This is a genomic window from Halorussus sp. AFM4, from assembly GCF_051194995.1.
In the GTDB taxonomy this organism is placed as follows: domain Archaea; phylum Halobacteriota; class Halobacteria; order Halobacteriales; family Haladaptataceae; genus Halorussus.
The window spans coordinates 341,332-399,002 of sequence record NZ_JBNTJT010000005.1 but is presented as its reverse complement, the minus strand read 5'-3'; the positions used below and the strand labels follow the sequence as shown (position 1 = coordinate 399,002).

Below are 57,671 nucleotides of genomic sequence, written 5' to 3'. Positions count from 1 at the left end.
GCTCCGTTGTGAAGACCGTGGTATGGGTGAACGATTCACGGCGACGTATCGGATAGAGACGCCCAAACGACCGATGGACGCCGCGGAGGCGATGGCAGGCGAGCAGTCGGCGAGTACATTCGTCGACGTCCCCCTCGAAACCCCCGAGCTACAGGAGCGACACGGTGCAGAGATCGTCGGCGTAACCGAGCTGGACACGGTCGACGAGCCGTCGCTCCCGGGAGCGGAAACGCCGTCCGGAAACTCTACAGCGACTTACACGCAAGCCGAAGTCACGCTCTCGTTTCCCTTCGAGAACGTGGGCGTCTCTGTTCCACAGCTCCGGACCACCGTCGCAGGGAACATCTTCGAAATACAACCTCTTTCTGGAATCCGTCTCCTCGACGTCGAGGTTCCGTCGGAGTACGGGAGGGAGTGTCCGACTCCACAGTTCGGCATCGAGGGTACCCGTGAGTTAACCGGGGTCGCTGATGGTCCCATCGTCGGAACGATCGTAAAGCCGAGCGTCGGGCTTTCCCCGGAAGAGACTGCCGGACTCGTTGAGACGCTGGTGGACGCGGGGGTCGACTTTATCAAGGACGACGAGCTTATCGCTGACCCGCCATATGCGGACTTCGAAGAGCGGGTCGAAGCGGTCATGTCGGTCATCAACAGCCACGAAGACCGAACCGGCAAGAAGGTGATGTACGCCTTCAACGTCACCGGGACTGTCGACGAAATGCGGCGCCGTCACGACATCGTCCGGGACGCCGGAGGGACGTGCGTGATGGTGAGTCTCAACAGCGTCGGCCTCTCCGGAGTACGGCACCTCCGCAGCCACAGCGACCTTCCCATCCACGGCCACCGAAACGGCTGGGGTGCCCTCTCGCGGTGTCCGCATCTCGGCTTCGAGTTCCAGGCCTATCAGAAGTTCTGGCGGCTCGTCGGCGTCGACCACCTCCACGTGAGCGGGCTCAGGAACAAGTTCACGGAGTCCGACGAGTCGGTCGTCGCATCTGCCCGTGCAGTCCAGGAACCGATTCCCGGCGACGACGGTATCGTACCTGTCTTCTCCTCCGGACAGTGGGCGGGTCAGGCCCCCGATACCTACGAGGTTCTTGGAAACACGGATCTGATGTACCTCGCCGGCGGTGGTATCCTGGGTCATCCAGGTGGTCCGTCCGGGGGCGTCGCTGCGATCAAGCAGGGATGGGAGGCGGCCATGGCGGACGTATCGCTCAGTGAGTACGCGGAGACACACGAGGCCCTTCGCCAGGCACTGGAGGTGTTCGGGAACCGTGACTGACAATCTCCTGTTCGCCTACTACGGGGACGACTTGACGGGATCTACCGACGCCATGGAGGCGCTCGGACTCAGCGGGGTCCGGACCGCTCTCTTTCTCGAACCACCGAGCGAGGACGATTTGACCGGCCGATTCAGTAACCTCCAGGCCGTCGGCGTCGCTGGGCGAAGTCGCTCGATGACGCCGGCGCAGATGGACGACGTCCTCCCGGTCCACTTCCAGCAGTTGGGGGACCTCGACCCGCCGCTCGTCCAGTACAAGGTCTGTTCGACGTTCGACTCCTCGCCCGACGTCGGGAGCATCGGCCACGCCATCGACCTCGCCCAGGCGGAGTTCGACTCCCCGTTCGTCCCACTCGCCGTCGGCGTTCCTGCCCTCCAGCGATACGTCGTTTTCGGGCATCTGTTTGCCACCGCTGACGGGTTTACCTACCGCATCGATCGGCATCCGACGATGAGTGAACACCCCGTAACGCCGATGACCGAGAGCGACCTGGGCCGTCACCTCGGCCAACAGACGGACCGGGGTGTCGAACGGTTCACCGTCCTCGATCTCGAGGACGACGGCGTCGATACTGCGTTTGCGCGAGTCGTCGGTTCCCACCCCGAAATCGTCATGTTCGACACGATCAACGCGTCGCACCTGCAGACCGTAGGCAGACTCGTGTGGACACACGCGGTCGAATCTCGAGATCAACCCATGTTCGCTGTCGGGTCTTCCGGACTCGACTACGCCCTAGCATCCTATTGGAACCGAATCGGTGCAGTCTCTCCGCCTGAATCGACCCCAGTCGCGGACTCCGTTGACCAAATCGCGGTGATGTCCGGGAGTGCATCTCCGGAGACTGCCGCCCAGATCGAGGCGGCACTCGACTCGGACTCGTTCGTGGGGGTTCGACTCGATACTCCGACGTTGGTCACATCGGACGCCCAGGAGGAACGCAAACGGGCCATTACGGAGACACTGTCGGCTCTCGAATTGGGGAAGAGCGTCATCCTGTACTCCGCCCGTGGACCGAACGATTCGGCGCTCCAACGGACGCGAGAGGCGGCCGCCGACACGGAGCAGGTGGAGGACGTCGGTGCCCGCCTCGGGCGGGAGCAGGGAAGGATCTTCCGGCGGATACTACTCGAACACGAACTTTCACGGGTGTGTATCGCAGGCGGCGATACGAGTGGGCACGTCGCACCCGCCCTCGATATCTTCGCCCTCGAGTTCGAGAGCCCGGTGGCGCCCGGGACTCCGCTGTGCGTCGCTAGTTCGACCGACGACCGGTTCGACCGACTTGAAATTGCGCTCAAGGGAGGCCAAACCGGAAGCGAACAGTTCTTCGAAAACGTCCGACGAGGGTACAGCGACCACTGGCCGTGAGGGTGGAGACGCGCATAGGCTCCCGAAAGCCGCCAGTCAGGATGTCTCTACGCCACAACAGAGATTCTGTGGCGGCCGATGTCGTGAATAGCGAAAATAGGGCATCTGATGGGTTCGTTAACACATCGCAAATAGTTTGTAGTTACTACTGAGGGTCGGAAACAGACCCTCACCTCTATGTTGATCTTCCGAATCTATCTGGTCATGCCAGAGGAGGACATGTTAGCGGATGAAGTGGCGATTGTCACCGGGGGCGCGAGTGGAAACGGACGCGAAATCGCCCTCACGTTCGCCGAGGAAGGAGCCGACGTGGTCATTGCCGACCTCGATGAAACGCCACGCGAAGGAGGCACTCCGACTCACGAGCGTATCCGAGAAGAAACCGATTCAGACGCAGAATACGTAGAGTGCGATGTTTCGAGCATCAGTGACCTGGCCGAGATGGTTGATGCGGCCGAGAAGTTCGGCGGGGTCACGATCTTGGTGAACAACGCCGGAATCACGGAGAGTCGGTCGTTTCTGGAAACGACGGAAGAGCAGTACGATACGATGCTGGACGTCAATCTGAAAGGAGCGTTCTTCGGGGCGCAAGCCGCAGCGAAATCCATGGTCGAAAGCGATCGAGACGGCTCGATAATCAACATCTCGAGCACGTCCGGAATCTACGGCCGGCCCGACGGTGTCGCGTACTGCGCGTCGAAAGGCGGTGTCAAGCTGATGACGTACGCGTTGGCTGCCTCGCTCGCGCCCGACATACGGGTCAACGCTATTCATCCGGACGTGACCGAGACGGAGATGACGAAAACCGACCTAGACATCATCGAGTCACCCTCGGGAAAAGAGTACGTAGAACAGGATATCCTGCTCCAACGAACCGGGAAACCAGAGGACGTTGCCGACGCGGCGTTGTACTTGGCGAGTGACATGGCCTCGTTCGTCACCGGACACTCGTTGGTCGTCGATGGCGGCGTCACGGCAACGAAGTAGGGGAGGTCTGCGCCGACGGCCAACTGATGGGCGGGGAGTGTCGAGGGACTACAGTTCCCCGTCACGGAACTCCTCAGCGACCGCCGACATGGTCTTGAACTCGACGCCCGGTTTGTCCGTCACGTACTCAAGGAAGGCCCGAAACTCAGAAAGCAACGGGATTCGACCGCTCAACTGAGGATGGAGTATCGTCACGAAGACGCCACAGTCCTCGTTGGCGTACATCCAGTCGAACATCTTGCGCCAGCGATCGAAGTACACCGCTTCGTTCCCGTAGCCACGACGGTGGGGGTCCGACCAGATGGGCGTGAACGGGATGAACTCCGTGAGCGACCAGTCGAACGGGATCTCCACGATGTCAGTCTCCGTTCCCCGGTCGAACGGGCCCTGTTCCGGATTCACCTCCCACCCATCACGGAGCATGTACGGCGTGAAGTCGTCCCCTTGCATACTCGAATCGAACTCGAACTCGAGCTCTCGGAGCAGGTCTAGCGTGTCACTGGAAAAGTCGCCTGTCGGTGACCGGTAGCCGTCCGGACGTCGACCCGCGATGTCTTCGATAGCGGCGATTGCCCGTTCGAGGTCGGAGCGTTCCTCCTCGCGGGTCATCTCCGTGGGGGAGGTGTGTTTCCATCCGTGACACTGGAGTTCGTGACCGTCTCGGACGATTCGTCCGACTGTATCGGGGAAACTCTCGACGTTGTACCCCGGTACGAAGAACGTTCCCGGAACCTCGTATTCCCGGTGTACGTCCAGTATACGGGGCAGCCCCACATCAACGCCATAGAGTCCTCTCGATACCCTGCTCGGCTGGTCCGCGGAGTCGAATCCGTGAACCCAGGTTGCCACCGCATCGAATCCGTAGTTGAGCGCGACCAGCGCTTCCGGCATCCCGATAAGAAATACCGCTAGACTGGTAAAGCTGTTATTTAGGAAATCCGACAGCGGACTGGCCGCCCCACCGTTCTCGCGGTTCAGATCCGTTTTGGGCGTTCCACACCGAATTCACGTGGTCGTGAGTCACCGTCAGGAACGGCGGAGTCGAACAACGGAAACCCTTCCCGCATCAGCTTGCTATCACCGATTGGGGCGGAAGACCGCTGCGGGGGAGTGAAAGGAGGTCCAGTGAAGTACAGACCGGACAAGACGAGACGAGTAACCTGTGAGATACATTTATACTTGTCGTAATCACAGAGTTCCTATATGGAGCGTCGTTTGTTTCTCGGGATCACACTCATCACAATCGGGGCCAGTCAGGCGCTGTTCTTCCTGACCGGCGTAATTCCGATAGCGACGAACTATCTCGCCACCTGGATCATCGCGGGCATCAACGGTGGCGTGCTTGTCGGAATTGGCACCGAACTGATTCGGGAGAACTTACGACTCGAGAACGGGGCAGAATTCGGGCTGGCAGTCTCCGTGGCGCTCGTGGTGAACGTCATCGGGCTCGCCTTGTCTTTCGTGGCGTAAGCGGACTCGATACGAGTGCCCTATGGGGTAATCGTTCCTACACTGGTTGACCCCGACGGAGTTCGCCCGTGGTGCAAGGTTTAATACTACCGGACTGGCATGTGGTGCCATGCCAACAGAGGTACACACCGAGTCGATGGTGCTGGTTGAGGAAGGAAAGTTGGAAGCCCGGCAGTTCCCGGTACCGGATGTTTCCGACGAAGGTGCGCTCCTTGAGGTCGAGATGACGTCCGTGTGTGGTACCGACATCGGGATGTACTCCGGAGAGTCGCACTTCGATACGCTTCCGCTTCTGTTCGGCCACGAGGTGGTGGGGACGATCGTCGATGGGAATCCGGAATCACTTGCTCAGATGGATGTGGAGGTGGGTGACCGCGTGATGCCCGAACCGTACATCCCCTGCTACCACTGTCACTACTGCCAGACGGGTAACTACCACATGTGTGAGGAGGACCGATGCTACGGCGTCACGATCTCTGCGAGTCAACCGCCGCATCTCTGGGGTGGATACGGGAAACACATGTACCTCGCACCGAACACGAAGGCCCACACAGTCAGCGACGATGTGCCCGCAGAAGCGGCGTGTCTCGGCTCTGTCATCGGCAACGGAGTCCGGTGGGTGGTCACGAAAGGCGACGTCGATCCGGGAGACGGCGTCGTCGTTATCGGGCCGGGAGCACAGGGCCTCGCATCGGTCGTCGTCGCCGACGAAGCCGGCGCTGACCCGCTCGTCCTTCTGGGTGTCTCGCACGACGAGAACCGCCTCGAACTCGGGCGCGAGCTCGGCGCGACCCACACCGGAGTCGTCGACGAAGGGAATCCCGCCGAGCGCGTCGCCGAACTCACCGATGGTGATGGTCCAGGCGTCGTCGTAGTTACTGCACCCTCATCGCAGGCCGTACAACTCGGACTCGAGGTCGTCGCTCCTCTGGGAACGGTAGTCCTGCCGGGGCTCGTCGGTGAGTCGACCGAGATCGAGACCGACAAGCTCGTACACGACGAGATACGGCTCGTCGGTGGTCGAGGACAGGCACTCGACGTCGAACGGGCGATGGACATCATCGAGCGGCGGTTCGATGATATCGCAAGGATCAACACCCACGTGTTCCCGGTCAAGCAGGCGGAGACAGCTATCGAGCGCCAGCTTCCGGGCGAGGAGTTCGATCCAGAAATTATTCACGCAGCCCTCCGCCCGGAGTGGGCCTCGGACAGTGGCAACCTGTTACGAGATGGGAGACGCTAAGTCGGGTTCGATGAGGGTTGCCAGGCGGAACAGTTGCGCTTCGGTGAAGGCGTTCCCGACGAGTTGGACACCGACGGGAAGCTCGTCGACGGTCCCGTGGGGGAGCGTCAGCGCGGGCAGTTTCGTGACGTTCGCCGGGCGGGTGTTCCGTGCATAGTCGAATCCCGGGTCCGTCGCGTCTGTCAGCCGCGGCGCAACGTCCGGCATCGTCGGGAGGAGAAGGGCATCGAGTCCGTCGAGTGCCGCCTCGAGTTCGTTCCGAAGGATCTCCCGGCTCGCTTGTGCGCGGGTGTACAGCGCCCCGATGTCGTTCTCGAGTAGGTGGGCGCCCGCAAGCAGCTTCCCTTTGTAGAACGTCGAGACGCCCCGGTCTCGCGTCCGCCGGCGAGCGGCGAAGCCCGTCTGGTACGTCGGATCGACGACACCGCCTCTCCGCAACGGTGCAGCGTCTGCCCGCCAGTGGGCCGCGATTTCGGTCACGCTCAAGACGTTTTTGACCGCCCGGAAGTACTCGTAATGGTCGACCGACACGCGGCGGACCGTCGCTCCAGCGTCCGAAAAGCGGTCGGCAGCGTCCTCGGTCTGGTCGGCCACGGCAGGTCGCACGCCGTCCTCTAACCCCTCTTCGAGGACACCAATCGTGACCGACTCGAGCGTCCCTGGTGATTCGACCGCATCGACGTATCCACCGACTCGGTCCTCAGCATGGCCGGTATCGAAGGTGGATGGGTCAGACGAGTCGCGGCCAGCGATTGTTTCGAGGACCGCCGCGGCGTCAGCAACCGTAGACGTGATTGGCCCGACGTGGTCTTGAGAGTAAGTGTTCTCCGTGACTCCAGCGAGTGGAACCAGCCCGTACGTCGGTTTCACGCCGACAACGCCGCAGAACGATGCCGGAATTCGGATGCTCCCGCCGGTGTCGGTCCCGATTGCGACGTCTACCATATCGGCTGCGACGGCGGCAGCGCTCCCGCCGGACGACCCGCCGGCACTGCGGTCCGGATCGTGTGGGTTGCAAATCGGGCCGTGTGCCGAGGTCGTTCCGCGTGCGCTCCCAGCAAACGCGTCAAGATTTGTCTTCGCCGTTATCGTCGCTCCGGCCTTGAGAAGTCGGCGGACGACGGTCGCGTCCGTCGACGGAACGAATCCTCGCATCACGTCAGACCCGCACTGCATCGGGACGCCCCCAACTGCGATGACGTCCTTGACCCCAACGTCACGCCCGGCCAGCACTCCCTCGCTACTGGTCGGCGAGACGTCGCACTCGACGCTGAACGCGTTGTACGAATCGGACTGGGGTATCCGCCACGACCGCTTACTGCTACTGGTCAAACGCCCGGGAAGCGGGAGGTCGTAAAGCTCCCCCGTTCCCTCCAACAGGCTGTCGATTGTGTCGCGGAGTTCGGCTATCTCTTCGTCGCGGATCGTTATGTCGAACGTCTCGGCGAGTTCGTGGACCTCCTCCGCCGAGAGGGAATCGCCCGACATACTACCCACCTGGTCTCCGGACTGCTGGCACCGTCGGTCGAGGAGTCGCACGTGGCATCGTTAGGGCGTGAAGTGGTACCATGCTGATCGTCCGCGTAGGTTCGAGAGTGCCCCCAATAAATCAGTCGGGTCGGTCGAACGTAGAATCTCGGAGAGGCCGATTCCGAACACCGCGTCGAGTGATTCGAAACCCAGGGAGGGTGAAGACCGGGCGAGACCCTGGAGTAATCAACCGAACGCGGGGAGAACTCGATCGGCGAACAGCGCTATTTGCCCGTCCAACACGTCCGGGTCGTGCGCGACCGAACCTGCGATAGCCCTGTCGAAGCCGATTTCCTCGTACCGCTTAAGTTGCTCAACGACCTCGTCAATCGTCCCCGTCAGGCAGTGCTCCGCCGCGTGTTCGAATCCCCGCGAGGGGCTGAACAGGTCCTCGAACGCAGCACGCTGTTCTGCAGTCGTTGTTTCGGGGGTTCCTTCGACCAAATGGACGTAGTTCAAGACGACACGGGTGAGCGAATCGGGGTCGACGCCACGGTCACTAACGCGACGTGCGATGAGCGACCACTCCTTGTCGAGTCTCTCGGGATGTGACGGCGGTGCGATCCACCCGCCAGCGCGGAGTATCCGGTCGATGATCGGCTCGGGAATCGTTCGCTCGCCGTCCGCCACGTTCGAATTACCGCCTGCGAGAATCCGCGGAGGCTCCTCGGGGATAGGGTCGATTTGGACACCGTCGAACGTGTGGAACTGGCCGTCGTAGGACGATTCCCCCGCAAACAACGCCTGCAGCACCTCGATTCCCTCGTTCAGGCGGGGGCCACGTTCGGCTTTGGGGACGCCGGCAGCCTCGAACTCCTTGTCGACGTAGCCCGCCCCAACCCCGAGGGTGAGGTCACCGTCGATCAAGTGTTGGAGCGTCGCCACCTGGGACGCGACGGTTGCCGTCCGCCGCAGCGGGAGGAGGAGGACAGACGTGCCAAAGTCCATCCCGTCGGTGACAGACGCAGCGTGGGCGAACACGACGAGTGGGTCAAGAACGCTCGTCCGGTATGTCGGCGGATTAACGAGGTGATCGATGGCCCACAGGCACTCGATGCCGGCTCTCTCGGCACGTCGTGCCCACGTACGAATCGCCTCTGCGGGTACGAGTTGGTCGCCCGAACAGTACGTCGGAATCGTGGTATCTATCTGCACGGGGTCACCTTATCGGCCAGTAGTAAAGTGACTGGTGTGCGTACCACGCGGTTCACAGCGACCACGAGTGCTGTCTCATACGCTGTACCGCGTTACAGGCGCGGAAGGTCGGAGCAGTGAGGTGAGTGTGACGGGCAGCGTCCTGTCGGTGTGCATGTGTACGACGTGGTAGAGGCAGTTTCTTCGCCGTCCCACAGGGAGTTTCGATTACTCGTTCCACGTCCGGGTAGCGTCCGAGCGGCCGTCCGCGCGATCTACGCCGACAGTTGTATCCGGAGGTTGCGCGACGGTTAGAGACCCACGAGTCGGTCCTCTTCGGCTGATTGCTTGGCTGCCTCGATGATAGAGAGTTGGGTCAGTATCTCTTCGCCCGATGGATTTGGATTACGACCGGCCCTGATCGAGTCGACGAACTCCCGCATCTGAAGCGCGAAGTTGTGCGGGAGGTCATCGTCGACTTCGACCGGGTTACCGTTGAGACTCATCTCAGTCGACGCGACTCCGACAAGTTCGCCGGCGTGATCGCCGGTCTGCTCCCAATCGATCGAACCGTCCGTTCCGATGACCAACCCTTCGTGGACGGGGTCGGGGTTGTTGATCGAAAGGAAGTTGGTAGCGTGCGTTCCGTCGTCGAAACGGATGAGTACCGTAACGTCGTCGTGGCCCTCGAAATCGGGGTTGTTCGACCCGCCTTCTGCGTAGACTGCGACCGGGTCTTTTTCCCCGAGCATCCATAGCGTGTAATCGATGCTGTGAGAGCCGAGCATCGGATAGACCAGCCCGCCGGTTTTCTCCGCGGATTGCCACCAATCGGGGGCGACATCGACGTCGAAGTACGGGGTAAAGGTGTACAGCAGGTTGACCGCCTCGCCGATTTCCCGTCTGCGTTCGTACGCCTGGCGTAACGCCGGGAAGAACCTACGACTCTGACCGACCATGAGATTCACATCGTTTTCGTCAGCCGCTTCGACCATCTCTCTCCCCTCCGAGACCGACCTCGCCATGACTTTCTCGACCAGCACGTGCTTGCCGGCCTCACAAGCCTCGACCGTGAGCGGGGCGTGGAGGTGGTGAGGAACACAGATCACGACAGCGTCGATCTCCGGATTGGCGTAGACCTCCTCGGTTGCGGTGTGGTACGGGACATCGAATTCCGTAGCGAAAGCCCGTGCCCGGTTCTCGTCGACGTCGACGACAGCGCCGAGTTCGCAGCGATCTGGCCACTGCAGAATCCCGTCGATGTGGCTACGCGCGATTCGTCCCAGTCCGACGACCGCGATTGTCGTTCGACTCATACGCTACTCCCTCGGATCGAGCGCGATTTTCACCTGCGATTCGTCATTGCTGTACCGTTCCATCGCCTCGTCCACCTCCGACAGCGAGTACTCCGACGTGATCAACGACTCGACCTCGATGACGTCCGTTACGATGGGTTTCATGAGCCGCGGTACCCATCGGTCAAGGAACTCCGGCCCATGGTGCATCAGTGCCGGCAGTCGGATATCCATCCCGTGATGGTGGATCCGGTGTAGGTCGACGGTGACCGGTTCCATCATGTCCGGAATCGACGCGACGATTCCCTCATCGCGCGTGTTTGCCACGCAGAGATTGAAGTACTCCTCCTGGTGGGGGTTCCAGTATCCACAAGAGTGAAAACTCACGTCGACCCCGGCGTCACCGCTTTGATGTCCGCTTGCGTCTTCTTCCGCATTGTACCGAGTGTGTTCCTCGATTCGAGAAGGGACGTCGTCAGTCTCGGTGTTGAGAACAATGTCTGCGCCTCTGTTTTCCGCCATCTCGAGTCGAGGTTCCCGGTAGTCCACGGCGATGACCTGACTCGCCCCCTTCTTCTTGAGTCCCTCAATTGCGATTTGACCCTGGAAGTTGAGGCCCGCTACGAGAACGTCATCACCGGGTTGCACGCCACTCTGGAAGACACCGTAGATACCGACGCAGGCGGGTTCACCGAGACTGGCGATCTCCATACTCACCTCGTCGGGGGCCGGCTGGAGGCTCTCGACCGGAGCCGTGAAGTGCGACGAGAAGGAGTTGTTCGGCCCGAACAACATGACTCGGTCACCCTCTTTGAACTTCGTCACCCGACGCCCGGTTTCGACGACGGTCCCAGCACCCTCGTGGCCGGGGTACTCGAACACTCCATCTGGCATGTCCTCCGGAATAGACATCCCTTTCCATGCCCGGAGGTCAGCGTCGCAAATACTTGCCCGTGCGGTCTCTACTAACACCTCGTCTTCTCCGACATCGATATCGCGCTCGATGATTTCGAGCGAACCCGGCTCCGGCATCCGAACACTCGTTACGTCCATGAGCCTCTAGAGTGTGAATGGCTAAAATGATAATAGTGTCGACGAGTTACGGGTGTAACTCCGCGTCTTCGTGACCACAGGTAGCTGGCATGAGTCATCGGCCGCTGTCGTACCGCGGGCGCCCTCGCTTGTGCCGTGGTCGGTTTCAGATGGCTCTCTTTCGGCTCGTCCGGTAACACAGCCTCGCACCACCGGCAGTCCCCGTCGTGTCCTCTTTAGCGGTCGCCTGGACCCAGGTAGAACCAGTCCCTCGGGACCCACTGTCCGTGTACCCTCACGGGGAATATCTGATTCCCGGTAACGGCCTTGCTGCTAGGTAGGAACCGCGCCGAAATCCCAGCTCAGGTCTCACGAAACGACGGAACTCGAACGTCTACCGTTCGTTCATCGCCACGATGAGAATCGCGAGCAGAGAGATACCGAGCATGATGCCTGTAAACTGATACTGACCGTGCATGAGTAGGAGAGCGATGAACCCGACCCACAGCAGGATAAGAATCACGCCAACTGCGTTGACCACGTACGGAACGACGGTTTTGACTTGCGCCATGGTTTTTATATCCGGTGTTTAGTGCAAATGAGCAGACGTTACAGTAGTCTTTCTCCGTGTTCGTCGAACAGCCACACTTTCTCCCGGTCGAACGAGACCGGAACCGAACGACCTTCGGAGGTGAACGCGTGCTGATCCGTGACGGCCCGGATTTCGTGTCCGTCGGCGTCCAGGAAGACGTTGTCCGTCGAACCCTGGGGCTCAAGGACAGAAATTGTCGCGGTAAACAGTTTGTCAGCTTCGTCCACGCCGAGTCGCATGTAGTCCGGGCGAATCACCAGGGAAACGGTGTCCGGTAACTCCGGCGGTAACTCCTGCTCCTTGTCGCTCGGGAGAGTGAGTGTGAAGAGATCGTGGTCGAGTTCCAGTTCGTCTCCCCGCTGGACGAGATCACAGTTCAAGATGTTCGCCTCCGGGGACCCGATGAACGTCGAAATGAAGATGTTCTGGGGATCGTTGTAGATCTCGTACGGAGTCCCAATCTGTTGGATATCGCCGTCGTTCATGACCACGATTTTATCGGCGAGCGTCATTGCCTCCGACTGGTCGTGGGTGACGAACACCATCGGCGTCTCAAGTTCCCTCTGTAGACGCTGAATCTCCAGTTCCATCTGGTCCCGGAGGTGAGCGTCGAGCGCGGAGAAGGGCTCGTCGAGTAAGAACGCCGCGGGGTCCATGATCATGGCCCGTCCGAGACTGACTCGTTGTTGCTGTCCGCCGGAGAGCGCACTCGGCTTCCGGTCGAGCATCTCCTCTATCCCGAGGGTTTCTGCGGTCTCCTCTACTCGTCGGTTCTTCTCTTCCTTGTCAAGGTCGGACGTCATGTCTAGACCGAACCGAATGTTCTCCCGGACGGTCTTGTGGGGGAAGAGGGCGATGCTCTGGAAGACGAACGCCAAGTTCCGGTCCTTCGGCTTCAAATCCGTGATATCCTCGCCGTGGAGATGGATGCTCCCCTCGTCGGGTTGTTCGAGTCCGGCGATCGAACGAAGAGTGGTTGTCTTCCCACAGCCGGATGGTCCAAGAAGGACGACGAACTCCTCCGGACCGATTTCGAGATTAGCATCATCCACGGCGACGACATCGCCGTTGTTGAACGTTTTCGTTATATGCTCTAATTTGATGGCTGGTCCGGACTCCCGAGATCCTCGGGGAGCTTCCTCGGTCTGCGACATGAGATAAGGATAGTATCGAAACGGACGCACCTATATCTTTGGGTGATAATCACTACCAGGACAGCGGGGCGAGAACATGTTCAAACATATCAGATTGGTGGCTGAAATCACCTGTTCGATCTTTGCTCGTCGGCGATTTCCATTGTGAGAAGTACTCGCCACGACTTCTATCCAAGGACAACGCTGCTTTGAGACAGACGTCAAGATACCTTCATGGGAAGAGCACACCAAGTCCACGCAGCAAACGTCGTCGTTACATCGATGGACCGACGCGGGTGATAGCAAATTCTGTGATGCCGTGGTGCTCTGGGGAGGTCCGTTTTCCGTTAGCGACAGCGAGGACGGACTCGGTCAGCTCTGGAGAGGTAACCGACCTTGCGTCGATATCAATATCGTCAGGTAGCGCTGAGAGCGTCTCAGAATCACCAGACACCTTCAGAACGGGGACGAGCGGATGTCCCGTGGGAATGCCCTCACCGGTTACGTGGAGGATGAGCTGTACACCCGCGGCCGCAAGGCCGGTCGCTGCTTCGTCGAAGCGCGACGGAGCATCGACGACGGCGAGTCCGCGGTCGTGCGTTGCTACCTCGCCATAGGAGACGATCTCCCGAACCGGGAGACCGCCACAAAGGCCGATACTTTCTTCGAAGCCGCGTTCGAGGGCCCTTGCGTAGACCCTTGAGGCCCGTGCAGGGTGGTTCTGGTGTCGTTCGAGTAGGTCATCCACGTCAGGCGATGTCGCCGCGTCGGTCGCTGCACGTGTTGCCGCCGGATGTGCGGCGAACCGCTCGCTCCCGGCGACGACGACGCGGCCGCCCGCCTCGACGACGGATCGGGCGAACGCGCCAACGAGGGGTTCGGCCTCCTCGACAGTGGAGTCACTCAGATCGCTGCTCACGAGACCGACCGTCAGGTCGCCGAGTGAGACGGGGGTCCGCGTTGCAGCCTGTACTTGGTCAGTAAGATCGATAGCTGCCTCTACACCCCGTTCGATGCAGGGCTCCGTCCCCCCGGCATCTTGAATGGAGACTTCCCTGACGGGGAGGTTACGGTCACTGAGCGCAGTAGCGACGGTATCGCTCTGGACGTGCTCGCAGCCGAGACCGACGACGACAGTACCGGCAACGTTGGGGTTTTCCGCGACGCCGAGGAGTGTCCGCTTCGTCTGGCTGTTATCTACGCCGAGTTGCGCACAGCCGTGGTCGTGGGGTGTGGCCACCGCACAATCGACGCGCTCGGCGATCTCCTCGGCGACGAGATGCGAACAGATCACGGTCGGGAGAACGAGGACCCGATTACGCACCCCCAGACGCCCGTCAGAGCGACGATATCCCGTGAACGGCTCTTCATCCGAGTTCGTTTCCTCGGTGCTGGCATCAGTCGTCATTCTGTCCCTCCAGATCGCCGCGGCCGCGCCGACTCTCGCAGTTGTGCGTGTGAACCCACTCGCCAGTGGCGATGTCCTGGCTCGCCTGCCCGATGACCTCACCGTACTTCCTGATCGTCTCGTCCTCGGGGATATCTGCAAGCGCGAACTTGTGTCCGAATGAGACGGCCTCGGTGAGCGTGATGGTGTCCCCTTCGTATTCCACGGTCTGGCCCGCATCGAGATCCTCGAGGGTTGTTGCGACGTTGTCGGACCTCGTCATTAACAAGGCGGCATCGTCGAGGACGATACCTTTCATTCGCTCACCTCCACGAGTTCCTGGGGCTGAATTTCGTTCACTGCGAACTCTTCGAGGCCACGCTTCTCGGCCTCCGTTCGCCTGCCGTCGGCAACCGCGAGTACCTCCTCGTATGTGCGCTTCCCGACGGTATCTAGGGACTCACCATGGATGACGGTGCTCGCGTTTACGTCCATATTGTTCGACATCTTCTCCCAGGTCTTGGGGTTGCCCGTGACCTTGATCACGGGAGCGATCGGGTTCCCCGTTGTGCTACCACGACCGGTCGTGAAGGCGATGACCTGCGCTCCGCCGGCGACCTTGGCGACTACCGACTCGACGTCGAACCCGGGGGTGTCCATCAGGACGAGACCACCGCCGGAGGGTAGTGGCTCCGCGAACTCAACCATGTCCCGGACGGGCGTGGTTCCCCCCTTCGCGATTGCGCCGAAACTCTTCTCTTCGATGGTCGTCAGACCGCCTTCCTGGTTCCCCGGAGTGGGCTGTGCGCCCCGGAGGTCCACACCCATCAACTTCGCCTGGTCTTCGCGCTCGGCGACGCGTTCCAGCAGGCGCTGACGGACAGTCTCGTCGGTGCATCGCTCGGCCAGTATGTGCTCCGCACCGATGAACTCGGGCGTCTCGCTGATGCAAACAGTGCCTCCGTCCTCGACGAGGCGGTCGCACGCGTTGCCGACTGCCGGATTGGCAGCGATACCGCTTGTAGCGTCGCTGCCTCCGCACTCGACCCCGAGGATGAGTTCGGACGTGTCCGCTTCCTCCTGGCGTGCGTTCTTCGCTTCCTCGTTCAGGCGAGTGACGCGCTCGGTTCCAGTCTCGACCGCGAGCCGAGTCCCACCAGCGTCGCGGATAGAGAGCGTCTCGGTTGCTTTCACCGCGTCCGCGATTCGGTCGGATACGTCGTCCGCGTCGATCTCTTCGGTTCCCAGTTCCACGACGAGTGCTGCACCGACATTCGGGTTCCGCCCGATGCCCACGAGGACGCGCTCGGTCTGTCGTTTCGCTGGCTCCGGTTGAGTAGTTCCCATCTGGTGTGGCGTGGCACACGCCCACGCCCCCGCCAGATCGGAGATCCGACTGGCGACGCTACTCGCCGCCACCGACGTCGGAATGACTGCGACGTGGTTTCGAACGCCGATATCCCCGTTCTCACGTCGGTATCCCGTGAAGGTCGCTACCATTTCTCATAACAGTCAGTACGTAGAGTCAAGGGTCTTTCGTACGCTGAGGCGAACTATCCTCGAGGGAATCACCTCAGCATCATCAGTATCCGGACGAGGGGGACTTGCGTTAGACGAGGTTCTCACTGTCGAGGCGAGTCTGAATATCGCGAGCGCCGATTCGCAAACCGTTGAGTACGACACCGCGGGTCGACCCTACCGTGTGTTGCGTTAGCAGCACATCATAGGTTCGCGTAATGGATGGCCTCCGGAGAGGGGTTCCTCCTTGAAGACCTCAAGAGCCGCTCCGCCGATGTCGCCTTCGCGCAGCGCATGGACCAGCGCAGCCTCGTCGACGAGGCCGCCCCGGACGGTGTTGAGCAGCAGCCGAGTCAGCGTAGTTGGACCCTTAAGATGACCTCCCAGATATCCCCCGTCTCCGCAGGTGTCTTTGAATCTGCTCGTTCAGCATCTACTGAGAGGCGCTCTGTGCCCTTGCCCTCTTTTTGCAGTGTGGGATTTATTGGCCGAATTTTTGATAGGACCCCGTCTAATCTGGGACCGCAGTGCGCCGGTCAGGGCTACAGCCCGTGCCAGTTCGCGATGGCGACCAGGCACCTATCATCGGGTGTCAGGTAGATTTATACCGGATTGGGGCATTTTGTTGATGGGGCATGTCACTGTGAGCCATGCAGCGATCGATACAGAGGTAGGCTTCGTCGGACTCGGCAACATGGGTCTTCCGATGGCGCGGAACCTGCTCGATGCAGGGGTCAACGTCTCTGGATTTGACCTCGACACCGACCGGTTGGAAAAGTTCGAACAGGCCGGTGGGGATCCGGCAGCAGACCTGACAGGAATCGCTGACTGCGAGATCGTCATGGTGAGTCTCCGGTCGCCGGACCAGGTTCGCCAAGTGAGCGACGAACTCTTCGGGAACATGGACCCCGACTCGATATTCGTGGATATGAGTACAATCGACCCGCTGACGACAAAACAAATAGCCGAGATCGGTGAGGACAACGGAATCAGCGTCGTCGATGCACCGGTCAGTGGCGGTGTCGTTGGTGCCGAGGAGGGGACGTTGTCGATCATCGTCGGCGGGGACGACGACGATATCGCGGCGGTCAGGGAACTGTTCGAGGTATTGGCCGAGGACGTCTTCCACGTCGGCTCGACCGGGGCGGGACAGACGGTGAAGTTAGCGAATCAGATACTGATCGGTGCCCAGGCCGCCATCGTCGGTGAAGCCTTCCGGTTCGGAGAGGCGAACGGCATCGATTCGGCAGTGCTCTACGACGTTCTCTCGAAGAGCGCAGGAAGTTCGTGGATACTCGAGGAGAAGGGCCGACGGATTGTCGAGGACGACTTCGAGCCTGGGTTCGACATCAACCTCCAGTACAAGGACTTGAAACTGTCCCAAGAAGTCGCCCAGGAGTTGGACGTACCGATGTACATGCTGTCGACCGCCGTCGAAGAATACGTGCAGGCGCGCCGAGAGGGACTGGGCAACCAGGATCACACGGCGATGTACAAACTGTTCAACGATTAGCGTTCACGAATACAATGTTCAAAGGAATTCATCACCTCGCGTTCGTCGTAGAGGATATCGAACGGTCGATGCAGCGATTCGAGGACAACTTCGATATGGAGCTGGTCACGCGCGACCAGATATCGGGCGCCTTCTCGATGGACGTCGCGTTGTATCACGCCGGAGATAACATCGTCGAACTCATCAAACCGACCACAGAGGAGGGGTGGACCTACGAGTATCTTCAGGAGAACGGGGAAGGGTTCTTCCACGTCGCTTTCGAGGTCGACGATATCCGCGAGAGCATGGCCGAACTCGAGCGTCGCGGCATCCGGGTGGAGGACGACGAGCCTCAGGAGGGGTTTGCCTGGGAAGTCGTCACGCTCAACGACGAAGACACCATCGTTCCGATGCAGATCGTCGAAGAAACGGACGGCTGAGTGGAGCGTCTCCGTTCTATCCACTCAGATTCGAGAACTAGAAATCCGAAACCGCGGTACTCTCCTTCGGCACCGTTTAGATCCACGAGTTCGATCGGAACTCCCGGTGCGACGAAGGCTCGGACGTACGCTCCGGTTCCGTCGACCGGTTCGCAGTCGTAGAGTTCGATGCCACGGTCCTCGAGCGTTTCCTTCGAGGTTGCGATGTCCGGAACCGGGTACGCGACGTGACACTGGGAGTGGTCCTGAATTTCGTCAAGTAGGTCGTCGAGATACGCACCTCGCTCGTTACGGGTAATAAGTTCCACCTTTCCTCCGGATGTCTGGATGAACCCAAGGTCGACCCTTCCGTCGACGCTCGTCTCTTCTCTCAGTTCGCCATCCAACAAATCACAGTAGAACGTAGCCGTCCACGATGATGCCAAGGTGGTGGAGGCCCGAAATCACGTCTACTAGATCTTCAGTCCCCCTGAAGGAGCTTTAGGTGGTGCACCGAGCAGCTACGCTTTACGGACGTGCGACTGTGCTAGTCGCTCAGAAGTTACGGCGCTAGACGCGGGACGCTACGCTAAGCACCACCTCGCCCTACCATCGACGTGGAGTACTCGTCCTCATCTAAACAGACCCGAACGGGACGAACGTTAACGACCTGAGCGTTTTGCCCGTTGATAAGGGGACTCCGTCTTCGGATTCAGGGTTGGTGGGAAGCCTCAAAAGCAGTGGGCGTAGAGAAAGAGCAGTAGCAACCCACAATCGCCTTTTGGGACGTTCCGAAACGGTGGCCCTTCTCCGAAGGACCGTTCCTTATGTTCGTCACCGCACGCTGTAGCAGAGGCGCATTCGTGTGCTACGCCTGATTCTTCCGTGCGCGAATCATCTCCCCGATGGATGGTCAACCTGTCGAGTGCTGCTTGGAAAAACGCTGTCGATGGTTTGAGCGCTACCTGACGGCGAACGCCGAGGTCAGATAGCGCCGGGAGATGAGGTACAGAATCGTCGGCGGACCGCCGACGATGAACGACAGGGCCATGACCTGACCCCAGAAGACACGTTCACCGCCAACCAGGAGTTGGAAGAGCGCGACGACCGCTGGCTGGGCACCTCCCCCCGTAGTCAGCATGTTCGAGAAGAGAAAGTCGTTCCAACCGATGAGGAACGAGAGGAAGCCAACGGCCATGATCGCCGGGGCCGAGAGTGGGAGGATGACGCGCACGAAGGCCGACCACTGCGTACAGCCGTACACCTGAGCCGCTTCTTCGATGTTTGCCGGGAGTTTCTCGAAGAAGTCCCGGAGAATCCAGATCGCGAATGGGGCGATGAAGGTCTGGTACGCGATCCAGAGGCCGGGGATGGTGTTGTACAGACCGGTATCGATCCAGATTGAAGTGATGGGGATTATGAGAAGGATATATGGGAACAGAAGCGTCGCGATGATCAGGTAGAACGCGACCTTCTTCCCCGGGAAGTCCTTCCGTGCGAAGACGTACGCACCAGGAATTGTCACTATCAACGAGAGGATCATCGTTCCGGTAGCGACGTACACGGTCGTCATGAAGTTATCACCGCCGATCTCCCACGCCTCGAACCACGGGCGGAGCGACGGATTCTTCGGAATCCAGTAGGTCCCCTGGGTGTAGAACTCCGGCGGTAGTCGGAACGAAATCGAGAGTGAGAACAGGTAGGGTAACGTAACTACTGCAATCAGCACTGCAGTAATCACCGTCATGGTAGACTTGAACAGCAGGTCGTTTATGTTATCGCGATCGAACCGGGTGGTTTGTTTCGAAGCCATTAGTTAGACACCTCTGCTCTTCTCGAACTCTCTGATGAACACTACCACGAACGCGAGCGTTATCGCAAGTAGCACCATACCGATTGCGAATCCACGCCCCAGTTGACCGGACTCCGAAGCTTGGCGGTACAGGAGAATCGACAGGAGGGATGTCTTGTACCCCGGTCCACCTCCGGTGAGTTGTAGCGGCTGTGAGACCTTTGTCAGATTCCACACCATCCGGATGCTGATCGCCACGAGGATGGCGCTCTTGAGTTGGGGCAAGGTGACGTGCCAGAACTGCTGGAATCGGTTTGCCCCGTACATACGCGCCGATTCGTAGTGTTCCTCGGGGATACTTTCGAGAGTCGCGAGCAGGATTAGGAAGATGAACGGCCAGAACGTCCAGGTAATCGCCCCCATGATTCCGGCCAGCGCTGTTGGCCCCTTCGTGGACCAGTAAATCGGTTGTTGCAGGATTCCGAGGTCGACCAAGTAGTTGAAGATCGGCCCGAGGTTCGGGTGGAGCAGGAACATCCACACCGTACCGGTCACTACCGGAGGCATGGTGTACGGCACCATGAACAACATGCTCAGCAGGTTCTCGAAGGAGTCGAGGTTGGCGACGAGGAGTGCCGCCACTAATGCGATTCCCAACATCATGAACGTCACCATCGAGTAAATCAGGGTAGCTTTGAGCGACGTCCAGAACGCGGACCACGTGAAGAGGTACTGGTAGTTCCCTAATCCCACCCACTCGATATTTCCGGAAATCGGCCACGAGTGGAACGACATCCAGACGCCCTGCAACATCGGGAGCCAAACGACGAGGAGCAACAGCAGCAGCGTCGGCAGGAAGAGCGCGTAAGAAAACCAGTTCTCCTTGATGGCGTCTTTAAATCCACCGTAAGTGTCCCGGATATTCTGTATGCGCTGACCTGGCTCGCCGATATATTCGACAATAGTTGACATGTTATTTAAAATATATTTTCCCGGAGTATCGGTTACTTCTCTGACGGGAACGGCGATTCCTTCATGAGTTGGCGTGAATCCTTCGCTATCTGCTTACACGCCTCTTCGGGCGAGATGTTTCCACGGAGTGCTTTCTGTGCGGTCGGTCCCGTCAACGTCGAATAGATCTGGGCGATGCCCGGACGAGCGGAGACTGAGTAGTTCGTCTCCTCCGCCATCGTGGTTAGCACGTCCAGCAGGCCGTGTGGTTTCCGCTCCAGGTCGCCCCACACGTCCTTGCGAGCCGGTAGCGTGCCGAACCCGTTCCAGCTCTGGCGCTGGAGGTCCTTCTCGAGGAACTTCTTCATGAGGCCGATAGCCGCCTCCTGTTTGCGGTTCCACTTATTCTGGCTCACTCCTGGGGGTTTTTCAGTCAGTGCCAGACCCACCGTGGACCAGATGAACCCGCCTTTCTGTAAGTTGTTGGTCTTGTACTGCGTCGTGTACTGCACCTTTCCACTGTTTGCCAGCTGCGGGGCCTGCCGTGCAAGGGACGGATGGTTGAAGGGGTCCATGGACCCGCCACTCCACCGCCCGCTGATGATGTTCGGCACCGTTTTCTCATCGGACATCTGGGGAGTCTGTGGCCCACAGAGATTGTGTTTTCGGAAGACGTTGACGTAGTCGCGGAACGTCTTGATCCAGTTCTGCTTGTCCATGTTCGGCTCTCTGGCCTTCTCATCGACGTACAGCCCGTCAGCACCAGCGTTGGCGATTTGCCACGGAAGGAGCTGAACGTCGGACCAGTCGTGGGGGACGCCGTATACCTGATACCCCGTAGTTGCCGGTCCGTTGTTCATCACGGTCTTCATCGTGCTGACCAGTTGGTCGTAGTTCTTCGGGGGCATGTTCTTCTCCCAGCTGACCCCCGCCTTCTCGAAGTGGTCCCTCCGGAAGACGTTGGGCTCGCGGACGTCGAGACCGAACGGAATCTCGTAGACTCGGTCGAGACCGCTCCCCTGGTAGCCTCGGTAGGTCTCTTTGGCCATCAAGTCCATTATCCACTGGTACTTCTGGATGGTCTGGTCGTCGAACTTGTCGATGTACTCACTCACGGGGACGACCTTGTGGTTCAGGTGGCCACCGAGGTACGTGAGGTTATCGTAGACGACGGGATAGTTGTTGTTCGCCCATGCGGTTCGCCACTTGCTACCGACTAGGTCAGTGTAACCGGAGAAGTTTACCTGGACGGTCGCCCCCGTTTCCTGTTCGAACTCCTTGATGATCTTGTTCGACAACTCCCTCGCGTTCCGGTTCTGAATATTGATTATGTTCCAGTATCGGAACGTAACGTCGCTAAAATCTTGTTGGTCACTGCTCTTCTTCGTGGTCGTCGTCTCCTGACCGCCTACTTCGCCTCCACCGGTGCATCCAGCTAAACCCGTAATTCCGGCTGCTCCAAGTCCTTTGATGACGTTCCGTCTCCGCCGATTCTCCTCCCCCTGTGATGGCATAACAACCCATAGCAATCGGTGGCAGTTTAAAGGTTATCAAAGTAATCATACATGACGGTGCTTAGACACCGGGATTTTCGGGGCAAATCAAAGGAGAACTTCGAGTCGATGGCCTGGTCCAGATCTGTCCACTAAAAATTTCTGACCGGTTGGACCTCGATTTCCGGATCTGCTTCCACTTCATCAAATGACTTAAAAGCGAGTTTTTCGAGTGGATTCTCTAGCCACTGTCAACCTACCAGTGGCCGTAGGGCGTCAAGCGGTTTTACCCCCTACCTAATACCCCTAGTCATCGCCTGGCTATCCCCGTCTTGCCTCCGCAGCGTTCGACGATTCCGACTCGCAGACGGTGATAACCCGCTACGGAAGAAGCGCAGGTACGACTTTCCAGCAGGGCTTCACTCCTCAAAGAGGTCGAACGCGAAGTCTCCGTCATACGTACGTATTGAAATGTTATCCAGGAGCTCGATATCCTCACGGTCCTCGAGTTCCTCGGCAACGTTCTCCGAGACGAGGAATCGCCCTAGGTCGAGTGTGTTCTCGACGAACCCGATCCGCATATCGCCGGGCGAACTACAGCCGGTCGCCGAGTAGGTCAACAGCAGCGCCACCTCGTCGGTCGGGGTAACAACGGGGAGTCGGGCGCGCGCAGGCTCACCGCCTGTGATGGCATTGATGTACGTGTCTGTGAGGCCAATTTGGGAGACGGCGTCCGCATGGATGAAATCCGCCAATCCCATGCCGATGGCGTTGTGGTGGGAGGCCTCTGTCAGTCCTCTCACGTAAATTCGCGTGTAGACGGGGCTTTCGGATCCCGACTGTCCATGGTAGAGCATCCGGCCGACTACGTTGGTGTCCATTCCCGTTCCGGAGATGTTCTTCCCAATTTCGTCGACAATAAGGAGGTCGAGGTTTTCCACCGGCAGACGTGGAAAGAGTTCCTCCGAAGCGTCGAGCAGTTCGGGCTCACGCTCGAGGATGTCCTCAACCGGGATTCCCTCCACGTGTGCCGCGCGCTCGTTGGCGTTCTCGTAGATGGCGACACCACCGACGATCGGCGTCTCCTCGAAGAGGACGGCCGCACGTTCAGGAATTGCCTGGTCAAGTCCCTTTGCAAGGCCGGCCTGGTGGGTTATGTCGGCTCCACGTTGCTTGCCGAGGCCGATCACCGTCATCTTGCAGAGACCGCTTTCGACTGAACCCCGGAAGTCGGTGTGAAGTTTGACTCGATTGGCCAACAGGACGGCATCGGCCTTTAGCGCATCGCGGGCAGCGTAAATCGGCCGGCCTTCCGCGTCTTGGCCGACTTCCTCAACCGCCAGCGAAGAGCGAATCTCACACCCCATAGCCTCCTCCGTGATCCCAAGACTCTCGAGCATCTCTACTTGACCCTCGGCAGTCGCGCCACCGTGACTGCCCATCGACGGGACGATAATCGGTGTATAGCCGCGTTCTTTGAGATGATCGACCATTCCCAGAAGTACCTCCGGCATATCGTGGATACCCCGTGAACCGGCGGTGATGGCGACTTCCGCGTCTGGGCCAAGGGTGACATCTTGTAGAGCAGTATCGGCGGCGTCCTTACCTGCACCGTAGACGTCTTCGACCTGCGGTTGGTCTCGTGTCTGCTCAAGCAATACTAAGTCCGGGAACTCATCGACAGACGCGTCGTTGATATCTTCGAGACGATCATCATTGGGTGGTTCAAGCATGGTAGCGTTTCCACAGCACACTGTTCGGCGTTGGAGTACAATGAGTCTGTGGGACTTACAATGAGTTGGCGGCCCAATACCCTCATGGTGTGGACTCCGCATGATGTGATCCTTTAACACCCAAGTGTAGTCACGACACTGGTCGGCGATAAATCGTCCCCTTATAGTTCTATATCCAATACGTCAGTGATGGAGGTCCGTATCCCGGTATGCGTTGACTAATATCATGGTTTCGGGATTTCTCTTGTCTCGTTAGTTCATCTGTTCAAGTACCTCTCTTCTCTTCGTTTGACCCCACGACTCGTGTCGATGATAAGCGGGACGACGTAGTCGAACCTTGTTCTGGACTATCCTTTTCGCAAACGAACGCTGTTGAACGGGAGAGATTTGCAGCCTTTACGCCTCTATATTTGTAATGGAAGGGCTAGTTCCATGATCTGAATAACCATTCAAGGTTCGGGATGGGTTTTTCAATATCCGTTTAATTATGTCGGTGTGGTAACATTGGAGATTGCTGGAAGAAATGGATTCCAGAATCTTTGTATGTCATGTCTCTTTCGAGGGATTTTGCCGATAGAAGCTTGTTGACTATGGGATAGAGCAACGCTTCCATGACAGATTAAAGGAAGCAAATCCTGGGGACAAGCGCGATTTGCTTGGCGATTTTTACCTATACTATCGTTCAGTTCATGGTATCGGTCGTTGACTGCAATGGTCAAAAGGTCACTGTCCAATTAAGGAGCAAGCGCGTCTATAAGTTATACTCAAACCGAGACACGGGAAGACGGCTTCCTCTAGAATCGGACTCAAATAGATGGTGTGGCCGGCGATCTACCGGCTCGTTGAGGATATCGAGGAAGAGCACCAGGACACGATTCTGCCCGCTGTCTATGGGCGGGACCATCAGCGATGGTCGGGGTTACTCCTCTTCTCATCCGAACACCCTCCGAGTACCATCCGGAGGTGATCACCGTAGTTCCCGGATGTGCTCCTCCGTGAGGTCGTGCCCGATGGAACATCCAGATGATAATCACGGCAGTTCCAGCAAGTGCAACGATATCGGTTATGACGGTAAGTACCAACTGACCGAAACCACAGAAAGCATCCGGAGAATGGCCAGCAGATAAGAAGGGCACTGTCTAGTTAAGGAGCGAGCAGGTCGAAGAGCTAGTGATTCATGCTACTCTCAGACCTGCTCAGAGAGACGTTAGACACCGCGACTCTTGAATGTTAGCAGCGCGAGCGGACGGCGAACGCCCTGACGGGCGTCGCCGTCCGCCTCCACGCTGCCACCGTTTGACGAAGGGTTCGGTTCTGGGACGGGCAACTGGACGATCGACCTTCACCCTGATGCAGCAGATCGGGTATCTAAGGGGAACGGCGAATGGACCCAGAGGCACGGGGGGAGTGTACACCTCCATGTCGATGGTGGACCGAACCACATCGGTGTCTACCGGAAGGTCGGACCACTCCAGGAAGGAACGAAGATCGAGGTGAACTACGAATCTCCGAACCTTGACGGTCAACCCGGTGGGCCGCGTATCCTACTCCACCTACCGGAAAGCAATGAAACTCTCGGCCTTGACATGGATGCTGGTCGGAAGAGACACGACGGCATCCTCGATGGTACAGTTCCACGTGACCTTCCGGCAGGAACGGAACTTGAGGTCCGTCTAGGTGTCTGGCCCGGTGAAATCGATGTGTTTGTGAACAATATCTCGGTAGGTCAACCCGCCACCGATACAGACAGGGTCGGTGATTCCGTAACGAGGAACGAGACGGATTCTAGCAGATCTGTATATGGTACGCGAGTACAGTACCTGAACTGCTCTACAGTCAAGGTCACAGGGAACACCGACGTTCATGTTCGCTGGATCCGCTACTTCGAGTACGGTGACAACTATGGGGCAGATACCTATACGGTGAACGGGACAGAGATCCTCCGAGTACCAAGCATCAACGAGACGCCCGATGATAAGGTGGCGTTCAACGAACGAGGGTATATCTCATTCGTAGACGTGACCCCTGAAGGAAACATCGGACCCGATGCGGTTCACAACCCAGAACGAGAACAGTGTGACCGACAGCACACTCCGGAGAAGGTCGATCTCTTGGTCGTCAACTCCACAAAGATCACCGGTGCTACCTACCGCGTGACCTTCGCCTATGAGAATCCGAACGAACACGCCATGGTGGTCCATCCGCCGTACGAGCATCAGCGACGCTCGCTCTTCCTTTCGAATCACGATGCGGAGTCTGAGCGACGGAAGGGGCATACGTTCGACCACAGCGATCGCTCATATGAACACACCAATCGGACACCACCTGTGAAGCTGCTGCCAGGCCGTCACACGTTCACCGTCACGTGGACACCTGAACATGACGATGCCAGACTTACGTGGCTTCTCGATCTTGGGTCCTTCAATGAGACCTGGAAGAATATCACCGCACGTACCTCGCCTGCTACGAGCATCGGTGGCGACGGAACGAACCAAGGCAAGAGGGGAGGCTCGACTTCCCGGATCAAGCGCGTCGGACCAAGATCGGAGGTGACGGTCTCGGTCGATTCGAAGATGTTGTTCGAGGTTGCCACAAGGAACCACTCAGGAGACCATATCGATACGACATGGTACGTAGATGGCCAAGAGCAGTCTGCTCTGGGGCCGTACCATGCGGCGTTCCAGTCTCAAGGGAAGGATTTCCTCCGACATCGATTCGGAAGTACAGGAACGCACACAGTCCGAGTGGTGGTCCACGACGAGAACGGACAGGAACTCGGCGAGAAGGAGTGGACAGTCCACGTCACAGGGGGAAGGAAGAACACACCGCCAAACGTCGAACCAATAGCGCCCGACGGTGACGTGACGATCCCCGAGGGGTCGACGAAGCAGGTCCACTTCCGACTGAGAGCGTCGGACTTAGATGGTAACCTCGACCGAGCTATGTGGTGGCTGAGCCAATGCGATCGCTACCTCGGGAGTTCCTCGCTTGAGGGAGGCCAAGACACGGCCTCTATCACGCATGAAGCATCGCCGCACGGGTGTGGTCTCTACGCCTGGGTCGTTGATGAGAACGGCGAGATGACGCGGATCCAGGACGGTTGGATGCTTCAGCGAGGAACCACCGAAGCGGGAACCCCGACCGAGTCCACCACCACCTCCACCACAGGTCCCCCAACGACAACTCCCTCGAGTACCACATGGACCTCCAGTGTGACCACGACAACGACCACGCAAGACCTTCCCACCACCGAAACTACGACAGAAGCACCGACCACCACAACCACCGAGGAGCCGCCAGACGCCGATGGTGATGGGGTGATCGATTCGAAGGATGAGTGCCCGGACACACAGGGTTCAGAGGATGGCGGATGTCCTGATTCTGATGGAGATGGAGTAAGTGATACCAACGATGGATGTCCGGAATCACAAGGAAGCCCCGAAAACGATGGTTGCCCTGACGGTGACGGTGATGGAATCATCGATTCTGATGATGAGTGTCCGGACAAAGAAGGTAGCTCGGAGAGTAAGGGTTGTCCGGACAGTGACAATGATGGGGTGATTGATTCGAATGATGCTTGTGCTGATACAGCAGGGGGTACAGAGGACGATGGCTGTCCTGATGCAGATGGTGATGGTGTCGTAGATGGTGACGATGCGTGTCCTGATACCGCGGGTGGTGCGGAGAACAATGGTTGTCCAGATAGCGACGGGGATGGGGTGATCGACTCGAACGATGGATGCCCGGAGACTGAAGGAAGCTCTGATGACGATGGTTGTCCCGACAGTGATGCTGATGGAGTACCAGACTCCGATGATGAGTGTCCGGAGACCGAGGGTAGTGCTGAGGATGATGGGTGCCCAGACTCCGATGGCGACGGAGTGACGGACACGAACGACAGGTGCCCAGAAACGAGTGGTAGCTCCGAGAATCAGGGTTGTCCTGACAGTGATGGTGATGGCGTCATCGATTCAGATGATGACTGTCCAGATACGGATGGGCCTGAAGACAACAATGGGTGTCCAGAAGGTGAGGAGACGACGAGTTCGGATGGTGATCTGACAACCCCTACACTACCAAGGACCGTCTCCATCGGCTTCGGAAGGGGATCTACATCTAGATACCAGATGAGGAGTCAGAAACAGTTGCTCCCGTAGTCATCCTAGCTTTTGTTCGCCGTGGTATCGAAGAAGTGTTAATCGACTCCCTGATCGGCAATTCAGCCAAACGTCTATCATGATACTCATGGCACTTGGGAGCGATGCACGGGGGGACAGAGGACATCGAATTCTTGGCACGCTCAGAGACACGGATCGACGTGATGAAATTACTTCATGAAGAGGGGGAACTAGGGCGCGACGAGTTGCGGAGTCAGTTGGATACCTCACGTACGACCATCCAACGCAATGTAGAGGCACTCGAAGACCGTGGATGGGTGCAGGATGGAGATCGGACATACTCGCTTGCCCCGTGTGGTGAGATGATCGCTGAGGATTTCCTCGACCTGGTGGACACAGTTTCTATCGCTGAACAACTTCAACCGGTTCTCCAGTGGGTCGATCGGACAGAACTCGATTTCGACTTCGGATTGCTCGCTGACGCAGATATCGTCACAGCAAACCCCGGTGATCCATGGGCGATGGTCAATCGTCATGTCCAACGATTGCGGGATGCAGATGAGGTGCGTGCATTGTTACCCCTTACTGGTCTTCACGCGATGGAGATTGGCCATGACCGTGTTGTCAAGCACGGTACTAGGACCGAACATATCGCAAGTGCAGATGTTGTCGCCACGTTCCAGAACGATGCTGCATATCGAGAGTTCTATGATGGATTGATTGAGACTGACCGATATGAACTCTATCGTTGTTCGGAGGAGATTCCGTACTATCTAGGAATCATCGATGGCACTGTACAGATTGGTGTTGACGAGGCACATTAGCCACGTGGGCTCATAGAGACAGAGAACGAAGAGGTCCTCGAGTGGGCTGTTGATACTCTAGATGAGTACCGGGCACAGTCTGACCCAGTATGTGTTCCGTCATGAGTGAGTTCCTCTAGTCCATCTACCGGTAGATATGGCTACACCAAACAATAATCGGATGTTGGTACTGATCGCTCTCCCGCTGAGACAGGAGTTGGCGGCTCGTTCACGGTATCGTTGATAGTATCTGGGTAACGCGGGCCGCCGGCGTCGAGCAGACACTGCTGGATGAGCTTGCAACCAGGACCGCTGACAACACTGAGATTCGAGTAGAGTACGAAGCCGAGTACGCCTGGGTGGCATCCATACCGATGAGAATCCCTGACGCCTGAGCGCTGATAAGGTACTTCGATATGCTCGCCTCCAAAGATAAGGTGGGTTCAGAGTGTAATTTCAACAGATACATGGAACATTATGAACACAAGTAGTTAGACCGTGTATCTCTCTTGCCATGGGTGATTCTGTGAGAAAAAGATTCGACTGAGTCTCCCAGATTGCGTTTCAGAAGGCATCAACCGATGCTGATATCGGGAAAGCGGCAGAACTCCTGAGGATTTCACTGGCATAAAGGGGTGGCATCTTTGTTACGACCCTCTACAAGTGGTATGATGCCTTTTGATCGACGGTGGGAACTGATTCGACCGATCAAGGACAAAATTGCCCCGGTAAGCAAACCTTGGAATCCTGCATCTTTAGATTCCCGGCTTATACCTCCCTTCTCCGGTGTTTGTCCAAACTTTTCTGTCCGCATGGTCCTCCTCGTTGTCTCTCGTTCAGAGCGGTGGACACCACACAGGTGCGTGTATCCCCGGACGAAAGCCCAGCGCCGAGTCAGTCCTATTCCTCCACTATGTCATCGTCGAGGATAGCTGACGGGGAACCGTTTCTTCGGGTACGATGGTTGTACTGCTCAATGCAGTTAGTGATACCCTTTCAGTCCGACATCAGCGGTTCACGTCACCACGAGAGATGGAGTTGATGAGGGTGATTCAGCAGGCGAATCCGTGACGAAGTAGAGATATTCCTGTTAAAGCTTGGCTTGGAGATAGGCACTCTGTTGTAGACTGTGAGCGTCAGTGTTGGTGGGGGGTCGATACGCCCAGGCCGATCGATCCGGACAGGAATGTTATCGATCTTGCTGTAAGTGTGTCGGACGTGGGCGGTACGCTATCCTCCCGAATTACACGGGAGTGAACCACGTTGATTTTGGCGATCCTTCTGACTTAGTGGACCGATGTACTTGCCCTACGATGGCGATGCTGTAGTCCCATATAACCTGGGAGACACAACCTATATGTGTCGTCATTTCGAATGAATGGACCATGGCAAGCATCACGCTCGATAGTATCTCGAAACATTTCTCTGATGGTGACGAGACGGTTGTCGCAGTGGATGAATTAGATTTGACTATTGAGGACGGGGACTTCGTTGTCCTTGTTGGTCCGAGCGGTTGTGGGAAGACGACGACGCTGCGGTGTATTGCCGGTCTCGAATCGGTCACGGAGGGGGAGATTCGGTTACAGGGTGAAGAGATGACGAACAAACTCCCCGAGAATCGGGATGTGGCGATGGTCTTCCAGTCCTATGCGCTGTATCCGCATATGACCGTCCGGGAGAACATGAGCTTCGGTCTGAAGTATTCGACGGACCTCAGCGATCAGGAGATCGAGGAGAAGGTCCAGAATGCGGTCGAGATGATGGGCATTGACGATCTGCTGGACCGGAAGCCGGAGGATCTGTCCGGGGGTCAGCAGCAACGTGTCGCGCTGGGACGGGCGATCGTCCGGAATCCGGAGGCATTCCTCATGGACGAGCCTCTGAGTAATCTCGACGCGAAGCTACGTGCGGAGATGCGAACGTACCTCCAGCAATTGCAGGAGGACATCGGTGTGACCACCGTGTACGTCACCCATGACCAGACAGAGGCGATGACGATGGGTGATAAGATTGCAATCCTCAATGATGGTGAACTCCAACAGTACGGGACGCCAGCCGAATGTTACCACGAGCCGCAGAACACATTCGTTGCTGAGTTCCTGGGCGAACCGGCGATAAACCTCCTTGAGATGGAGTTGGATGGTAGTACTCTTACAGCCGATTACTTCGAGCATGAGTTCCAATCGACGGTAGATACCCAAGGCTCCTACACCGATGTCATCGTAGGAATTCGACCGGAGGAACTTCTCCTCTCGACGGAGGAACCGACCGATACCACCTCGTTCGAGGGTACGGTAAGTGTTGTCGAGCACCTGGGGAAGGAGAGCAACATCTACGTCGAGATCGACGGCACAGACACCGAACTGACCGTGATCGTCGATGGTGATCCATCCACTGCGGAGGGTGACACTGTCACCGTTCATATCCCGGAAGACGCTATCCACGTGTTCGACGGCCGGACGGGAGAGGCCATCAAGAACGCCGAACACCGTGGTGATGCTCCCAGAACCAGTAGCCCGCAACGGTCCAACTCTGCCTCCTGATTCTAACATCGCCGAGTTCCCATCGCCCTTTCTCGCTACCATCCTTTGTACACCACTCCCAGTTTGGAATCACACTGAACGAAGAGACTCCGCATACGGAAAGCCAGAATCCTGTCTTCAGAGAAGACTACCCGTTGGGGAATACCATGCATGCCGGTTCAGGGAGCTTCAATCCAGAGCCTGCCTGGGTCAAGGCCCCTGTTGCTTCGTCGATCCAGAACGGAATGATTTCGTCGGAGTACCGGTTCTCTACGAGGAGTAGTTCTCCGGACGGATCGATGGCGAAGTACCGCGGCCATTCCCCTTGTGTCGGGACAATCTCTTGTAATCGGAGCGATCCGTCGTCTTGGACCAGGAAAGACGCGATACTATCGTGGCCGCGGTTACAGCCGTATACCCATCGACCTGAGGGATGGACCTGGATCTCCGATGTTTGGTTCTCTCCGTCATATGTCGGAGGCAGGGTTGATATCCGGTCCAATCGGGTCAAGGACCCTGATCCTGGATTCCACTCGAAGGTGATGATGGTCGAATCTAGTTCATTAATCAGGTAGAGATAGGGTTCTGTCGGATGGAAGGCGATATGGCGGGGGCCTGCACCGGGTCGTGTTTCGACGCTCCCTGTTCGCCGTAGTGAATCGGTTCCTGGTTCTATCTCATAGATTACCACCTGATCGGTTCCTAGGTCCGCTACGTAGAGGAACCGGCCGTTTGGACTCACGACTGCTGAATGCGGGTGCGGTTGTGTCTGTCGTTCAGGGTTCGGCCCCGATCCTTCATGGAAGACAACCTCACTGGGTGGGCAGACAGTTCCCGGTTCCTGTATGGGTAGCATCGATACTGCACCACCGGGGTAATGAGCTACGAAGAGATACTCACCTGAGGGGTGGACACTACAATAACAAGGCCCAGCGGCCCCTGTTCGGTGTTTATCCTGTTCCACCAACGACCCATCAGATTGGATCTGATAGGCTGTTACCGCCCCATCCTCGATTTCGTGGACAGCATACAGGTATGCTTCCTCAGGATGTATCGCCAGGAACGTTGGATTCTCCTGATGAGGGGTGAGATGCGTACGCGTCAATCGTACAGATTCATCCACGGTGATCTCGCAGGTATAGATGCCCTCGCTCGCCCGTTCCGTATAGGTGCCGACAAAGGCTGTGCGACCCATGGGTTTTTGTTCTATTTCGAGCATCCTCAATCTATCTCTGTTGGGAAGATAGGTCCCTGACGTGCGCTGATCCCATTCCCCTCTGGTGAAAGCCCGCCTCCGTATGAATGACCTCGAGCGTAATCGAACGCCAACGGTTAGGTGAGTATAGAGGATACGAAACTACTATCTTCAATGTGATTGTTCTCTTCGATGCTATGCGTGAGATTGTGACGGACAAGGCACCGGAGAGTATCGGCCCGTTCTCCCAAGGTATCATCGATGGAGACACGATCTATATCTCCGGGCAAGGTCCGGTCGATCCCGATACGGGCGAGGTTGTCGGCGATTCGATCCAGGAGCAGACGGAGCGAACGCTCCAGAATATCGAGGCGATCTTGCAGGCCGCCGATGCCTCACTTGATGACGTTGTGAAAGCGACGATCTTCGTCCAAGATATGGACAACTATGATGCGATCAACAACGTCTATGAAGGGTACATGTCCGAGCCTTTCCCGGCTCGAAGTGCAGTACAGGTCGAAGATCTCCCGATCGATATCGGCGTGGAGATCGAGGTTGTTGGCACCCTCAGGTAACCGTTGAAGCGTCAGGTGGTCTGATCGTGAACCGTACGTAGGAGGACGGCGAGCTCATCGCCGAGCAGCTCATAGATGGCCTCGCCTTTCTCTGCCGAGGCAAGCTCGGGATCGCCGATAGCCCCAGTCTCCGAGTACTCGTCGAACGTCCGATAGACGGAAAGCGGGCCACCGTGCAAGAGATCATCGCCTGCACGGTCATATGGTTCCTCCCAGTAGGTCGCATCACCATCAGAGACCAAATCTGGGCGAAGATGTGCCATAAGTGAGGTCTCGAACTCGCCACCGTGGGCCATACCACCGAGCTCACTCTCTCGGATTTCATCGATGAACGAATCCGCCAGTTGAAAGTACGTCAGGCCAAGGATCTCTGCTTCCGGGTGGGCCACGCCGACGGTACTGACGGCCGAGGAGATAAGGGAGGCGTTCCCGCCATGGCCGTTCAGGAACAGGAGCGCGTCGAACCCGTTCTCCAGGGCTGTATCTGCAACCTCCTCGAGGAGGGTAAGCAGTGTTCGATGTTCCACCGTCATCGTTCCGCCGAACGGCATATGGTGGGGGGAGTACCCGGTCCAGACCGGTGGGGTCAGGAGGATCGGGAGTTCGTCGCTGACCCGTTCAGCACCGAGATGGGCCACCGCATCGACCAGTATGGTATCTGTTGCGACAGGGAGATGGTGTCCATGCTGTTCGATACTCCCGACCGGAACCACTAGGATCGACCCCGGTGTCTCAGCGGTGTTGATGATCTCCGGATACGTCTTGCCCGCCCATGACACCTCGGATGCGCCGAGTTCAGAATACATGCGTACCCTCCTTCTTCCGGTTATCTTCGCAGACCATCGATCGGTTTCTCGATGCGGTGTATGATTGGACAATCTTGGTGTTTGATTTCGTCATGGTTTCTGTTGGTGATTATCGGAATCCTTGGTAGGGGTTTACGCACCTGTTTGACTGAAGCCCTCTGCGAACTGGCGAGTGAAGAGGATGTAGACCAGCAGTGTCGGGAAGGCGGTGATGAACCCACCAGCCATTATCGTGTTGAACTGTTGGACCTTGGCGCCGGCGATCCCTGCGAACGTGACTGTGATGGGTTTCGCCTCCGGACTCGAGACCAGCACCAAGGCGAACAACAGATCGTTCCAGAAGGTCGTGAACCCTAAGATCATGACGACGACGAACACAGGCTTCGAGAGTGGGAGGATGATGTGGGCATAGATCCGGAAGACGCTTACACCTTCGAGGCGGGCGGCTTCTATCATCTCCTCGGACAGGTCCTTGTAATGCGATCGGAACAACATCGTTGCCAGCGGGATGCCGAAGGCGATATGCGTCAATGCTAGTTCGATGAACTCGGTCTGATATCGTTGCGTGAAGGGCAGTGCCCAGACGTTGAGGGGACCGAGGTTGGCCAAGAAGGCCTCGATACTTGCCATCCGCCAGATGATCGAGAGCGGAACAAGTACGGATTGAAGCGGCAGGAAGATTCCGGCGATGAACAACGTGTAGACGGCGAGTTGGCCGCGCCAGTTGGTGATCGTCAGTCCGAATGCGGCCAGACTCCCGAGGACAGGGAGGATGATCGTAGCGGGTATCACGAACATCGCGCTGTTGATCATCGAACCGCGTAAGGTCTCCCACGCCGTTGCCCATGCATCGAGCGTGGCCTCACTCGGGGTTGGTGGGGCGAATGGCGCTGTCTCTGCGAACCCACTTACCGTCTTCACCGACGTCATGACAGCAGACTCGAGAGGCAGGAGATAGAGTCCGGCGATGGCGAACACGATGGCGTATAGGCTGGCCCGCCACATCGAGAGGTCTGCAAGCGATTCTCGGGATGGCCATGCGGTCTTGACGGTGGTCTCTTTCTCACTCATGGTTACAGGAGGTCCTTGGTATACTGGTAGTACAGGTACGGGACGATCGCCACGAAGGTCGCGACCAAGAGTACGACTGCTATCGCCGATCCGTAAGCCCAGTTGTTGGCATCGAAGGCGACACGGTACATCATGATCGGCAGGATATCTGCTCCCGGGCCAGGGTTGACGCCGTAGAGGACATAGATGAAATCAAATGCCTTGAGCGAGAACAGGATCAGAATCACGATCGCGGAGAAGGTCGATGTCTTGAGCTGTGGGATGATGACCTTCAGGTAGCGGATACGGAAGTTCGCCCCGTCCAGACGGGCTGCTTCATACTGGTCCTGAGGGATTTTCCGGAGCCCAGCTAGGTAGATGATCATCGCAAGGCCGCTGAACTGCCAGACCAGTGCGATAGTGATGGCCAACAGCTGGGTCGCCGGATCACCTAGCCAGTTTATTGTCAGGCTCTCCAATCCGACTGCACCCAGGAGATAGTTGATGACACCGCTTGTGGGGTTGTACATCCATGCCCAGAAGATGGATGTGACCACGAAGGACAGGCTCATCGGGAGCAGGTAAATGGTCCGTACGCTCCCTTCGAATCTGATGTCGCGGTCGACGAGGATCGCGAGGCCCAGGCCGATGACCAGACAAACGGCGGTGAAACTGCCGATCAGGACGACGGTGTTGCGGGCCGCATTGATGAACGTCGGATCGCTCAGCATCTGTGTATACAGCTCGAAGTCCAGCGAGGAGTACTCTGGATCACCGAACCCTTCGAAGTCGGTCAAGGAGATCAGGAAGTTCCAGAGCACCGACCCGTAGACGAAGACACCGACAAGGATCGTCGGCACCAGCAAGAAGGGGATGGATTTGAGGAAACCGTTCTGCCGGAGTCCTTGGAGGAAGTCCGTATACCGTTGCGATTGACTGATGTTCTTGTTGATGGAGTCTATCATGTTACCAAAGGGTCAGAAGGCGGGTTTCAGACGTCGAAGGCCTTGACGAGGCTTTTGTAGGCCTGGTTCACGTTCCAGTTACCGGCGAACGTCGAGAAGACACCGGAGACGTTGGATGCCACCTCCGGGACGACCTCGTTGTTATGGGCGATGGTGCCGGTGAGGTTCTTCGCGTTCTTAAAGCTTTGATACTGGGATTTCTGGTAGCCGTTGAACGTGTACTCACCCGATCCGTCCATCTTGATGTCGTTACGGCACGGGATGCCGCCTTTGATAGCGTTGAAGCGCGTCTGAGCTTCGACGGATCCGCAGTAGCGAAGCCACTTGACTGTCGATTTGGGCGTCGGGTTCGGAGTGGGATACATGAACCCGGAGTTCTGGCCCATGAACACGTCGTTGGACCCCGGTATAGGCGTGGCTTTCCAGTCGCTCTGGTACTCGTAGTTCTTGGCGCGCGAGAAGTTCCCAACGGCCCACGCGCCTTGGTTGAGGAAGGCGGCGTCCTTCGCGACGAAGGTACTGATCGCCTCCGAGAAGTTGATCGATGCTGCGTCCTCGGTGAAATGGGGCCGGTAGTCCTTCAGGACCTGGAGTGCCGTCTTGATCTGCTGTTCGTTCTCTTTGATGTTCCCATTGAGGAACGACTGGTAGGAGTCATAGCCGTTCTCGCCCACATAGATGGATTCCCAGAGCTGCATGACGGTCCACGCACTTTTCGTAGATTGGGCCATCCCTACCGCGTCCGTGTTCTGTTCGACTTTTTCCATCGCACCGACAAGATCACTCGGGGATTTCAGTGAGGTCGGATCGACCCCCGCCTGTTCAACGATCGATGTGTTGTAGAAGAGGTTATTGAGACGGTTGAATTCGAGCGGTACAGCAACATAACCCGTGTTTTCGAATCGGCACATATCCTGGAGGTAATCGGGGACAACCTTCTCCAGGCCTTCTTTCTGCCAAACTTCCTCCGTGATACTGCCCATGAGTCCGGCTTCGACGTAGGGCTGGAGCATCGGACCGGTAAAGAACCCCCACGTGGACGGAGGATTCTCGTTGAACATCCGGGTATCGAGGGCAGTCGCCAGTCCGGTGCCTGCACCGCCTGGGTTGTTATTGATCTTCGTGTTTACGTTCGGGTACTGCTCTTGGAACCCTTTATGCACGGCATCGAATGCCTTAGCCCCATCACCCCCACTCCAAGCGATCATTATCTCCATCGGCTTGCCATTGTTGGACTGTGACTTCGCTTGAGTGTCTACGTCCTTTTGCTTCGTGTTCTTATTCGATCCGGTACCATCACTGCCCGTACAGCCAGCCATAGCCAGCGTGATACCTGCCCCTGCGGTCGTGATGCATTCGCGCCTCGTTGGCATACTCCGAACAAATCATCTGTCCCTTATTATAACTTATTGATGCGATATTGACACTATATGGGGCAAGTATCCCTCAGTGTTCTATTGCTCGGTCAACGCAGCGCGAATCGACGGCAGCCCGCAGTCCACTACTGATTACTCACTTCTCTCCGAGAGACACGGAGGAGTGGATAATGCTCCCTACACCGATGAAGTCGTATACCACCCGGGTGGAGACGCAAACGTTTAACCAGCCATGGTGAGTTGTTGGACCTACTGTCCATGAGTTCAGAGCGTCATGCGGATCGGACTGTTATCGTCACCGGCGCATCAAGCGGGATCGGCCGACGGATCGCCCAACAGTTCGGGCAAGATGGAGCGAACGTTGTCTGTGCCTCTCGGAGTAACGAACCGCACCAAGGGGAGTACTATGACACCGATGTCTCCGTACCCACAGAACAGTATATCCGTGAGGAGACACCCGGCGATGCAATCTTTGTCTCGACAGACGTCTCTGACCCAGATCAGGTAGAAGACCTCATCGAGGACACTGTCGATGAATACGACCGAATCGATGTACTGGTCAATAATGCGGGTATCTCGATTGTCGGTGACTCACAATCGACGAGCATCGAGGAATGGAACAGGATGATCGGGGTTGACCTGGACGGGACGTTCTTCTGCTCGAAGTTCGCCGTTCCCTATATCAAGGATTCTGCCGGTGCTATCATCAATATCGCCTCGGTCAATGCTACGGAAGGTGGGTCCGGGCCGGCATACGCGGCGGCGAACGCCGGTCAGGTCAATCTCACACGCGATCTTGCAGTCGAGCTAGGCCCGCATGATGTGAACGTGAACTGTGTCTCACCCGGCTACATCAAAACCCCCATCCAAGATTATCAGGATGAAGAGACCATCCAAATCAGTCGAGAACAGACGTTGCTCCCAGAACTAGGTGAACCACAGGAGGTTGCTGATGTCGTCACCTTCCTTGCCAGCGACGAGGCGAGCTATATCCACGGTGCTGATATCTACGTCGACGGGGGTTGGGCCGCTCACCGCGTCTGATGCTCCTCCACCACCAGCAGCTGCTATTACTACCCAGACCCGGTCCTGTCACCAGTGGACGACCTCATCGATGGTAGGGAACTCTTGAGAACCAATCGAGTGCACGCGGCCCATCAGAGACCGATTCCCTCTTCACGTTCTACGGCCTGTCCTTTCGAGGTTCTTCTGCGAAGTCGGTAGTATCACTGGCGATAGCGATCGATCGCATCCCAATCGATTGTCACACCGAGCCCCGGCGCATTGGGCACCTGCATCCGGCCATCTTCGATGGTGAACGGATTCTGGATGATGTCGTCTTCCCAGCCGAAGTAGGCGGTATCACTGGGAAGGTTGATCGCGGGTATACTGTAGACGGTATGAAGGATGGCTGCAGTGCGGATTCCGAGATCGAAGGCACAATGGTGTGCCAGGGAGAGACCGCCATCTTCCGCGATGTTCGCAAGTTGTCGGACGCCAGAGATTCCACCAGACGGTGTGATATCGATAACACCGACATCAACGGAGTTTGCATCGATCATCTCCCGCATATTATGTGGGATGTAGGTGTCCTCGTTCGCGGCGATCGGTTGTTTCGTCCGAGACCGAAGTGCGGCCAATCCACCGTGATTATCAACTCGAATTGGTTGTTCCATGTATTGGAGATAGATGCCGTCGTCTTCGAGCATGCCTCCGACGCGGACGGCATCCTGCGAGGTCCACCCTTGATTAGGATCGATTCTGAACTCTAGTTGGCCATCGGTCTCCTCATGCATTGCCCGGATGCGTTCGACATCTGTCCGCCAGTCACGTCCGGCCTTCGTCTTCAACACCGAGTAGCCCTCTTCCAGCGCCCGTTGGGCATACTCACGTGATTCTTCGGGCGAGAAGATTCCAAGGGCATATGCGAACTCGACCTGGCGGTCGTCATCCTGCTGTTCAATGTGCTCGCGGTGTTGCATGTTCGCTTGGTGGGTCGCCGTCCAGCCACCGAGTAACTCATAGACCGGGCGGCCGAGCGCTTTCCCGACGATGTCCCAGCAAGCCGTTTCCACAGGGGCGAAGAACATGTTCGCATTCGTATACTCGATGAACACCTGGCGTCGGAGGCGTTCGATCTCGAAGGGAGATTGGCCAACGACCAAGGGTGCCACACCCTTCTCGATAACTGCGACAGTCGCTGCCGGTGAAAGGAAGGCCCGGACCTCACCCCATCCGACAAAGTCCTCATCTGTCTCTACCCTGACCAAGATACGGTCCATCTCATGGAGTTCTCCATGGTTCGTCCGATATGGGGCGATTCCACCGTCTTCGATCGGCGCAAGCGGAACCGTGACTGGGATAGCCTCTATCTCTGTGATTTGCACAGGCGGTTTTCATCAACTGCCGTAATAAATTTTGGTATTCGGTGGACCCGGTGGGAGTGAACATCCTTGCACCAGGGGTTCTACCACCGAAGTTCTCAGTAATACATCGTCTTCAATTTTACCTCGTTCGCTTTGTTCTGCAGAAGCGAGATGTACTGGGGTATCTGGTCAGGACCGAACCGGTTCACCGGTCCAGTCAGCCCGATAGCAGCGATGATCTCGTCGTCCGGGGTCAAGATTGGAACATCAACGCTTCGGATGCCATCTCGCCGTTCTTCATCCTCCAGGGCGAACCCCTGCTCACGGATACTTGCAAGCTCTTCTTTGAGGTCTTCCGGGTCTGTAATTGTGTTCTCCGTCGCTTGCGGGAGATCACTCTCTTCGATGATCGCCTCTCGCCGAGATGAGGGGAGATGAGCAAGGAGGCACTTTCCCAGACCGGTCCAATGCATCTCGGTGAACTCTCCGATGGGGACGTTATCGCTGACAGCAGAGCGACCGTCTTCAGTACCTAACAATACACGTTTTCCGTGTTCTTCGACCCCCAGACCCGCCCGCTCGCCCGTCTCGAATGCCAGTTGCTGTAGAACGTCCCGTGCTGCATCGTAGATCTCGTACTGTTGCCGGACGGCTCCTCCATACTCCAGGAACTTCAACCCGTTTCTATACTGTCGATTCTCACGAGTCACGAATCCTTCACGGTTCAACGTCTGTAGATAGACGTGAACGGTACTTGTAGGGATATCTAACATCTCGGAGATTTCGGTAAGGGTCAGGCCATCATTCTCCCGAAGGACCTCCAGTATCTCGAAGGCCCGCTCAAGGGTCTGGATTGAGTTTCCGGTCGACGTGTTCTGATCCATATTGTGTCCCTCGCCTACCAGTGGCATAAGTTTGTCTTTCTCTAACTAACCCTTCCAGTATAGCTGGAGCTAGTCCTCAGTTCTCCTTCTATATGTAGAAGATCATCCTCTTCTTCCTCCTTTGCTGGAATACAGTCTCTGATTCCCTCTTTCTTGGAGGAGTCTGTAGGACTGGTATGAAGTTGTTTACCAAGGATTCACCCCTTCTTCCTTTATCGGCCTGAACTCCGTCTCTGCAGAAGAGACTCGGAATTTGCTCCCTCTTTTCCACCGATGATGGAATCAGTGCAGTCCCTTACGAGATGGCTGAAGAGGTAGGATTTACGGAGGGCAGGTAGAGACACCATCCTCTACACGAAGTGCGGTACAGGTTATCGAAATCGATGGTGAACTCAAGACCATCGAAGGTCCTTCACGTAAATCGAGTTTTGTCGAAATGAGTCTGACTAGAGCAGCTCTTCGCCTGGAGGAGATACAAGAGGAAGATAAGAGTTACAATCCTATGGTTGTAACACATCGAGAAGCATGGGGTCTCATGAAGATGGTTGTGGATGCAAGATTGCACGAGTCACAGGTGGATACGACCTCCCGGACGTGGATACATGGCTGGTCGACGAGTGGCAGACTGGGACAAGTGTCCGTCGTCTCACGGAAGCACTCAACAAGGACATTATCGAATCAGCACTAATCGCAGCGAACGTGGAGCAGGTCGACCGGAACCGTGATGCGGTCTATGAGGCCCTCCACACGGATGAGTTGAGTAACACCGAGACGATCGAGATCCAGCGTGAGCTCGAGCGCGCTGGAGTCGACGTCGAGCAGTTATCGGCAGACCTAGTTTCCCACCAGACGGTCTATCGTCATCTCACCAACTGTTTAGATGCCTCGAAGGATGATGAGAAGACGCCGGAGGAACGCCGGAAGACGGCCCGAGATACCGTGTATGCGCTACAACAACGAACAGAACTCGTGACCGAATCAACTGTGGAGTCCCTCCGGTCGGCAGATATCACCAATCTTGGCGATACTGAGGTTCTTGTCGATATCCAGGTGGTGTGTAGCGATTGTGGCCGGTCGTTGGATTTCGAGACCGCTATCCAGGAAGGTTGCCGTTGCGACAGTCCCTGAAACAGAGCTACCGGTGATGAACGGAAAGGATTATTTACAATGGTACGGAATGGTTATATATGACATCGACCGAAACGCTTCCCGATACGTTCACCCTCGACGTAAAGAACATAGGAGGGATAGATGAGACGAGCGTCATCTTCTCCGATGGGGTGTCCCTCCTAGAAGGGAGAAACGCCACGAACCGGACGTCACTCCTTCAGGCGGTGATGGCCGCGATGGGGAGCGATCAATTCAACCTCAAAGGTGACGCCGAGCATGGTCGGGTCCGTATCACATTCGACGAGACGGTCATCGAACGTGAGTTCAACCGGCGGAACGGCGATGTCGTTGCCACCGGTGATGGCTACCTCGATGACCCGGAGCTTGCAGAGCTTTTTGCGTTCCTCCTCGAGGAGAACGAGGCTCGCCGAGCGGTCGCACGTGGTGATAACCTCCGAGAGATCATCACCCGACCGATCGACACGGAGGCTATCAACGCTGAGATAGAGCGGCTGCAGGCTGAGAAACGCCAGCTCGACGAACAGATCGAGCGCATCGACAGCCGTGAACGTGACCTTGTCGATCTTGAACAACGGAAGACGCGCCTCGAAGCAGAGATCGAGGAGAAGCAGTCCCGTCTGGCAGAGCTCGAATCCGATATCGAGGAGGCCGACACCGACCTCCAAGAGGACCGCGAGGTACAGGACCGAGTGCAGGAGCACCTCGATGAGCTCAAGGACCGCCGGTCAGAGCTCGATGACATCCGATTCAAGCTCGATACCGCGGAGGAGACGATTGAATCACTGGAGGCCGAACGGCGTGAGAAACAGGACGAGCGTGACAACCTCTCCGTCGACCCTGAAGTAGATATCGAGGCGCTTCGCGACGAACTAGATGGACTGCGTGAACGGAAACGACGGATCAACAATCAGGTGAGCGAGCTGCAGACCATCATTCAGTTCAACCAGGAGATGCTCGAGGGCACCGATAGCGAGCTTGCCGACGTCCTCCGTGATGAGACCGACACGGACGATGACGGGTCACTGACAGACCAACTCCTCGAGGGTGGAGAATCAGTCGTCTGCTGGACATGTGGTTCGGAGGTATCCAAGGCCGACATCGAGGACACCCTCGACCGACTCCAGACATTCCGCCAGGAGAAGCTGGATACCCGCCGATCGGTCCAAACCGAGATCGACGAGATGAAGGAGCAGATCTCCGAACACGAACAGACCCAACGTGAGTTGGAGCGATTAGAACAGCAGCTCGCCGATATCGAGACCGAGATTGAACAGAAACACAGCCAGATGGAGGATCTCGAGGCCCGCCGTGAGGAGGTTCACGAGGAGATTGAATCGCTCGAACAGGCGGTCGAGGAGGAGCAGACGACTGACTACGGTGAGGTCCTGGACCTTCACAAGGAGGCGAACCAGGTTGAACTCGAGCTGCAACAGAAGGAGGATGAGCTCACTGCCGTCGAGGAGGAGATCTCGGAGATAGAGGCGTTGTTGACAGATCGCGAGGAGTACAAGGAGCGTCGTGAGCAGGTCAACGATCAACTCGAGGAACTCCGCAATCGTATCGACAGATTGGAGACAGAGGCCATCGAAGCATTCAACTCCCACATGGAGGACGTTCTCGATATCCTCGAGTACGAGAACATCGCCCGTGTCTGGATCGAGCGGCAGGAGCGTGAGGTACGCCAAGGTCGCCGCAAGGTGACAGAGAACCATTTCGAGCTCCACATCGTGCGTGAGGCCGAGTCTGGACGAACCTATGAAGGGACCGTCGATACACTCAGCGAGAGTGAACGTGAGGTCGTCGGCCTCGTGTTCGCTCTGGCGGGATACCTCGTTCATGATCTCTTCGAGGAGGTTCCTGTGATGGTGCTGGACTCCCTAGAGGCGATAGATTCAGATCGTATCGCACGTCTCATCGAGTACTTCGCGGAGTACCCCGACTTTCTGATCGTCGCCCTGCTTCCGGAGGACGCAGGTGCAGTCGAACTAGACCACGAGACCATTACAGATATTTGACCTGCTGTGGATTTCACTTGAAAATGGTGCCGATAACCGATCGAAAGATATCCGCAGGCCAGAACTTGTTGGAGATTCACTCCCGGGAAATGCGATTGAGTAATAATATGTGGTTTCATCTTTTATCCTAGACGTCAACGGTAATTTTTGACCCGAACGACTGTCAGAGGACCTCCATCATAGCGTATCATCGACCATCTCAATCTACCGACGGATGTTAAATCCTCCATCAAGAACTAGCTGACTAATGGTTCATTGCCTGGCTCTCATCGTGGTCCATCGTGATGTGACGGTAGTTCCACATACCGGTGAAGCCGGAAGCGACCTTTCACGGCGCCCTCATTGTATCTCATCACTTCGATGAACACGAGTCGGTGTAGATTGTCAAAGTTGAATCTCGGACGAGACTCTCCAAGATATGACTATGAGTGATATCCACAATTACAAGGTATTTTGTCGAAGTTAGTGAATGCCTACGGTGGTCGTCTTGCATGACGATGATTTCTATCCTCGCGGCCACCGTGTCGACTCAATTCACCATCCATCGGGTTCTCTGTAAGGTCCAACGGGGTGACCGGACTCCACCGGGTTGATCGGATGCTGCCAGAACCGGTTGGCATCCAGCTCTTCGTCGAGAAGCGAGATCCGTGCTAGTGTTGCAACTAGTCTATCAGCTTTAGACGTGGTCTGTCATCTTCCCTCCCGTACTGATGTCAATCCATACAAACAAGATTCTTCAGCTGAATCATCTGGTGACGCATCCTATGCGGAGTCCGTATCACCCAGACCATCTGAATCGATTCGATGACATGCGACCCGATGTCGGTTCCCTGTCGACTGCTCTCGGGGTGATTGTTGTGCACAAGGTGTCTGGAACGCACCTTCAATCGTTTCTACTGCACGTGACCGACTTCCGTCGGCTAACTCCTCTGTCGTCTCTACAACCACACGTCTAATCGCATCTGGGATCTCCTCTATCGATGCTGTGAACGACTCCTCCAGAATCTGTTCCTGGACTGACCCTGAAGCCTCGTCTCCAGATTCTGATCGGACACGCCTTCGAATCGCATCTGGATCTATCTCACCGTTCCGGACCTGGTTTCGGAACGAATGATACGCTCTGAACTGTTCTTGTGTTCCGGCCCAGTCATCAGGAGGAATAACCGCTGGGCAACGAGTGTGGAACCGACACCCAGTAGGAGGGTCCATCGGCGAAGGTGGTGAACCTTCGAGGATTATCCGGTCGGTCTGCTCTGTCGGGTCGATTCGCGGTATCGCCGACAACAGGGCCTTGGTATACGGATGCTGGGGGTCCTCGAAAAGGTCCTCGGTGGGTGCGAGTTCGACGACCTCACCTAGGTACATCACCGCAACTCGATCTGCGATGTATCGAACGACACTGAGGTCATGCGAGACGAACACGATTGCGATATCCAGCTCATCTTGGAGTCGGTTGAAGAGTTTCAGAATGTCCGATTGGACGGAGATGTCAAGGGCGCTGACCGGCTCATCTGCCAACAGCAGTTCCGGTTCAAGGGTCAGAGCCCGGGCCACCGCGACTCGCTGTTGCTGACCCCCAGAGAACTCGTGTGGGTATCTATCAAAGTGACTCCTCTCAAGACCGACACGCTCGAGGTGGTCTTTGGCCATCTCTCTACGCTCGGCGGCATCGTCGCCGATATCATGGACCTCCAACGGTGCCGTCAGACATTCCCCGATGGTCTGCCGAGGGTTTAATGAGGCGAGTGGATCCTGGAAGATCATCTGTATCTGTCGCCGATACTTCCTCATCTCTCTGTCGGAGAGACCGGTGATATCTTCGCCTCTGAACCGAACAGTCCCAGCGGAGGGTGTGTAGAGGTTGACGATTGTCTCTACGAGTGTACTCTTTCCGCACCCGCTCTCGCCCACGACTGCAACGGTCTCGCCCTCGTCGATCGTCAGGTCCACGTTCTCGACTGCCTGCACCTTCTTCCCTCCACCGAGGACCCGTTCGAGAACCCCGTCACTTAGATCGAAATGTTTCGTCAACGACTCTGTCTCCAACAGCGGGACGTCCTTGTCATCAGGGGTGGAGGATGCGGTCATATCTGTCTCTCCTCCGGACCACGCCGTAGACAAGCCGCTGTATGGCCTTCCTCTCCGACCTGGCGGAAATCTGGATTCATCTCGAAACATTCCTCTTCGGCCTCTGGACATCGTGGAGCGAATGGACAGGCAAAATCCATCTCGATAAGGTCTGGGACGTTCCCCGGAATTGAGTGGAGTTCCTCCTCGCTATCTGCCCGCGGAAGGCACTTCAACAGGTTCTGTGTGTAGGGATGCTGTGGGTTCGTGAACAACTCCTCAGTACGTGCTCGTTCGACAATCTCTCCGGCATACATGACATTCACCTTGTGGCAAACCTCGGCAATGACCCCCAGGTCATGTGTAATCAGTAGTATCGAGGTATCGAATGCGTCTTTCAGTCTTTCAAGCTCCTCCAATATCTGGGCCTGCACGGTCACGTCAAGTGCAGTGGTCGGTTCATCGGCGATGAGGAGGTCAGGTTCACACGACAACGCCATTGCGATCATGGCTCTCTGTCGCATCCCGCCACTGAACTGATGGGGGAAATCGAATGCCCGGGTAGACGGTTCAGGTATCTGGACCGACTCGAGCATCTCGATCGCCCGCTTCCATGCCTCGCTGTTCTTGGCTGCGCCAATGATCTTCCGTTTCATCTCAGCCGGGAGACTGACCGATTCGCCAACGTCCTGATGAAGACGGATGGTCTCGGCGATCTGCTCGCCGACCCGGATCGTTGGATTGAGACTGTTCATCGGATCTTGGAAGATGATGGAGATAGCACTTCCGCGCAACCTCCTCATCTCCACACCTGAACGATCCATCAGTGATTCACCTTTGAACAGTATCTCGCCTCCGACTATCTCACCGGGTTCCTCGACAGACCGGAGGATGCTCTCTGCAAGGACCGTCTTCCCGCTACCGCTCTCACCGACAAGGCCGACGATCTCTCCTTCCGCTATGGACAGGTCGACCCCGTTGACCGCTTTGACAGTCCCTCGATCCGTATCGAACTCCGTCTGTAGGTTGTTGACCTCGAGTAACGTCATCGTTCGAGTTCCTCACCTCGCTTCACGTCGAAGATGTCGCGCAGCGCATCTCCCTCAATATTGAAAGCGAGTGCTGTGATCATGATTGCGATACCCGGGACGATAGTGATCCACCAATAGGTCGTGATGTACGCTCGTCCACTCGAGATGAGCAAGCCCCAGGTCGGTGTCGTCGGCTTCACGCCCAGACCGAGGAATGACAATGAGGCCTCCCAGAGGATCGCCAAGGGGAACAGCACTGTCATCTGGACGATGAGCGGTGCAACGGCATTCGGCATAATCTCCTTCGTCATTATCCGCGCGTCGGACATTCCGATTACCTTGGCTGATTTGATGTACTCCTCTTCACGGATCGACAGTACCTCTCCTCGCACGACACGAGCGAAGTCATCGAAGTAGGCAACGCTAATGGCGAAAATGACGTTCATCACCCCCAGTCCGCCAGCGAACGCAACTACGCCGATTGCAAGAACAATCTCTGGGAACGCCCATTGGAAATCGATGTACCGCATCAATAGATCGTCTACGTATCCACCGTAATACCCCGCCAAGAGACCGATAGTCGATCCGATAAGAGACCCGATAGCTACCGATGCGAACGCAACCAGGAGCGAGATCCGCGTACCGTAGATGACGCGTGAGAGAACGTCATGGCCGAACGAATCGGTTCCAAGAAGGTGATACACACGCTCACGCGCAGGGTCATCATCGAAGTTCCCGACAGAATGTGAGTTCGGCGGCTTGAACAGTCCGTAGGTCTCGTCCGGATCGTACGGAGCGAATGCTGGCGCAAGAATGGCAACCAAGATGATGGCGATTATCGTTACGGTGGCGACCATCCGTATCCGTTTCGACATTAGCTCCTTGACGAGGCGTCGGAGTGAGGACCTCGACTTGCCTACCGGGATCCCCTCCGTATCTCCAATGCTATCGGTGCCACGTCCTTGACCCCTATTTTCCTCTTGTTCACTCATTGCTCATTCCTCTCCATACCTGATTCGTGGGTCGATCGCCGTGTACAGGAGATCGACTCCGAGGTTGATGAAGATGAACCCGCCCGCGATGACGAGGATGACCCCTTGCGTCACCGGGTAATCCCGATTGATGATCGATGAGACGATGAGACGGCCGATCCCCTTGATACCGAAGACGATTTCGACCGTGACACTGCCTCCGATCACGACTGCCAACTGTATCCCTGCGACGGTGATGACCGGGATGAGAGCGTTCTGAAGCGCATGCTTGTAGAACCGGATCCGTCGGTCGAGCCCCTTCAACCTGGCCGTGCGCATGTACTGAGCACCCATGACCTCGAGGAGTGACGATCGCATCATCCTCATCACGACCGCAGTGTACGGTAGCGCGACGGCGATTGCTGGAAGCAAGATGCTTTTGAACCAGGGAACGATTCCCTCCGAGATAGGGGTGTATCCGAACACGGGGAGTATCTCGAACCGGACCGCGAAGATGACCATCAGAAGGATCGCGATGAAGAACGACGGGGCCGAGAGACCGAAGAACGCGATGAACGTCGCGATATAATCCGGCAGTTCGTGGCGACGTGTAGCACTGATGACTCCGGTGGGGATTGCGATACACAGCCCTATCAAGACGGCCAACACCCCTATCGAGAGGGTCTTCGGTAGAGCGAGCATGATCGCCTCGGTGACCTCTTGGCCCGATCGGATACTTGTCCCGAAATCGAGCTGGATGAGGTTGATGAGCCAGTCAAAGTACTGTTCGTGGAGTGGCCGGTTCATACCGAGGTCACGACGTAACGCACGAATCTTGGCCTCGGTGGCCTGTTTCCCGAGCATCGTCCTCACCGGACCACCGGGAAGGAAACGGATGCCGAAGAACAGGACAGTGGCCACCATCCACATTATCGCTATCGCGTGTACCACTCGTTTCGTGATGTACTTCTTCATGATATGGACCGGGGAGTAGGTCAATCCTCCAGGTAGACAGAGCGGAGTCGGTCGATGATACCGAAGTGGGTGTAGTTCTTCACGTTCTTCCGCCGTGCCGCTTCGACCGTCTCATGTTCGAAGAAGGCCCATGGAGCCTCTTCGAGGAGCATGTCCTCGATCTTCCAGAGAGTCTGTTTCCGCTTCTCGCGATTTAGTTCGGTACGCTGCCGCTTGAGCAACTTCATCAGGTCATCGTCGATGTAGGGGCCCCACCAGTTGTAGGTCTCTTCAGGTGGGCCGAACAACTGGTACGTCAGACCATCTGGATCGGGGGAGACACTGTTCCCGAACGGGATGAACTTGTAGTTCCCGTTCGGCAATTGCTCGAAGATGGTCGAGATATCGTATTGCTGTATCTTGACGTTCCAGTTCAGCTCCTCGTTCAGGAGAGACCGGAGGACCTTTGCACCTCGGAGTTCCGGCGGAGAGACGGTCATCTCGATGTCTAGCCCCATGACGCCCGCTTCCTTGGCCAATTTCCGAGCGCCCTCAGGGTCGTACCGCTGGACAGACGATTTCTCCGGGCCGCCGATCGTATCGTCCGATTCCGCGAACTTATCACGGTATAGCCATCCGTGTGCTGGGCTGTACACGCCAGTGTCCGCCGTACCATGGCCCAACAAGGCCTCCTTCACGTACCGTTCCTCGTCGATTGCTTTGGCTACCGCCAGCCGCACCTTCTTGTCCTTGAACGGCTCTGCCTGGTTGTTGAACGCCAGACCGCCGAAATTCGGGCCCATGAGGCTTTCCACCTCAACATTTCTGTTCTTTTTCAGAGTCCCTAATTGCGCGTCCGGCGGCCAGTTCAGGAACTGCACCGATCCGGTCAGGAGTGCGTTCGTCCGCGTCGAGGCCTCCTTCAAGGGCTCGAAATCGATGGCATCTAGATATGGGAGCTGAGTCCCATTACTATCAGACTTGTGGTAATTTCTGTTGGCCTTCGTTTGCAATGTTGAGCCCAACGTGTGCTTCGTGATGTGGAAGGGACCCGAGCCTTGGGGTTTGATGCCGAACTGTTTCTTCCCCATGTCCTCGAGCGCCTGCGGACAGATCACGGCACCTGCGTTGCCCAGGTCGGGGGTCAGGAAGATAAAGATGGGTGCAAAGGGTTGCTTGAAGTTGAGAGTCAACCCGTAGTCACCGTCAGTCTGTATCCCTCCATCGTCAAGGGGTCTGAGCGATGAGAACTTGTTCGCGTGGGGAGTCTCCTCCTCAATAACCCGACGGAACGAGTACTCGACGTCTTCTGCGGTCACATTCTTCCCATTGTAGGGGAAGTGTGCGTCCTCCACCATCTGGAATTCGATGGTCTTCCCCCCATCCGAGACGGTCCAATCCTTCGCCAGGTCACCTTGTATGGTGAGGTCCTTCTTGACTTCGACGAGGCCACTGAATAGATTCCCGAGAAGCTGCGTCGAGAACGTCAACGTCGAGTAGTGAGGGTCGATCTGGGTGAACTCGCTCACGTTCCATCCTGCGGTCATCTTCCCGCCTGTCTTGGAAGATGGCGGGGAACTCGTGTTCTGAGAACTGTTGCTGCCGCTCTCGGTCGTTCCTTCGGTGGTGGTCGTAATCTCCTCCTCAGCGCCACTACAGCCGGCCAGACCAGCCATCCCCGCAGCACTCAATAGTTTGAGCGTGTTGCGGCGACTGATCGACGGTCCGTTCAGCTCGCTGATAGGGACAGTCCCCTCTTGCCCGCCCTTGTCACTTGTCATGACTATACACACTGCCCATCTTCCCAACTATTAAATCTTTCCCATGTTTGTACCTGGTACCCCATAGTAAAGTGGTATTCTTAGGCACTAATCCCCACTATCAGGGTGGCCCCCTGGCGATCTCATCCATTGTCACCGTTTTGATGACTCGACCGGACCAGAGGTGATGTCTGCTCATCGGTCATACATCGTTGTTCCTCCTCCCCGTTTGACTCTGGACATCCTATTGTAGCAAGTGGTGGTCCGAAGGTCCCGAAGTTATTTACAATCGCTAGAGGAATACGGAACGTGGTTCACCGTGACAGTAAGCAACATCGTCCGTGAGAAGACGGACCAGGCGGTGGAGACGTTGGAAGAGACGAACGTTGATGCCTGGATCACGTTCGGCCGGGATACAGCCGACGCACCGGACCCGATGCAGCCATTGATTCTGGGAGAAGAGTTCATCTGGCCAGGGATGGTCCTACTCACTCGTGGTGGACGAAAAATCGTCATCTGTGAGTCTCACGATGCAGGGAACATCCAAGATTTGGGACTTTTCGACGTCAGACCGTACGAGGAATCTCTGGAATCGGCGTTCTCCGAGGCCATCGAAGAGGTGGATCCGGAGACGATTGCGGTCAACTATTCCCGGAGCGACAGTACCGCAGACGGATTGAGCCACGGCCTGTATCTCGAACTGGAACACTACCTAGAAGGGACGGAGTATCACGACGCGCTGACCGGAGCCGAGGATGTGATCGCCGGTGTACGCGGCAGGAAGTCCTCTACCGAACTGGAACGTATCCAGAAGGCGGTCGACCTGGCACAGGAGTTCCTCGAGCAGATGCGTCGCTCCTGGCAACCCTCGTGGTCCGAGGCTGATGTGGCAGCATTCCTCCATGAGCAGATCGACGACCATGAGATCGAGACGGCGTGGGAACGGTCGATGTGTCCGGTCGTCACCGCCGGTGCGGAGGCTGATCATGGTCACGCGAAGCCAAGTAGCCGTACCCTGCCGCGAGGGGAGGTGCTGCGGCTCGATTTCGGCGTCGTCTACGAAGAGTACTGCTCAGATATGCAGCGCCTCTACTACTATCCTGAGGAGGGAGAGACGTCACCGCCTGCGGAACTCCAATCTGCATTCGAGGATGTGCGTGCGGCCATCGCCGCTGGATTCGACGCCCTTGAACCTGGGGTCGAAGGACACGAGGTGGACAGGGCTGCACGCGATGTGATAACGGAACGAGGATGGCCAGAGTTCAAGCATGGTCTAGGTCATCAGGTGGGTCGACGTGTGCATGACGGTGGCGCATATCTCGGTCCGACCTGGGAGCGATATGGCGAGGCCCCATACCGTGAGGTAAGCGAGGGAGAGGTATTCACCATCGAACTGGGAATCGAGACCCAGTGGGGGTACCTCGCGCAGGAGGAGATGGCCAGGGTCACGGAATCCGGGGCCACTTACCTGACGGAGCCACAGAGGGAGCTGAAGCCGCTCGTAGAAGCGTAGGCCATACAAGGGGACCGTGCGGATTATGACAGGATTGCACCCTCGAAGAACAAGTCTGCCTTTCGGAGGTGCCACCTGTTCTTCCTGGTATCTCCTCCAATTCACTGCCGAGACCTGTATCCTCGATCGAGACGGACAGAAGTGTGACCTTCCACCGATCCGTGTTGGAATCGGATAGTCTGTATCACTTCACGGGCAAATCCTTTGTAGGTGGTTCGTGAACAGTTGCTCAGGCATGCGACCGATCAGCCCCGAAGATTATCATGAGATTTCGAAGGTCACCACTGGCCAATTGGATACCGATCCAGCGTTGTCCCCGGATGAGTCGCGAATCGCGTACCCGGTCAAGACCCCGAAAGATGGAATGGAGTACGAGTCGACGATCTTCGTCGCTCCGACTGATGGGGGTGAACCACGCCGGTTCACCGCTCCGGATACTGTAGATACAGACCCAGCCTGGTCGCCGTCAGGGGATAGATTATCGTTTGTTCGCGTGGATGATTCCGAGATACGACAGTTGTACATCATGCCGACCGATGGGGGCGAGCCACGACAGGCCACCGATGTCATCGGTGGAGTATCCGAATACCAATGGAGTCCAGATGGAACGAGGATCGTCTTCACGCAGGCTGCTACAGCGGAGGAACATCGACTCGGTGTCGATCTCGACAAGGAGGCTGACCCAGAGTACGAACGTGAGGAACCGGATCCCCGTGTCATCACCCGGACCGTCTACACCGTCCATGACGGCTTCATCGACGGGGAACGGAGCCATGTCTATGTCCTCGATATCGAGTCCGATACGGTAACCAGGATCACCGAGGGTGACTACGATTTCCTCAGCCCCGAATGGGGCGATGCGTCGACCATCTATTATACGAGCAAACAGACCGGCGATCCTGACGACAACTACGTCCAGGATCTCCTCTCCTACGATATGGATTCAGAGTCTGAGACACAGCTCACCCAGTTCACGTTCCCTGCTTCGTTCCCAGCAGCTCCGGACATCTCGGCAACAGGTGACGGTCGGATCGCATTCACGGTCCGAGAGGCTGAACGAGCCACGATGCAACAGACCGATCTCGCACTCTATGAGGTAGAGACGGACGAGGTCACCCTGCTCACCGATGGTTTCGATCGCATGATACGACGTCTCTCCGATCGGCCGAAGTGGGGACCGGACGACAGGTATCTCTACTTCAGCACGCCTGGCCCAGGACGGATTCCTATCTGGCGTGTCTGTGCCGATGGGGCGTCCACGCCAGAGGCGATCCTGGATGAGGAGATTCATCACGTCACCGGATTCGAAATCGGAGAGGATCACCTCACGTTCTCGCAGAGCGAGTGGAATCATCCTGGGGACGTCTTCATCGCGAGGTCCGATGGTGAGGATATCCGCCGGGTGACCACCGTCAACGAGGACTACCTCTCGAACCGTATCCTCAACAAGCCCGAAGAGATAACCTTCGAGAATCCCGATGGTACGGACATACACGGATATGTTCTCACACCCTCCGACTTCGATCCGGACCAGACATATCCCTTGGCGGTCGAGATTCACGGAGGACCTCACTACCTCTGGACGACCGCTGGTACGATGTGGCACGAGTTCCAGTGTCTCGCCGCTGCCGGCTATGTCGTCTTCTGGTGTAATCCCCGAGGGTCGGTCGGCTGGGGGGAGGAGTTCATGCAGGAGATCTATCGGGACTGGGGCGGGCCTGACTACGAGGATATCATGGCCGGGGTCGATACGGTGATGGAACGGGACTACGTCGATGAGACGAACGCGTTCGTGATCGGTGGAAGCTACGGCGGCTTCATGACATCCTGGATCGTGGGGAAGACAGATCGATTCAAGGCTGCTGTCACCCAGCGGGGGGTCAATGATATCGCTGGGATGTACGGATCGACTGATGGGTACAAGTTCCTCGAAGATGAGTTCGGAACTGTTCCTTGGGATGACCATCAACTATTGTGGGAACACTCGCCCGCCGCGTATGTCGATCAGGTCGCGACGCCAACGATGGTGATGCACGCCGAGGAGGACTACCGGTCCACGATCAACACCTCGGAGATGTTCTATCGGGGGCTGAGGAAGAACGATGTCGACACCTGCTTCATTAGGTATCCTCGTGAAGGCCATGAACTGTCCCGGGCAGGCGAACCGAAGCACGTCGTCGACCGGCTCAGACGAATCTTGCGTTGGATAAACGGTTATTCGGATCATCACGACGAGGACCCAGCCTTGGAGACTGGGTTCGTGATAGACGAAGACGCAACGTCGACCTGATGACGTAGTCTCACGAAGCCCTCGCGACACCACTATCTATCGAACATCGTAGGTCTCTTCTCCTGACCACCTGTAAACGATCATCTTCTCATCACCGGTGTTCCTTTGTCACGGGATGACCATCTCTTCATGGTAGTCTGTCAGATTCTCGCAGCCATCATCTGTGACCCGGACGAGATCCTCGATCCGAACACCACCCACAGCAGGATCGTAGAGTCCGGGTTCTATCGACAACACGTTCCCTGCCTCCAGTGTCTCGTCCCCTGGACTGCAGTGAGGCGGCTCATGCAGGTCGAGTCCGACACCGTGACCGGTGTAATGAAGATACCCACTCTCAGGGTCCTGCCCGTCTCGCTTTACGGGGTATCCATCCTGGTCGAACACATTACAGACGGCCTCATGGACTGATTCACCTGATACCCCGTCCTCGATCACGGAGAGGGCCTCGTGTAATGCACGGACCGTCACCTCGTGGAACTCCGTCGCTTCGGGCGAAGGTTCCCCCTTAAGGAACGTCCTTGTCATATCCGAATGATAGCCCGACCCCCTATGTCGTGGACCGAGGTCCAACACGATGGTCTCCTGCGCCTGAAGCTGACCGGTGCTACGACCGTGGGGGTCTGCGGCGTCAGACCCCCAGGCGAGTACAGGGTCATGGTCGAGGATGCAATCATGCTGGAGCGCAACCTGGTCAATTTTGTCTAGGATTCTGTCGGCTGTAAGCGGATCTTCGCCGAGATATAAGCCACCATCACGGATGAGTGACTCCCTTAGCATATCCTCGACAACACGGAACGCTGCTTCATTGGCGGTCTGAGCCTGCTTGATGCTTTGAAGTTCGGAATCAGTCTTCTGGGTACGAAGGTCCTTGATGATGGTGTCGTGCCCTGCTTTTATACGGATTCCTCGCTGTTCAAGACCACGAGTCAGCCCAGTTGGGAATCGATAACTAACAGCAACCGATGAGATATCGTGACTATGGAGGAACTTCGCCACGATATCCCGCTTCTGCTCTCTCCCTTCGTGCTCGAGCAGTATCTCATCGAGACCATACTCTTCAGGTCCGTGGACCGAGTCGGCACGACTTGCGTTCGGTGCTCGATGAACGTCCGACCCCCAGATGAGGAGTCGGGTCCTGACTCCATCGAAGAGGGTTACGAACGGGTCATGGGCATCGAGTTGTGAGACGTACCGTTGGTCTGGTTCGGACGAGTCTGCATCGATGAGATAGCCATCTACATCGATACCGTCGAGATATCGCCTGAACCGTTCGACATCCAGTTCCATAGATTGATACCAAGTACCAGGTACAAAAGTTTGCCCCTGGGACAGTATCGATAAGGGTCGAACCATCGATCGCGGACCGATCCGAGGTGAGCACTGGGCAATCGGTCTGCTCCACCTGTTGAAGGCCTCGATACCATCACGGGATTGCAGACCAATGTCCCTCAGGAACGTCTACGGATTCGAATCGACCGGTTGCATCCTGACATCCTCTCGGATATTTTCACACAAGGATATTAATAGAGAGACGGCCGTTGTTCACACGCGCCATGCAGATAGGTAACGTATCTTCTCGACCAGGCGAACTGACGAAGGGCTATCTTGACGTAGCGGACCTCCCGACTGGGCAACAGGAACAGGTTCCGGTCTTCATCGCCGAAGGCGAGGAAGATGGCCCGACCCTATGGATAGTCGCAACAATCCATGGTGAAGAGGTCACACCACTCGCGACCTGTCACGATCTGATGACCCAAGATCTCGCGGAACGGATCTCCGGTCGGGTCGTCTGTATGCCGAACATCAATCCTGCTGGACTCAGACAAGATGCCCGAACATCATATTACAACGATCATGACCCCAATCGGTATTGGCCAGATCCCTACGACCAAGAGACCGAACGTCCGCCGAAGCTCCAAGAGCGCATCAACCAGCGGATCTACGACGAGATCACCGATACCGCCGATGCGCTCATCTCGTTCCACTCCGCACACGTGAACGCAGTGCCTTACGTTGTTCGACCACGGGTCCCATACGGATATCGTCGAACCCAAGCTGAGGCTGAAGCACTCGCTGAGGAACTAGATGAGCTGGTGAACGCGTTCGGGATTCCGATTCTACAATATGAGGAGAACGAATACCGAGAGCGGAACCTTCGGAGAACCACCGCAGGCTCGTTGCTCGAGAAGGCCGGAATCCCTGCCTTCACTCCTGAGATGGGGACAACGGCCGGGATGGTCATTGAGGAGAATCGTGAAGCGGGCGTCATCGGCGTACAGAACGTGATGCGTGAGATGGGTATCCTGGACGGGAAGATCGTCCCAAACGACGTAACCCCGGACGCACCGGTCGACTTCCCGTGCAAACGGCCGGTCGATCCGGTCACGGACAGGGCAGGTATCGTTCGTCATCGGGTCGATGCAGGTGATGAGATCGAACAAGGTGATCCGGTAGCAGATATCGTCTCCCCGTTAGGTGAACACAAGACCACGATCTATAGTGACCACGATGGATGGGTCATCGCCCGTCATCAATCACCAGCGACCCGTATTGCTGTGTACGAGGGTGATCCATTGATTCATACTGCGGTACGTGATGACGGTCAACTGATTCGAGAGGCACCGGTACAAAAGGAGGGAGTGAGAACACGAGGATGACCTCACCAGGAGTCCGAGTGGTACAGCAAGGTTCGAGAAAATCGGTCCCCCTCATATCGAAGGCCGTTCTGGAACCTTCCATCGATGGCTTCGCCTCCAGAATCTGAAATAATTAGCCATCCATCACAGCACACCCCAGCCCCAGGTGGGTCCGGCGAAAAAATCTCCGAGGACTCTCGAATTGAAGAACGCGCCGTGAGGTGTGATCGGCCCTTTGCGAACTCAACAGGAGTTACTCGGAGAGAATCCTACGCAGTAGAGCTATCGGGACTAGGCAGAGACCGTGTTTCTGGGTGATGATTGGAGATTAATTAGATTACCATTCGATTGACGGTCGGAGGTGGGTCAGACCTCACCGACCGGAACCGCTTCGGGAAGCAGTCTTAGGTCTTCGTGATTCGACGACGGTCAGCCTACGTTCATGGCGCGTTCGACGATATCGATACCATATGTCTCCTCCAGTTCCTCATGCTGATCCGGGCGGTGCTCATACACGTCCTGGAACAGTGTGATCGGCGTCTGAGCCGCTTGGTAGGTCGCCTCGTCCCACATCCGCTCCTTGCTGATGTCTATCTCAACATCGTCGATGACTACCGTCGTCGCCTGGGTCACAGCGATAGCGCCCTTGCCCGATTCCTTGGCTGCCTCAAACTCCTCCATGGAATCGACGATGTCATCTAGGCTCGGGATGTAGGAGACCCTATCGGTCAGTTCCTCCTGGAGTTCGTCCTCGTCAAGCCGTCGCTCGTCATCGCCGATTTGGAGGC

48 protein-coding genes and 1 pseudogene (1 of these 49 running past the window's edge) are annotated in these 57,671 nt (G+C 57.0%); 18 read left to right on the top strand and 31 right to left on the bottom strand.

Translation table 11 applies throughout. The annotated features are described in order from the left end of the window. Positions 1 to 22 precede the first annotated feature (22 nt). From ACQUQF_RS22030 to ACQUQF_RS22020, 3 genes are all read left to right on the top strand, one after another. A complete protein-coding gene (locus tag ACQUQF_RS22030; protein ID WP_435181379.1) occupies positions 23 to 1,285 on the top strand; it encodes a ribulose-bisphosphate carboxylase large subunit family protein in 1,263 nt (420 codons plus the stop codon). After that, positions 1,278 to 2,654 (top strand): four-carbon acid sugar kinase family protein, encoded by a 1,377-nt coding sequence (locus tag ACQUQF_RS22025; RefSeq protein WP_435181378.1) that lies wholly within the window; start codon positions 1,278 to 1,280, stop codon positions 2,652 to 2,654. The genes ACQUQF_RS22030 and ACQUQF_RS22025 overlap by 8 nt, the downstream gene beginning before the upstream one ends. 204 nt (positions 2,655 to 2,858) lie before the next feature. Continuing rightward, positions 2,859 to 3,641: an SDR family oxidoreductase gene (locus ACQUQF_RS22020; protein ID WP_435181377.1), complete on the top strand. Its 783-nt coding sequence runs from the start codon at positions 2,859 to 2,861 to the stop codon at positions 3,639 to 3,641. 48 nt (positions 3,642 to 3,689) lie between these two features. Here the strand turns inward: ACQUQF_RS22020 and ACQUQF_RS22015 are convergent, their stop codons facing one another. Beyond that, positions 3,690 to 4,532: a polysaccharide deacetylase family protein gene (locus ACQUQF_RS22015; protein WP_435181376.1), complete on the bottom strand. Its 843-nt coding sequence runs from the start codon at positions 4,530 to 4,532 to the stop codon at positions 3,690 to 3,692. A gap of 312 nt (positions 4,533 to 4,844) precedes the next feature. Between ACQUQF_RS22015 and ACQUQF_RS22010 the strand changes: the two genes are divergently transcribed. Beyond that, entirely contained in the window at positions 4,845 to 5,111 is a 267-nt protein-coding gene (locus tag ACQUQF_RS22010) for a hypothetical protein (RefSeq protein ID WP_435181375.1), read from the top strand. Positions 5,112 to 5,220: 109 nt separating this feature from the next. Next, positions 5,221 to 6,354 (top strand): zinc-dependent alcohol dehydrogenase, encoded by a 1,134-nt coding sequence (locus ACQUQF_RS22005; RefSeq protein ID WP_435181374.1) that lies wholly within the window; start codon positions 5,221 to 5,223, stop codon positions 6,352 to 6,354. Here ACQUQF_RS22005 and ACQUQF_RS22000 read toward each other — a convergent pair. The 10 genes from ACQUQF_RS22000 to ACQUQF_RS21955 all read right to left on the bottom strand — a co-directional run bounded on the left by ACQUQF_RS22000 (position 6,334) and on the right by ACQUQF_RS21955 (position 16,320). Continuing rightward, positions 6,334 to 7,893: an amidase family protein gene (locus tag ACQUQF_RS22000; protein ID WP_435181373.1), complete on the bottom strand. Its 1,560-nt coding sequence runs from the start codon at positions 7,891 to 7,893 to the stop codon at positions 6,334 to 6,336. The genes ACQUQF_RS22005 and ACQUQF_RS22000 overlap by 21 nt on opposite strands. 177 nt (positions 7,894 to 8,070) lie before the next feature. Then, positions 8,071 to 9,039, bottom strand: coding sequence for an LLM class flavin-dependent oxidoreductase (locus ACQUQF_RS21995; protein WP_435181372.1), 969 nt, complete (start codon positions 9,037 to 9,039; stop codon positions 8,071 to 8,073). A gap of 290 nt (positions 9,040 to 9,329) precedes the next feature. Then, a complete protein-coding gene (locus ACQUQF_RS21990) occupies positions 9,330 to 10,334 on the bottom strand; it encodes a Gfo/Idh/MocA family protein (RefSeq protein ID WP_435181370.1) in 1,005 nt (334 codons plus the stop codon). A gap of 3 nt (positions 10,335 to 10,337) precedes the next feature. Then, positions 10,338 to 11,366 (bottom strand): zinc-dependent alcohol dehydrogenase, encoded by a 1,029-nt coding sequence (locus ACQUQF_RS21985; protein ID WP_435181369.1) that lies wholly within the window; start codon positions 11,364 to 11,366, stop codon positions 10,338 to 10,340. A 373-nt stretch (positions 11,367 to 11,739) separates the two neighbouring features. Beyond that, a complete protein-coding gene (locus tag ACQUQF_RS21980) occupies positions 11,740 to 11,916 on the bottom strand; it encodes a hypothetical protein (protein WP_435181368.1) in 177 nt (58 codons plus the stop codon). Positions 11,917 to 11,954: 38 nt separating this feature from the next. Next, the gene (locus tag ACQUQF_RS21975) at positions 11,955 to 13,091 is read right to left on the bottom strand and encodes an ABC transporter ATP-binding protein (RefSeq protein WP_435181367.1); all 1,137 of its coding nucleotides are present in this window, start codon (positions 13,089 to 13,091) and stop codon (positions 11,955 to 11,957) included. Positions 13,092 to 13,344: 253 nt separating this feature from the next. After that, a complete protein-coding gene (locus tag ACQUQF_RS21970) occupies positions 13,345 to 14,478 on the bottom strand; it encodes a UxaA family hydrolase (protein WP_435181366.1) in 1,134 nt (377 codons plus the stop codon). Then, entirely contained in the window at positions 14,468 to 14,776 is a 309-nt protein-coding gene (locus ACQUQF_RS21965; protein WP_435181364.1) for a UxaA family hydrolase, read from the bottom strand. Before ACQUQF_RS21965 ends, ACQUQF_RS21970 begins: the two co-directional genes overlap by 11 nt. Further along, positions 14,773 to 15,957: a UxaA family hydrolase gene (locus tag ACQUQF_RS21960; protein ID WP_435181362.1), complete on the bottom strand. Its 1,185-nt coding sequence runs from the start codon at positions 15,955 to 15,957 to the stop codon at positions 14,773 to 14,775. Before ACQUQF_RS21960 ends, ACQUQF_RS21965 begins: the two co-directional genes overlap by 4 nt. Before the next feature lie 210 nt (positions 15,958 to 16,167). Beyond that, positions 16,168 to 16,320 (bottom strand): NAD(P)-dependent oxidoreductase, encoded by a 153-nt coding sequence (locus ACQUQF_RS21955; RefSeq protein WP_435181511.1) that lies wholly within the window; start codon positions 16,318 to 16,320, stop codon positions 16,168 to 16,170. Positions 16,321 to 16,603: 283 nt separating this feature from the next. Between ACQUQF_RS21955 and ACQUQF_RS21950 the strand changes: the two genes are divergently transcribed. After that, the gene (locus tag ACQUQF_RS21950; protein WP_435181360.1) at positions 16,604 to 17,488 is read left to right on the top strand and encodes an NAD(P)-dependent oxidoreductase; all 885 of its coding nucleotides are present in this window, start codon (positions 16,604 to 16,606) and stop codon (positions 17,486 to 17,488) included. A gap of 14 nt (positions 17,489 to 17,502) precedes the next feature. After that, entirely contained in the window at positions 17,503 to 17,907 is a 405-nt protein-coding gene (locus ACQUQF_RS21945; RefSeq protein WP_435181358.1) for a VOC family protein, read from the top strand. Here the strand turns inward: ACQUQF_RS21945 and ACQUQF_RS21940 are convergent. From ACQUQF_RS21940 to ACQUQF_RS21920, 5 genes are all read right to left on the bottom strand, one after another. After that, entirely contained in the window at positions 17,820 to 18,332 is a 513-nt protein-coding gene (locus ACQUQF_RS21940; protein WP_435181356.1) for a VOC family protein, read from the bottom strand. The genes ACQUQF_RS21945 and ACQUQF_RS21940 overlap by 88 nt on opposite strands. 515 nt (positions 18,333 to 18,847) lie before the next feature. Next, a complete protein-coding gene (locus tag ACQUQF_RS21935) occupies positions 18,848 to 19,699 on the bottom strand; it encodes a carbohydrate ABC transporter permease (RefSeq protein ID WP_435181354.1) in 852 nt (283 codons plus the stop codon). 3 nt (positions 19,700 to 19,702) lie between these two features. Further along, positions 19,703 to 20,650, bottom strand: a complete 948-nt coding sequence (locus ACQUQF_RS21930; protein ID WP_435181353.1) for a carbohydrate ABC transporter permease — start codon at positions 20,648 to 20,650, stop codon at positions 19,703 to 19,705. Between the two features lie 32 nt (positions 20,651 to 20,682). Beyond that, complete coding sequence (locus ACQUQF_RS21925; RefSeq protein ID WP_435181352.1) at positions 20,683 to 22,143, bottom strand: ABC transporter substrate-binding protein; 1,461 nt, start codon at positions 22,141 to 22,143, stop codon at positions 20,683 to 20,685. Between the two features lie 398 nt (positions 22,144 to 22,541). Further along, a complete protein-coding gene (locus tag ACQUQF_RS21920; protein ID WP_435181351.1) occupies positions 22,542 to 23,855 on the bottom strand; it encodes a DUF362 domain-containing protein in 1,314 nt (437 codons plus the stop codon). A gap of 1,177 nt (positions 23,856 to 25,032) precedes the next feature. On the opposite strand from ACQUQF_RS21920, the pseudogene ACQUQF_RS21915 reads away from it, so the two are divergent. The 4 genes and pseudogenes from ACQUQF_RS21915 to ACQUQF_RS21900 form a co-directional block, all read left to right on the top strand. Next, a pseudogene (locus tag ACQUQF_RS21915) lies at positions 25,033 to 25,146 on the top strand (IS6 family transposase); the annotation flags it as partial. A 202-nt stretch (positions 25,147 to 25,348) separates the two neighbouring features. Continuing rightward, positions 25,349 to 28,012, top strand: coding sequence for a thrombospondin type 3 repeat-containing protein (locus ACQUQF_RS21910; protein WP_435181349.1), 2,664 nt, complete (start codon positions 25,349 to 25,351; stop codon positions 28,010 to 28,012). Between the two features lie 104 nt (positions 28,013 to 28,116). Continuing rightward, positions 28,117 to 28,797, top strand: a complete 681-nt coding sequence (locus tag ACQUQF_RS21905) for a helix-turn-helix transcriptional regulator (protein WP_435181347.1) — start codon at positions 28,117 to 28,119, stop codon at positions 28,795 to 28,797. Positions 28,798 to 30,161: 1,364 nt separating this feature from the next. Beyond that, positions 30,162 to 31,319: an ABC transporter ATP-binding protein gene (locus tag ACQUQF_RS21900; protein ID WP_435181345.1), complete on the top strand. Its 1,158-nt coding sequence runs from the start codon at positions 30,162 to 30,164 to the stop codon at positions 31,317 to 31,319. A gap of 127 nt (positions 31,320 to 31,446) precedes the next feature. Here ACQUQF_RS21900 and ACQUQF_RS21895 read toward each other — a convergent pair whose 3' ends face one another. Beyond that, positions 31,447 to 32,517, bottom strand: coding sequence for a lactonase family protein (locus ACQUQF_RS21895; RefSeq protein WP_435181343.1), 1,071 nt, complete (start codon positions 32,515 to 32,517; stop codon positions 31,447 to 31,449). A gap of 173 nt (positions 32,518 to 32,690) precedes the next feature. Between ACQUQF_RS21895 and ACQUQF_RS21890 the strand changes: the two genes are divergently transcribed. Further along, positions 32,691 to 33,068 (top strand): Rid family detoxifying hydrolase, encoded by a 378-nt coding sequence (locus ACQUQF_RS21890; protein ID WP_435181342.1) that lies wholly within the window; start codon positions 32,691 to 32,693, stop codon positions 33,066 to 33,068. 11 nt (positions 33,069 to 33,079) lie between these two features. On the opposite strand, the gene ACQUQF_RS21885 is transcribed toward ACQUQF_RS21890, so the two are convergent. The 4 genes from ACQUQF_RS21885 to ACQUQF_RS21870 form a co-directional block, all read right to left on the bottom strand. Continuing rightward, a complete protein-coding gene (locus tag ACQUQF_RS21885; protein ID WP_435181341.1) occupies positions 33,080 to 33,874 on the bottom strand; it encodes a creatininase family protein in 795 nt (264 codons plus the stop codon). Positions 33,875 to 34,006: 132 nt separating this feature from the next. Continuing rightward, positions 34,007 to 34,945 (bottom strand): carbohydrate ABC transporter permease, encoded by a 939-nt coding sequence (locus ACQUQF_RS21880; RefSeq protein ID WP_435181340.1) that lies wholly within the window; start codon positions 34,943 to 34,945, stop codon positions 34,007 to 34,009. Positions 34,946 to 34,947: 2 nt separating this feature from the next. Then, positions 34,948 to 35,889 (bottom strand): carbohydrate ABC transporter permease, encoded by a 942-nt coding sequence (locus ACQUQF_RS21875; RefSeq protein ID WP_435181338.1) that lies wholly within the window; start codon positions 35,887 to 35,889, stop codon positions 34,948 to 34,950. A 26-nt stretch (positions 35,890 to 35,915) separates the two neighbouring features. Continuing rightward, entirely contained in the window at positions 35,916 to 37,262 is a 1,347-nt protein-coding gene (locus tag ACQUQF_RS21870) for an ABC transporter substrate-binding protein (RefSeq protein WP_435181337.1), read from the bottom strand. A 261-nt stretch (positions 37,263 to 37,523) separates the two neighbouring features. On the opposite strand from ACQUQF_RS21870, the gene ACQUQF_RS21865 reads away from it, so the two are divergent. Continuing rightward, positions 37,524 to 38,309 carry an SDR family NAD(P)-dependent oxidoreductase gene (locus ACQUQF_RS21865; protein WP_435181336.1) on the top strand — a complete coding sequence of 262 codons (786 nt, stop codon included), beginning with the start codon at positions 37,524 to 37,526 and terminating at the stop codon, positions 38,307 to 38,309. A gap of 182 nt (positions 38,310 to 38,491) precedes the next feature. Here the strand turns inward: ACQUQF_RS21865 and ACQUQF_RS21860 are convergent, their stop codons facing one another. The 3 genes from ACQUQF_RS21860 to ACQUQF_RS21850 all read right to left on the bottom strand — a co-directional run bounded on the left by ACQUQF_RS21860 (position 38,492) and on the right by ACQUQF_RS21850 (position 40,786). Next, complete coding sequence (locus tag ACQUQF_RS21860) at positions 38,492 to 39,652, bottom strand: mandelate racemase/muconate lactonizing enzyme family protein (protein ID WP_435181335.1); 1,161 nt, start codon at positions 39,650 to 39,652, stop codon at positions 38,492 to 38,494. Between the two features lie 95 nt (positions 39,653 to 39,747). Continuing rightward, positions 39,748 to 40,515 (bottom strand): IclR family transcriptional regulator, encoded by a 768-nt coding sequence (locus ACQUQF_RS21855; RefSeq protein ID WP_435181334.1) that lies wholly within the window; start codon positions 40,513 to 40,515, stop codon positions 39,748 to 39,750. A gap of 88 nt (positions 40,516 to 40,603) precedes the next feature. Next, on the bottom strand, positions 40,604 to 40,786 hold the full coding sequence (locus tag ACQUQF_RS21850) for a hypothetical protein (RefSeq protein ID WP_435181333.1): 183 nt from the start codon (positions 40,784 to 40,786) through the stop codon (positions 40,604 to 40,606). A 254-nt stretch (positions 40,787 to 41,040) separates the two neighbouring features. On the opposite strand from ACQUQF_RS21850, the gene rdfA reads away from it, so the two are divergent. Together rdfA and ACQUQF_RS21840 are read left to right on the top strand one after the other, a co-directional pair. Further along, positions 41,041 to 41,643: a rod-determining factor RdfA gene (rdfA, locus tag ACQUQF_RS21845; protein WP_435181332.1), complete on the top strand. Its 603-nt coding sequence runs from the start codon at positions 41,041 to 41,043 to the stop codon at positions 41,641 to 41,643. A 59-nt stretch (positions 41,644 to 41,702) separates the two neighbouring features. After that, on the top strand, positions 41,703 to 43,661 hold the full coding sequence (locus ACQUQF_RS21840) for an archaea-specific SMC-related protein (RefSeq protein WP_435181331.1): 1,959 nt from the start codon (positions 41,703 to 41,705) through the stop codon (positions 43,659 to 43,661). Between the two features lie 762 nt (positions 43,662 to 44,423). Here ACQUQF_RS21840 and ACQUQF_RS21835 read toward each other — a convergent pair. From ACQUQF_RS21835 to ACQUQF_RS21815, 5 genes are read right to left on the bottom strand one after another with little or no spacing between them, the layout of a single operon-like run. Beyond that, positions 44,424 to 45,749 carry an ABC transporter ATP-binding protein gene (locus ACQUQF_RS21835; protein ID WP_435181330.1) on the bottom strand — a complete coding sequence of 442 codons (1,326 nt, stop codon included), beginning with the start codon at positions 45,747 to 45,749 and terminating at the stop codon, positions 44,424 to 44,426. Beyond that, a complete protein-coding gene (locus ACQUQF_RS21830; RefSeq protein ID WP_435181329.1) occupies positions 45,746 to 46,777 on the bottom strand; it encodes an ABC transporter ATP-binding protein in 1,032 nt (343 codons plus the stop codon). Before ACQUQF_RS21830 ends, ACQUQF_RS21835 begins: the two co-directional genes overlap by 4 nt. Continuing rightward, positions 46,774 to 47,751, bottom strand: a complete 978-nt coding sequence (locus ACQUQF_RS21825; protein ID WP_435181328.1) for an ABC transporter permease — start codon at positions 47,749 to 47,751, stop codon at positions 46,774 to 46,776. The genes ACQUQF_RS21830 and ACQUQF_RS21825 overlap by 4 nt, the downstream gene beginning before the upstream one ends. Positions 47,752 to 47,754: 3 nt before the next feature. After that, positions 47,755 to 48,705: an ABC transporter permease gene (locus ACQUQF_RS21820; RefSeq protein ID WP_435181327.1), complete on the bottom strand. Its 951-nt coding sequence runs from the start codon at positions 48,703 to 48,705 to the stop codon at positions 47,755 to 47,757. Between the two features lie 20 nt (positions 48,706 to 48,725). Then, positions 48,726 to 50,465 carry an ABC transporter substrate-binding protein gene (locus ACQUQF_RS21815; RefSeq protein WP_435181326.1) on the bottom strand — a complete coding sequence of 580 codons (1,740 nt, stop codon included), beginning with the start codon at positions 50,463 to 50,465 and terminating at the stop codon, positions 48,726 to 48,728. A gap of 298 nt (positions 50,466 to 50,763) precedes the next feature. On the opposite strand from ACQUQF_RS21815, the gene ACQUQF_RS21810 reads away from it, so the two are divergent. After that, complete coding sequence (locus ACQUQF_RS21810) at positions 50,764 to 51,957, top strand: M24 family metallopeptidase (protein ID WP_435181325.1); 1,194 nt, start codon at positions 50,764 to 50,766, stop codon at positions 51,955 to 51,957. Positions 51,958 to 52,192: 235 nt separating this feature from the next. Then, the gene (locus tag ACQUQF_RS21805) at positions 52,193 to 54,247 is read left to right on the top strand and encodes a S9 family peptidase (RefSeq protein ID WP_435181324.1); all 2,055 of its coding nucleotides are present in this window, start codon (positions 52,193 to 52,195) and stop codon (positions 54,245 to 54,247) included. 108 nt (positions 54,248 to 54,355) lie between these two features. On the opposite strand, the gene ACQUQF_RS21800 is transcribed toward ACQUQF_RS21805, so the two are convergent. Then, complete coding sequence (locus tag ACQUQF_RS21800) at positions 54,356 to 55,534, bottom strand: M24 family metallopeptidase (protein WP_435181323.1); 1,179 nt, start codon at positions 55,532 to 55,534, stop codon at positions 54,356 to 54,358. Between the two features lie 266 nt (positions 55,535 to 55,800). On the opposite strand from ACQUQF_RS21800, the gene ACQUQF_RS21795 reads away from it, so the two are divergent. After that, on the top strand, positions 55,801 to 56,904 hold the full coding sequence (locus ACQUQF_RS21795; protein ID WP_435181321.1) for a succinylglutamate desuccinylase/aspartoacylase family protein: 1,104 nt from the start codon (positions 55,801 to 55,803) through the stop codon (positions 56,902 to 56,904). Between the two features lie 408 nt (positions 56,905 to 57,312). On the opposite strand, the gene aceB is transcribed toward ACQUQF_RS21795, so the two are convergent. Then, positions 57,313 to 57,671: the 3' portion of a malate synthase AceB gene (aceB, locus tag ACQUQF_RS21790; RefSeq protein ID WP_435181320.1), read on the bottom strand. 946 nt of this gene lie beyond the right edge of the window; only the last 359 of its 1,305 coding nucleotides appear in the window; the start codon falls outside the window, past its right edge; its stop codon occupies positions 57,313 to 57,315.

Bases quoted from the DNA above. Each gene is read 5' to 3' on its own strand.
- ACQUQF_RS22030 (WP_435181379.1), top strand. From the start codon at position 23: ATGGGTGAACGATTCACGGCGACGTATCGGATAGAGACGCCCAAACGA.
- ACQUQF_RS22020 (WP_435181377.1), top strand. From the start codon at position 2,859: ATGCCAGAGGAGGACATGTTAGCGGATGAAGTGGCGATTGTCACCGGG.
- ACQUQF_RS22015 (WP_435181376.1), bottom strand. From the start codon at position 4,532: ATGCCGGAAGCGCTGGTCGCGCTCAACTACGGATTCGATGCGGTGGCA.
- ACQUQF_RS22010 (WP_435181375.1), top strand. From the start codon at position 4,845: ATGGAGCGTCGTTTGTTTCTCGGGATCACACTCATCACAATCGGGGCC.
- ACQUQF_RS22005 (WP_435181374.1), top strand. From the start codon at position 5,221: ATGCCAACAGAGGTACACACCGAGTCGATGGTGCTGGTTGAGGAAGGA.
- ACQUQF_RS21990 (WP_435181370.1), bottom strand. From the start codon at position 10,334: ATGAGTCGAACGACAATCGCGGTCGTCGGACTGGGACGAATCGCGCGT.
- ACQUQF_RS21985 (WP_435181369.1), bottom strand. From the start codon at position 11,366: ATGGACGTAACGAGTGTTCGGATGCCGGAGCCGGGTTCGCTCGAAATC.
- ACQUQF_RS21980 (WP_435181368.1), bottom strand. From the start codon at position 11,916: ATGGCGCAAGTCAAAACCGTCGTTCCGTACGTGGTCAACGCAGTTGGC.
- ACQUQF_RS21975 (WP_435181367.1), bottom strand. From the start codon at position 13,091: ATGTCGCAGACCGAGGAAGCTCCCCGAGGATCTCGGGAGTCCGGACCA.
- ACQUQF_RS21970 (WP_435181366.1), bottom strand. From the start codon at position 14,478: ATGACGACTGATGCCAGCACCGAGGAAACGAACTCGGATGAAGAGCCG.
- ACQUQF_RS21965 (WP_435181364.1), bottom strand. From the start codon at position 14,776: ATGAAAGGTATCGTCCTCGACGATGCCGCCTTGTTAATGACGAGGTCC.
- ACQUQF_RS21960 (WP_435181362.1), bottom strand. From the start codon at position 15,957: ATGGTAGCGACCTTCACGGGATACCGACGTGAGAACGGGGATATCGGC.
- ACQUQF_RS21950 (WP_435181360.1), top strand. From the start codon at position 16,604: ATGGGGCATGTCACTGTGAGCCATGCAGCGATCGATACAGAGGTAGGC.
- ACQUQF_RS21945 (WP_435181358.1), top strand. From the start codon at position 17,503: ATGTTCAAAGGAATTCATCACCTCGCGTTCGTCGTAGAGGATATCGAA.
- ACQUQF_RS21935 (WP_435181354.1), bottom strand. From the start codon at position 19,699: ATGGCTTCGAAACAAACCACCCGGTTCGATCGCGATAACATAAACGAC.
- ACQUQF_RS21930 (WP_435181353.1), bottom strand. From the start codon at position 20,650: ATGTCAACTATTGTCGAATATATCGGCGAGCCAGGTCAGCGCATACAG.
- ACQUQF_RS21925 (WP_435181352.1), bottom strand. From the start codon at position 22,143: ATGCCATCACAGGGGGAGGAGAATCGGCGGAGACGGAACGTCATCAAA.
- ACQUQF_RS21920 (WP_435181351.1), bottom strand. From the start codon at position 23,855: ATGCTTGAACCACCCAATGATGATCGTCTCGAAGATATCAACGACGCG.
- ACQUQF_RS21905 (WP_435181347.1), top strand. From the start codon at position 28,117: ATGCACGGGGGGACAGAGGACATCGAATTCTTGGCACGCTCAGAGACA.
- ACQUQF_RS21900 (WP_435181345.1), top strand. From the start codon at position 30,162: ATGGCAAGCATCACGCTCGATAGTATCTCGAAACATTTCTCTGATGGT.
- ACQUQF_RS21895 (WP_435181343.1), bottom strand. From the start codon at position 32,517: ATGCTCGAAATAGAACAAAAACCCATGGGTCGCACAGCCTTTGTCGGC.
- ACQUQF_RS21890 (WP_435181342.1), top strand. From the start codon at position 32,691: ATGCGTGAGATTGTGACGGACAAGGCACCGGAGAGTATCGGCCCGTTC.
- ACQUQF_RS21885 (WP_435181341.1), bottom strand. From the start codon at position 33,874: ATGTATTCTGAACTCGGCGCATCCGAGGTGTCATGGGCGGGCAAGACG.
- ACQUQF_RS21880 (WP_435181340.1), bottom strand. From the start codon at position 34,945: ATGAGTGAGAAAGAGACCACCGTCAAGACCGCATGGCCATCCCGAGAA.
- ACQUQF_RS21875 (WP_435181338.1), bottom strand. From the start codon at position 35,889: ATGATAGACTCCATCAACAAGAACATCAGTCAATCGCAACGGTATACG.
- ACQUQF_RS21870 (WP_435181337.1), bottom strand. From the start codon at position 37,262: ATGCCAACGAGGCGCGAATGCATCACGACCGCAGGGGCAGGTATCACG.
- ACQUQF_RS21865 (WP_435181336.1), top strand. From the start codon at position 37,524: ATGAGTTCAGAGCGTCATGCGGATCGGACTGTTATCGTCACCGGCGCA.
- ACQUQF_RS21855 (WP_435181334.1), bottom strand. From the start codon at position 40,515: ATGGATCAGAACACGTCGACCGGAAACTCAATCCAGACCCTTGAGCGG.
- rdfA (WP_435181332.1), top strand. From the start codon at position 41,041: ATGGGGTCTCATGAAGATGGTTGTGGATGCAAGATTGCACGAGTCACA.
- ACQUQF_RS21840 (WP_435181331.1), top strand. From the start codon at position 41,703: ATGACATCGACCGAAACGCTTCCCGATACGTTCACCCTCGACGTAAAG.
- ACQUQF_RS21835 (WP_435181330.1), bottom strand. From the start codon at position 45,749: ATGACCGCATCCTCCACCCCTGATGACAAGGACGTCCCGCTGTTGGAG.
- ACQUQF_RS21830 (WP_435181329.1), bottom strand. From the start codon at position 46,777: ATGACGTTACTCGAGGTCAACAACCTACAGACGGAGTTCGATACGGAT.
- ACQUQF_RS21825 (WP_435181328.1), bottom strand. From the start codon at position 47,751: ATGAGTGAACAAGAGGAAAATAGGGGTCAAGGACGTGGCACCGATAGC.
- ACQUQF_RS21820 (WP_435181327.1), bottom strand. From the start codon at position 48,705: ATGAAGAAGTACATCACGAAACGAGTGGTACACGCGATAGCGATAATG.
- ACQUQF_RS21815 (WP_435181326.1), bottom strand. From the start codon at position 50,465: ATGACAAGTGACAAGGGCGGGCAAGAGGGGACTGTCCCTATCAGCGAG.
- ACQUQF_RS21805 (WP_435181324.1), top strand. From the start codon at position 52,193: ATGCGACCGATCAGCCCCGAAGATTATCATGAGATTTCGAAGGTCACC.
- ACQUQF_RS21800 (WP_435181323.1), bottom strand. From the start codon at position 55,534: ATGGAACTGGATGTCGAACGGTTCAGGCGATATCTCGACGGTATCGAT.
- ACQUQF_RS21795 (WP_435181321.1), top strand. From the start codon at position 55,801: ATGCAGATAGGTAACGTATCTTCTCGACCAGGCGAACTGACGAAGGGC.